44 protein-coding genes (1 of these 44 running past the window's edge) are annotated in these 57671 nt (G+C 70.2%); 24 read left to right on the top strand and 20 right to left on the bottom strand.

Annotation, left to right across the window (positions count from 1 at the left end; genetic code table 11):
• Positions 1-75 precede the first annotated feature (75 nt).
• Positions 76-840, top strand: a complete 765-nt coding sequence (locus ACWGSK_RS14670) for a DUF3159 domain-containing protein (RefSeq protein ID WP_452456015.1) — start codon at positions 76-78, stop codon at positions 838-840.
• Positions 841-910: 70 nt separating this feature from the next.
• Here the strand turns inward: ACWGSK_RS14670 and ACWGSK_RS14665 are convergent, their stop codons facing one another.
• Positions 911-1609 (bottom strand): potassium channel family protein, encoded by a 699-nt coding sequence (locus ACWGSK_RS14665; RefSeq protein ID WP_452456078.1) that lies wholly within the window; start codon positions 1607-1609, stop codon positions 911-913.
• A 1-nt stretch (position 1610) separates the two neighbouring features.
• Positions 1611-2297: a potassium channel family protein gene (locus ACWGSK_RS14660; protein WP_358505573.1), complete on the bottom strand. Its 687-nt coding sequence runs from the start codon at positions 2295-2297 to the stop codon at positions 1611-1613.
• A 214-nt stretch (positions 2298-2511) separates the two neighbouring features.
• On the opposite strand from ACWGSK_RS14660, the gene ACWGSK_RS14655 reads away from it, so the two are divergent.
• Positions 2512-3804, top strand: a complete 1293-nt coding sequence (locus ACWGSK_RS14655; RefSeq protein WP_358505578.1) for a class I SAM-dependent RNA methyltransferase — start codon at positions 2512-2514, stop codon at positions 3802-3804.
• A 53-nt stretch (positions 3805-3857) separates the two neighbouring features.
• Here ACWGSK_RS14655 and ACWGSK_RS14650 read toward each other — a convergent pair whose 3' ends face one another.
• Complete coding sequence (locus ACWGSK_RS14650; RefSeq protein WP_358505581.1) at positions 3858-6215, bottom strand: M64 family metallopeptidase; 2358 nt, start codon at positions 6213-6215, stop codon at positions 3858-3860.
• A 138-nt stretch (positions 6216-6353) separates the two neighbouring features.
• Between ACWGSK_RS14650 and ACWGSK_RS14645 the strand changes: the two genes are divergently transcribed.
• Positions 6354-6731 (top strand): DUF427 domain-containing protein, encoded by a 378-nt coding sequence (locus tag ACWGSK_RS14645; RefSeq protein ID WP_358505584.1) that lies wholly within the window; start codon positions 6354-6356, stop codon positions 6729-6731.
• 41 nt (positions 6732-6772) lie between these two features.
• Here the strand turns inward: ACWGSK_RS14645 and ACWGSK_RS14640 are convergent, their stop codons facing one another.
• From ACWGSK_RS14640 to ACWGSK_RS14620, 5 genes are all read right to left on the bottom strand, one after another.
• Positions 6773-7723, bottom strand: a complete 951-nt coding sequence (locus ACWGSK_RS14640; protein ID WP_452456014.1) for a DMT family transporter — start codon at positions 7721-7723, stop codon at positions 6773-6775.
• Between the two features lie 214 nt (positions 7724-7937).
• Positions 7938-9446: a hypothetical protein gene (locus ACWGSK_RS14635; protein ID WP_358505587.1), complete on the bottom strand. Its 1509-nt coding sequence runs from the start codon at positions 9444-9446 to the stop codon at positions 7938-7940.
• Positions 9443-10336: an ABC transporter ATP-binding protein gene (locus ACWGSK_RS14630; RefSeq protein ID WP_358505590.1), complete on the bottom strand. Its 894-nt coding sequence runs from the start codon at positions 10334-10336 to the stop codon at positions 9443-9445. The genes ACWGSK_RS14635 and ACWGSK_RS14630 overlap by 4 nt, the downstream gene beginning before the upstream one ends.
• Positions 10333-11133 carry a zf-HC2 domain-containing protein gene (locus tag ACWGSK_RS14625; RefSeq protein ID WP_358505593.1) on the bottom strand — a complete coding sequence of 267 codons (801 nt, stop codon included), beginning with the start codon at positions 11131-11133 and terminating at the stop codon, positions 10333-10335. Before ACWGSK_RS14625 ends, ACWGSK_RS14630 begins: the two co-directional genes overlap by 4 nt.
• Entirely contained in the window at positions 11130-11720 is a 591-nt protein-coding gene (locus ACWGSK_RS14620; RefSeq protein ID WP_067599881.1) for an RNA polymerase sigma factor, read from the bottom strand. Before ACWGSK_RS14620 ends, ACWGSK_RS14625 begins: the two co-directional genes overlap by 4 nt.
• A 142-nt stretch (positions 11721-11862) precedes the next feature.
• Between ACWGSK_RS14620 and ACWGSK_RS14615 the strand changes: the two genes are divergently transcribed.
• From ACWGSK_RS14615 to ACWGSK_RS14580, 8 genes are all read left to right on the top strand, one after another.
• On the top strand, positions 11863-12798 hold the full coding sequence (locus tag ACWGSK_RS14615) for an LLM class F420-dependent oxidoreductase (RefSeq protein ID WP_358505596.1): 936 nt from the start codon (positions 11863-11865) through the stop codon (positions 12796-12798).
• Positions 12799-13176: 378 nt separating this feature from the next.
• A complete protein-coding gene (gene acnA / locus ACWGSK_RS14610; RefSeq protein ID WP_358505599.1) occupies positions 13177-15900 on the top strand; it encodes an aconitate hydratase AcnA in 2724 nt (907 codons plus the stop codon).
• 280 nt (positions 15901-16180) lie between these two features.
• The gene (locus ACWGSK_RS14605) at positions 16181-18238 is read left to right on the top strand and encodes a hypothetical protein (protein WP_358505602.1); all 2058 of its coding nucleotides are present in this window, start codon (positions 16181-16183) and stop codon (positions 18236-18238) included.
• Positions 18228-19529 carry a hypothetical protein gene (locus ACWGSK_RS14600; protein WP_358505603.1) on the top strand — a complete coding sequence of 434 codons (1302 nt, stop codon included), beginning with the start codon at positions 18228-18230 and terminating at the stop codon, positions 19527-19529. Before ACWGSK_RS14605 ends, ACWGSK_RS14600 begins: the two co-directional genes overlap by 11 nt.
• Before the next feature lie 47 nt (positions 19530-19576).
• Positions 19577-21535 (top strand): hypothetical protein, encoded by a 1959-nt coding sequence (locus ACWGSK_RS14595; protein ID WP_452456013.1) that lies wholly within the window; start codon positions 19577-19579, stop codon positions 21533-21535.
• On the top strand, positions 21525-22844 hold the full coding sequence (locus ACWGSK_RS14590) for a hypothetical protein (protein WP_452456012.1): 1320 nt from the start codon (positions 21525-21527) through the stop codon (positions 22842-22844). The genes ACWGSK_RS14595 and ACWGSK_RS14590 overlap by 11 nt, the downstream gene beginning before the upstream one ends.
• 132 nt (positions 22845-22976) lie before the next feature.
• Positions 22977-25238, top strand: coding sequence for a protein kinase domain-containing protein (locus ACWGSK_RS14585; protein WP_452456011.1), 2262 nt, complete (start codon positions 22977-22979; stop codon positions 25236-25238).
• 54 nt (positions 25239-25292) lie between these two features.
• Positions 25293-27260, top strand: coding sequence for a serine/threonine-protein kinase (locus ACWGSK_RS14580; protein WP_452456010.1), 1968 nt, complete (start codon positions 25293-25295; stop codon positions 27258-27260).
• Positions 27261-27294: 34 nt separating this feature from the next.
• Here ACWGSK_RS14580 and ACWGSK_RS14575 read toward each other — a convergent pair whose 3' ends face one another.
• The gene (locus ACWGSK_RS14575; RefSeq protein ID WP_358505809.1) at positions 27295-27891 is read right to left on the bottom strand and encodes a uridine kinase family protein; all 597 of its coding nucleotides are present in this window, start codon (positions 27889-27891) and stop codon (positions 27295-27297) included.
• A gap of 120 nt (positions 27892-28011) precedes the next feature.
• Here ACWGSK_RS14575 and ACWGSK_RS14570 point away from each other — a divergent pair, with 120 nt between their 5' ends.
• The 8 genes from ACWGSK_RS14570 to ACWGSK_RS14535 all read left to right on the top strand — a co-directional run bounded on the left by ACWGSK_RS14570 (position 28012) and on the right by ACWGSK_RS14535 (position 39138).
• Positions 28012-29187: an ROK family transcriptional regulator gene (locus ACWGSK_RS14570; protein ID WP_358505613.1), complete on the top strand. Its 1176-nt coding sequence runs from the start codon at positions 28012-28014 to the stop codon at positions 29185-29187.
• 247 nt (positions 29188-29434) lie between these two features.
• Positions 29435-30580: an ABC transporter substrate-binding protein gene (locus ACWGSK_RS14565; protein ID WP_358505615.1), complete on the top strand. Its 1146-nt coding sequence runs from the start codon at positions 29435-29437 to the stop codon at positions 30578-30580.
• 114 nt (positions 30581-30694) lie between these two features.
• On the top strand, positions 30695-31495 hold the full coding sequence (locus ACWGSK_RS14560) for an ATP-binding cassette domain-containing protein (protein ID WP_358505617.1): 801 nt from the start codon (positions 30695-30697) through the stop codon (positions 31493-31495).
• Positions 31492-32769, top strand: a complete 1278-nt coding sequence (locus ACWGSK_RS14555) for a sugar ABC transporter permease (protein WP_358505619.1) — start codon at positions 31492-31494, stop codon at positions 32767-32769. Before ACWGSK_RS14560 ends, ACWGSK_RS14555 begins: the two co-directional genes overlap by 4 nt.
• A 591-nt stretch (positions 32770-33360) precedes the next feature.
• Entirely contained in the window at positions 33361-34623 is a 1263-nt protein-coding gene (locus ACWGSK_RS14550) for a styrene monooxygenase/indole monooxygenase family protein (RefSeq protein ID WP_358505621.1), read from the top strand.
• Between the two features lie 38 nt (positions 34624-34661).
• Positions 34662-35432, top strand: a complete 771-nt coding sequence (locus tag ACWGSK_RS14545; protein WP_358505623.1) for a sulfite exporter TauE/SafE family protein — start codon at positions 34662-34664, stop codon at positions 35430-35432.
• A gap of 311 nt (positions 35433-35743) precedes the next feature.
• Positions 35744-37672 (top strand): 1-deoxy-D-xylulose-5-phosphate synthase, encoded by a 1929-nt coding sequence (gene dxs, locus ACWGSK_RS14540; protein ID WP_358505626.1) that lies wholly within the window; start codon positions 35744-35746, stop codon positions 37670-37672.
• Between the two features lie 53 nt (positions 37673-37725).
• Positions 37726-39138, top strand: a complete 1413-nt coding sequence (locus tag ACWGSK_RS14535; protein WP_358505629.1) for an FAD-dependent oxidoreductase — start codon at positions 37726-37728, stop codon at positions 39136-39138.
• Positions 39139-39141: 3 nt separating this feature from the next.
• Here ACWGSK_RS14535 and ACWGSK_RS14530 read toward each other — a convergent pair whose 3' ends face one another.
• The gene (locus ACWGSK_RS14530; RefSeq protein WP_358505632.1) at positions 39142-39987 is read right to left on the bottom strand and encodes a neutral zinc metallopeptidase; all 846 of its coding nucleotides are present in this window, start codon (positions 39985-39987) and stop codon (positions 39142-39144) included.
• Between the two features lie 678 nt (positions 39988-40665).
• On the bottom strand, positions 40666-41457 hold the full coding sequence (locus ACWGSK_RS14525) for a TetR/AcrR family transcriptional regulator (RefSeq protein WP_358505635.1): 792 nt from the start codon (positions 41455-41457) through the stop codon (positions 40666-40668).
• Positions 41458-41607: 150 nt separating this feature from the next.
• On the opposite strand from ACWGSK_RS14525, the gene ACWGSK_RS14520 reads away from it, so the two are divergent.
• Together ACWGSK_RS14520 and ACWGSK_RS14515 are read left to right on the top strand one after the other, a co-directional pair.
• A complete protein-coding gene (locus ACWGSK_RS14520; RefSeq protein ID WP_358505638.1) occupies positions 41608-43824 on the top strand; it encodes an MMPL family transporter in 2217 nt (738 codons plus the stop codon).
• 21 nt (positions 43825-43845) lie between these two features.
• The gene (locus ACWGSK_RS14515) at positions 43846-43986 is read left to right on the top strand and encodes a hypothetical protein (RefSeq protein ID WP_452456009.1); all 141 of its coding nucleotides are present in this window, start codon (positions 43846-43848) and stop codon (positions 43984-43986) included.
• Between the two features lie 89 nt (positions 43987-44075).
• On the opposite strand, the gene ACWGSK_RS14510 is transcribed toward ACWGSK_RS14515, so the two are convergent.
• The 6 genes from ACWGSK_RS14510 to ACWGSK_RS14485 all read right to left on the bottom strand — a co-directional run bounded on the left by ACWGSK_RS14510 (position 44076) and on the right by ACWGSK_RS14485 (position 51589).
• Positions 44076-46163 carry a 3-hydroxyacyl-CoA dehydrogenase NAD-binding domain-containing protein gene (locus ACWGSK_RS14510; protein WP_452456008.1) on the bottom strand — a complete coding sequence of 696 codons (2088 nt, stop codon included), beginning with the start codon at positions 46161-46163 and terminating at the stop codon, positions 44076-44078.
• A gap of 57 nt (positions 46164-46220) precedes the next feature.
• Positions 46221-47396 (bottom strand): thiolase family protein, encoded by a 1176-nt coding sequence (locus ACWGSK_RS14505; protein ID WP_452456077.1) that lies wholly within the window; start codon positions 47394-47396, stop codon positions 46221-46223.
• 209 nt (positions 47397-47605) lie between these two features.
• Positions 47606-48112: an FBP domain-containing protein gene (locus tag ACWGSK_RS14500; protein WP_358505649.1), complete on the bottom strand. Its 507-nt coding sequence runs from the start codon at positions 48110-48112 to the stop codon at positions 47606-47608.
• A 214-nt stretch (positions 48113-48326) separates the two neighbouring features.
• The gene (locus ACWGSK_RS14495) at positions 48327-49445 is read right to left on the bottom strand and encodes a tetratricopeptide repeat protein (protein ID WP_452456007.1); all 1119 of its coding nucleotides are present in this window, start codon (positions 49443-49445) and stop codon (positions 48327-48329) included.
• Positions 49446-49656: 211 nt separating this feature from the next.
• Complete coding sequence (locus tag ACWGSK_RS14490; RefSeq protein WP_452456006.1) at positions 49657-50919, bottom strand: HRDC domain-containing protein; 1263 nt, start codon at positions 50917-50919, stop codon at positions 49657-49659.
• Between the two features lie 94 nt (positions 50920-51013).
• A complete protein-coding gene (locus ACWGSK_RS14485; protein ID WP_358505657.1) occupies positions 51014-51589 on the bottom strand; it encodes a DUF3000 domain-containing protein in 576 nt (191 codons plus the stop codon).
• Between the two features lie 382 nt (positions 51590-51971).
• Here ACWGSK_RS14485 and hemE point away from each other — a divergent pair, with 382 nt between their 5' ends.
• Positions 51972-52940, top strand: coding sequence for a uroporphyrinogen decarboxylase (hemE, locus tag ACWGSK_RS14480; protein WP_452456076.1), 969 nt, complete (start codon positions 51972-51974; stop codon positions 52938-52940).
• Positions 52941-53019: 79 nt separating this feature from the next.
• Here the strand turns inward: hemE and ACWGSK_RS14475 are convergent, their stop codons facing one another.
• Complete coding sequence (locus ACWGSK_RS14475; protein WP_452456005.1) at positions 53020-54147, bottom strand: DUF4349 domain-containing protein; 1128 nt, start codon at positions 54145-54147, stop codon at positions 53020-53022.
• 167 nt (positions 54148-54314) lie between these two features.
• Here ACWGSK_RS14475 and hemG point away from each other — a divergent pair, with 167 nt between their 5' ends.
• Together hemG and hemQ are read left to right on the top strand one after the other, a co-directional pair.
• Positions 54315-55793 carry a protoporphyrinogen oxidase gene (hemG, locus tag ACWGSK_RS14470; RefSeq protein WP_452456004.1) on the top strand — a complete coding sequence of 493 codons (1479 nt, stop codon included), beginning with the start codon at positions 54315-54317 and terminating at the stop codon, positions 55791-55793.
• The gene (gene hemQ, locus ACWGSK_RS14465; protein ID WP_452456003.1) at positions 55790-56500 is read left to right on the top strand and encodes a hydrogen peroxide-dependent heme synthase; all 711 of its coding nucleotides are present in this window, start codon (positions 55790-55792) and stop codon (positions 56498-56500) included. Before hemG ends, hemQ begins: the two co-directional genes overlap by 4 nt.
• A 92-nt stretch (positions 56501-56592) precedes the next feature.
• On the opposite strand, the gene pssA is transcribed toward hemQ, so the two are convergent.
• Both pssA and ACWGSK_RS14455 read right to left on the bottom strand, forming a co-directional pair.
• Positions 56593-57411: a CDP-diacylglycerol--serine O-phosphatidyltransferase gene (pssA, locus tag ACWGSK_RS14460; protein WP_452456002.1), complete on the bottom strand. Its 819-nt coding sequence runs from the start codon at positions 57409-57411 to the stop codon at positions 56593-56595.
• Positions 57398-57671 carry the final stretch of a phosphatidylserine decarboxylase gene (locus tag ACWGSK_RS14455; protein ID WP_358505672.1) on the bottom strand. Its footprint extends 395 nt past the window's final position, so the window shows 274 of its 669 coding nt (coding positions 396-669); its start codon lies off the right edge, out of view — the gene reads right to left on this strand; it ends in the stop codon at positions 57398-57400. Before ACWGSK_RS14455 ends, pssA begins: the two co-directional genes overlap by 14 nt.

Genomic DNA, 57671 nt, shown 5'->3' with positions numbered 1-57671 from the left:
AACCCGCCCGGTGTCCACTCGCGTAGGGTGGTGCATCATGGCCGGCGGCCCTAGGGGTCCAGATGCGGGAGCGGGATGACTGAGCAGCAACGGGCCTCCGAAGAGGCGGCCCAGGAGGCGGAACGGGCGGAGGCCGCCACCATCACCGAGGGCACGGTGGAGGCCCTGGTCCGCAGCAAACTCGCCGAGGCCCTCGGCGGCAAGCGCGGCATGGTCGAGGCGGCCATCCCCACGCTGACCTTCACCATCTCCTACATCATCGGCTCGGAGTTGCGACTGTCGATCATCCTCGGTGTGGTCGCCGCGCTGCTGCTGGGCGTGGTCCGCCTGGTGCAGCGCTCCTCGGTGCAGTACGTCGTCACCAGCCTGTTCGGCATCGGTATCGCCGCGCTGTTCGCCATGCGCAGCGGCAACGCCGCCGACGCGTTCCTGCCCGGTGTCATCTACAACGCCGTGTACGCGTTGGTGCTGAGTCTCTCGGTCCTGGTGCGCTGGCCGGCGATCGGGCTGATGATCGGCCCGTTCATCGGGCACAAGGAGGACTTCACCTCCTGGCGGAGCAACCCCGCCGTGGTCAAGCTGGCCTCCCGGTTGACCTGGCTGCTGGTGCTGCCGTGCGTCATCCGCGTCCTGGTCCAGTATCCGTTGTGGCTCGCCGACAACCAGGGCTGGGCCGACACCTTCGCGATCCTCGGCTTCTCCAAGGTCGCCATGGGCTGGCCCCTGCAGGTGGCCGCCTTCACCGGCATGGTGTGGGTACTGGCCCGTGGCCGTACCCCGCTGGACCAGGATCGAGAGCGCTCCGAACAGGACACGGCCTCGGCCCCCGACCGCGACTAGACCTTCGGCCCGCCCACCGTCCCCGTCGAACGGGCCGGTGGGCGCCTGTCCCACCGTCTTGGGGCAGCCCCTAGTCGATGGCGGCCGGGTCGGCTTCGTCGACCGGTCCCAAGACCTCTTCCAAGGGTCCGAGGGAGTCCGGTTCGGCCAGGAACACCACGGTGTTGCCCACCGCGAGGGTGCGTTCGGGGTCCGGTGGGCGCACTCCGCCCGGGCCCAGGACCGCCACCAGCGCCACGCCTTCGGGAAGCGCCCCGGTGAGCTCGGACTCGGTGCGATCCACGAAGGGGCTGCCCGCGTGCAGCACCGACTCGGCGACCTCCGCGCCCGGCAGCGGCGGCAGGGTGCCCTCCTCCTCCGGGTAGTCCTCCTCGCCGGGCATGTCCTCGACCAGGTCGGCGATCAACCGTGGAGGTGAGACCGCCAGGTCGACGCCCCAGGAGTCGTTGAACAGCCACTCGTTGTCGGGGTGGTTGATGCGGGCGATCACCCGCTCCACCTCGAACTCGGTCTTGGCCAGCAGGGAGACCACCAGGTTGACCTTGTCGTCGCTGCTGGCGGCGATGACCACGTCGAAGTCGCCCAGCCGGGCGTCCTCCAGGGTGGCCAGCTCGCAGGCGTCGGCGAGCAACCACTCCACCTGGGGCAGGTCGTCCACACCGATCGCCCGGGTGTCCCGGTCGATCAACAACACGTCGTGTCCGCTGCCCGCCAGTTCCGTGGCGATGGAACGGCCCACGCTTCCGGCTCCGGCGATGGCGATCCGCATCTCACCCACGCCCCGTCTCGTCCTCGCGCGGCTTGCCCAACCGCTCGGTCAGCTCACCCATGTCGCGGCCCTGCGCCACCACGTGCAGCACGTCGCCCTCGACCAACGTCTCGCCTGAGGCGGCGAGTGTGATCCGGCCCCGGCGCACCAGGTACACCAATCGAAGGGGGACGGACTCCTCCAGTTCGGCGACGGTCGACCCCGCCCACCCCGCGGGCAGCGGCATCTCTCGCATCGCCAGGGTGCCCGAGGCGTCCTGCCACTCGGGGGCCGTGTCGAGCCCGCCGTCACCGGGCAGCACCCGGCGCAGGATCGAGTCCGCGGTCCAACTGACCGTCGCCACCGTGGGGATCCCGAGGCGCTGGTACACCTCGGCCCGGCGCGGGTCGTAGATGCGCGCCACCACGTTCTCCACCCCGAACGCCTCGCGGGCCACCCGCGCCGCGATGATGTTGGAGTTGTCACCGTTGCTGACCGCGGCGAACGCGGACGCGCGGTCCACACCGGCCGACAACAGCACCTCACGGTCATGACCAACGCCGCGCACCGCGTGTTTGGCCACCGAGCCGCGCAACCGTCGGAACGAGTCCGGGTCCTGGTCGATCACCGCCACCGTGTGGCCCAGATCCACCAGCGTGTGCGCCAGGGTGGAACCCACCCGTCCGCACCCCATGATCACGATGTGCACCTCGTCAGCACTCCCCGTCCACCTTCGGGAGGCACGGCTCCGGTCCCGTGGCCCGATGGTTCCACCTTGGCACACATCCGTGTGACACGTGCGACCACCCCGGCGGGCAATGCCGGATCCAGTCCGCGAACCCGAAAAGGCCCGGTAGATTGGGGCGGATGGGTGGCTGTGCGCGCAGGGTCACCGTAGGACCCGAACACCGAAGGACACCACCATGACCCTTGTAGGTACCGAGATCGAACTGGACGTCGACGACGTCGCCCATGGCGGCTGGTGCGTGGGACGCCACGGCGAACAGGTCGTCTTCGTCCGCCACGCCCTGCCCGGCGAGCGCGTCCGGGTCAAGGTCACCGAACAGACCACCCGTTTCCTGCGAGGCGAGGCCGTAGAGGTCCTCACCGCCTCACCCGACCGCGTCGAGGCGCCCTGTGAGTTCGCCGGGCCCGGCATGTGCGGCGGTTGCGACTGGCAGCACGCCTCCCTGGAAGCCCAGCGCCGCCTCAAGGGCAAGGTCGTCGCCGACCAGCTCAGCCGGATCGCCGGCATCGACATGGCGGTCGACGTGGAGGAACTGCCCGGCACCCCCGATGGCCTGGGCTGGCGCACCCGCGTGCGCTTCTCCGTCGACGAGGACGGCCAGGCCGGCCTGCGCCGTCACCGCTCCCACGACATCGAGCCCGTCGACCGCTGCCTGATCGCCCACCCCGGCGTCAACGAACTCGGTGTCACCGACGTGACCTGGAAGGACGTGAGGGAGGTGGAGGCGGTCGCCTCGGCGACCCGCGCCGACCGTGCCATCGTCGTCACCCCCACCACTGCCAAGCTCGGAGACCTGCCCGAGCTCAAGGCCTCCAGCGCGGTACTGCGTCGCTTCAAGGGCGGTCGGGTGCAGTCGGTGCGCGGCCGTAAGGGTGTGCGCGAGGACGTCGCGGGCCGTGAGTACCGGGTCGGCGCCGGCGGGTTCTGGCAGGTCCACCCGGCCGCGGGCGAGACGCTCTCCGCCGCGGTCCTGGAGGCGCTGGAGCCCAAGCCGGGCGAGACGGCCCTGGACCTGTACTGCGGCGCCGGCCTGTTCACCGGTGCGCTCGCCGAGGCCGTGGGCCCCGAGGGCCGGGTGATGGGGGTGGAGAACGGGGAGAACGCCGTTCGCGACGCCCAGTACAACCTCAAGGACCAGCCGCAGGTGCGCGTCGAACGCGCCGACGTGGCCAAGCAGATGCGTGAGTGGGCCGACGTGCGCGCCGACGTGGTCACCCTGGACCCGCCGCGCGCCGGACTGGGCAAGGAGGTCGTGCGCAAGGTGGCGGGCATGAAGCCGCGCCGTGTCGCCTACGTCTCCTGTGACCCGGCCACGCTCGCCCGTGACCTGGCCGACTTCGAGCGCTCCGGCTACCAGCTGGTGGGATTGCGCGCCTTCGACGCCTTCCCCATGACCCACCATGTGGAGTGCGTCGCGGTGCTGGAGCCGGTCAAGCTCGCCCGTCGTCACCGTGAGGACCAGGACTGACGAGAAACGCCGCGGGGCCGGTCCGGACACGTTCCGGGCCGGCCCCGCCGCCGTTACAGACCGGAGCAGTCTCCGGAGACCGCCCCCGTGACATCGTTGGCCGCGCCGAAGTCGGTCACGTCCGGACCGTTGCCGGAGCAGGAGAGCGAACCGCGCACGCTGGAGCCCGCCACGACGGGGCCGTACCCGTCCTCACCGGTCCAGGTGTCGGCCGGCACCTGGGTGTTGTCGTGCAGGGACACCGAACCGGTCAGTGCCGTGCCCAGGATGGTCACCTCGGACGTGGTGCCGGTGATGGAGACCGCGCCGCGCACGTCGGCGTCGGTCAGTCGCACCGTGTCGGCGCCCGTGGCGGACAGGCCACCGCGCAGGGCGCCGCCCTCGATCACCAGGGACGCGCCCTCGGCGACGGTGACCGGGCCGCGCACGTTCACGTCGTCGAGGCAGACCACGCCCTCGTCGACGGTCAACCCGCCGAAGACGTCGTCGGTGACGGTCTCGGTGCACTCCAGGTCGGCCCCGGGCACGACCGTGGCGCGGAAGTCGTCGGGCGTGCCGATGTTGCCGGCGGAGTCGATCGCGCGGTGCTCCACGGTGTGGGTGCCCCAGCCGCTCTCGTGTCCGTCCACCTCGAAGACCGCCATGGACAGGCCACCGCTGCCCAGGCTGCCGTAGACGAGGTCGTCGACGTTGATCCCGTCGGGGGTGAACCGGAACGGGGCCTCGGAGTCCTGGGGCCAGCCGTAGTAGTGGTGCCAGCCGTCGCCGTCGACCCGGAACTCGCCGACCACGTGCCCGTTGCGGTCGTCCTCGGGTGTCAGTTTCATCGAGAACTCGTTGAGGAACAGGTGGTGCTCCTCGCCGGTCACCGTGGCGGCCGGCGTCGACAGCTCGCGCGGAGCCTCGGGGTCGGTCGCGTCCACGGTCCAGGTGAGCGTCTGTGAGCCGGACCCCTCGGGGTCGGTGACCGTGGCGGTCAGCGTGTGGTCGCCCGCCTCGTGTTCGAACGCGCCCAGGTCCAGGGTGCGTCCGTCGGTCGCGGTGGACACGGGTTCTCCGTCCAGCTCCCAGGCCACGTCGAGCACCCGGTCGGTGGGACGGGTGGTCTCGACATAGACGACCTCTTCGGCGGCCACGGCCCGTTCGGTGTCGCGGTGCTTGTCGAAGGCGACCTCCGTCTCGACCGGCTCCAGGGGCTCACCGACCGTCCAGGTGAGCGTGCGGGTCATCGCCTCGGACCCGCGGATGGCCGGGTCACGGACGAACTCGGTGGGGTCCTGCACGGTCACCGACACCTCGGCGCCCTCGGCCGGGTCCAGTTCGTCCAGCGCCAGGTGGTGTGCCCCGGCGGCCTCGGCCACCTCCTCGCCGTCGACCGACCAGGTGTACTCCAGCTCGTGGAAGACCGGGTGCGGACCCTCGACCCACAGCACGTCCTCGGCGCCGACCTCGCCTTCGGGGGTGGCGGAGACCGGCATGGACGCCTGGTCGCGCAGGCCGGAGATCCGGTGCGTCATGACCTCCCGGCCGACCTGGTCGAAGTAGTAGCCCAGGGTCTTGAGCATGGAGTGGGCACTGGGCCGCCACACACCCTCGGAGTGGTACAGGCCGCCTTCGTGCCCGTCGGGATCGGCCGCCCGGATGGTTCCGCCGGCCTCGCTCTCCTCACCCAGCCAGCGCCACCATCGGGCCTCCTCCTCGATCATCTCCTCGGAGGTCATCAGCGTGTGGTGGGCCGAGTCGGGTTCCTCCCCCTCATAGCGGCCCAGGCTGGTGTCACGGAAGTAGTAGGGGTACTCGTCCTGGAGTTCGCCCAGGGAGTGGGCGAGTTCGTGCGGGCTGATCAGCGCCGAGAGCGCGTTGCCCGAGGACGCCGTCGCCAGGCGCCCGCCGGCCCCGCCGTAGGTCTCGCTGTTGGCCAGGGCCAGGATCTGCCGGTTGTCGTCGGTCACACCGGGGACCATGTCCGCGGCGGCCTCGGCCGCCTCGGAGTCCACGGTCAACAGCCGCTCCAGCGCGTCCTCGTCGCAACCGTTGAAGAAGCCCATGCCCAGGGCGGTGTCGCGCTGCTCCCAACCGTCGGCGGGGTCGCAGTCCACACCGGACTCGACCGAGGGGGTCTGCACCACATACACGTTGAAGTAGTGCCGGTAGGAGCGGAACGGCTCGATGCTCCACTGCACGTTGAGGTGCTGTTCGACCTGCTCGTGGTACAGGTCCATCTCGTCCTCGGTGTAGCCGTCGCCCAACAGGACGAGGTTGAACCGTTCGGAGGGGTCACCGGTGACCTGGACCGGCACCACCGTGGCCTCGTCCAGGGGCGCGGCCTCGGCGGGGCGGTCGGGGGCCGAGAGCACGGCGGTCGTGGACAGCAGGGACAGGGCGGCCAGGGCCGCCGCGGGTCTGCGCACAGGGGGATCCTTTTGATCGGGGGAGACGTGTCGCGCAGCGTACTGATGTTCGTATCGCGGCCACCAGGGGAAGGGCTATAGGGATTTCGATAACCCGCCGAAGGGCGGGGGCCGTTACCGGTGAGAGGGGACACGCCCATGGCACAGCGCGAACCGGGGGAGGACCATCCCATCACCGTCGAACCCACCGGAGCGCCCGTGACGGTGCGAGTGGACGGCAAGGTGATCGCCCGGACCACGTCCGCGCTCACCCTGAGCGAGGCGAAGTACCGACCGGTCCAGTACGTCCCGATCTCCGACGTGGACCCCACGGTCCTGCGTCGCGCCGAGACCACCACCTACTGCCCGTACAAGGGCACCGCCGCCTACTACGGCCTGGACCTGGGCGGGGAGGAACTCGCCGACGCGGTGTGGACCTACGAGCGGCCCTACGAGGGGGTCGCCGCAATCGCCGACCACGTCGCCTTCTACCCGGGACGGGTGAAGATCGAGGTGGAGGGGCGAGACGAGGACTGAGGCGGGCGCCCCGCACCCGTGCGGGCACGGGGCGCCCGGCACTATCGGCGTGCTCGAAGCTTCCGGGGAGAGGGGGCCTTCAGCACGGCCAGGCCCAGTGCGAGGACGACCAACCCCGACCAGGACACCCACGGCAGACGCTCACCCACCAGGGCCACGCCCAGTACCGCGGCGACGGCCGGTTCGGCCAGGCTGAGCGTGGTGGCGGTGGAGGCCGAGGTGTGCCGCAGCCCGTGCCCGAACAGCCGATAGGCGAGGAACACGGTGAACAGCGCCAGGTGCAGGGCCACCAGCGCGCCCTCCACCGTGGCCAGCCACGCCGTCCCGGTGGCCACCACCACCGGCAGCACCAGGACGCCACCGCCCGCGAACATCGTCCCCATCACCGCGCCGGAGGTTTGCCCCCGGCGGATCAGCCGTTCGGCGATGATCGTGTACAGCGCGTAGGAGAACCCGGCCACCAGGGCCAGGAGCACCCCCGAAGGACGCACCGAGGTGGGGCTGCCGACCAGATCGGGCCCCAGGACGAGCACGGCGCAGCCGATCACGGCCGCGACGGTGGCCACCGTCCAGCGCCGGTCGGGGCGCACCCGCTCCAGTCGCCAGGCCAGCAGCCCGGCGAACACCGGGGCGCTGCCCAGGGTGATCACGGTTCCCACCGCCACACCGGCGTGGGCGACCGCAGGATAGAAGGAGAGTGGATATCCGGCGACCGCGATCGCGCCCAGCAGCAGGATCGCCCGAGTACGCCCATCGGAGCGGGTGAGCAGGGCGAATGATCCCCGGCCGGTGAGGAACAGCAGGATTCCGCCCAGGACCAGCCCGGCCGAGCCGATGGCGGCGGGGTGGGCGCCGTCGGGGGCGAAGGAGCTCGCGGTGCCGGTGGTGCCCCACAGCACCGCGGCGCCCAGGATCGGCAGGGGGCCGCCGGTGAGTCGGGGCGGGGCGGGGTTCTTTCGGTTCACCGATGTGGGGGAGGTGTGTTCTGGCACGTTCGTACTTTCCGTCTCGACGCCTGAAGGGCAACCGCGGGGCGCACGACGGACGGGCCGCTCACCGTGTGGGTGGGGCCTTCGCGTGGAGGAGTGGTCGGCCGGTGCGCCCGGTCAGGCGCTCAGCGGCGGCAGGACCTTGTGCCAGTGGTAGTTCATCCTCCTCACGGTAGCGCCCGGGGTGTGACCGGGGTGGTCCGGGGCAGGGCGAACGTCAGGTGCCGGCCGGTGGTGTGTTCTGGCCGTCGATGAACTCCGGATCGAGGGTGGAGCGATCCCAGTCGGGTTCGGGGATCGCTTCGGGCCCGGTCAGCGACAACCCGAGCAGCTCGGCGAGGGTGGCGAGGTCCGTGGCCGAAGACGTCAGGACGTCCCAGTGCTCGTGCACCACCGCCGCCACCCGTTCCTCTGGCAGGGCGAGCAACGCGTGGGTCAGCCGCAGGTCGTCCCGGCCGGGTGAGAAGTCCGTCAGGAACCATTCGGCGGCCTCCACCCCCTCGCCCTCGACCGACACCAACCAGGCACCGACCACGGTTCGGGCCTGCCCGGTACCCACGTATCCCATGTCGTCGGTTCGGCCCATGCCCAGCACGTGTGAGACCAGGTCGGAGCGCAACCGGGCACGGTGGGTCTCTTCGTCGGGTCGCCAGTACTCGGTCAGCACGATGCCGTCGTCGGGCGGGTGGATCAGGACGTCCGCGCGCAGGGTGGGGTTGGCCTGCCACACCGTGGGTCGGTGAACGTCCTCGGGAAGGGTGCGCAGCACCGGTTCCAGGTCCGCGTGCCAGAACACCACCCACGACTCGTAACCGGGCAGCGGGCAGTAGGTCATGCCGTCCAACCCCTGGCAGGAACCGGTCGACGGGGTCCGGGGCCGGGCGTTGGCGCTCAGGGCGTCGTAGGAGTACTCGCGCTGGGCGTGGACGTGCAGCGCGGCCATCCCGACCAAGACCACGGCGGTGACGGCCAGGCCGACCGGCCGCAGGAACCGGGTGTCGCGGCGCGCGGCCAGGGTGAGCAGACCGGCGCAGAGCACCATCGACACGGTGTGCGCCAGGTAGAACAGGGCGGTCGTGGCGGTGTCGGGGTAGGAGACCGGCAGCGGTTGAAACGCCATGCTGAGCAGGCTGCCCATACGGGAGACGATGACGTCCGTACGGGTGCCGAGGGCCAGCAGCGAGGACGACAGGTACAGGGGCAACAGCAGGGTGAGCGCGATCAGTGGGGCGTAGGACCGGGTCCAGGCGACCGAGGCCACCGCGCCCATCGGCCCGGCCCAGCCGAGGACGACGACGCCCACGAACGCCGCCGGCTGCGGTGTCCCGGCGATGGGGGCCGGCGCGGTCACCACGAACACCGTCAAGAAGGCGCACATCAGCGCGGTGGTGAGGGTGATCGAGGCCAGGGCCAACGACGCCAGCCGGGCCCCCGGGGACAGGGGCAGGGCCATCGACCGGGAGTGCCGTACTTCGCGCAGGGCCGGGAAGGTCGTGACCGCGAACATGGCGGCACCCACCCCGGCGGCGCACAGCACGGCCTCGTTGAAGAGCTCGCCCATGGTCGGCAGCCCGGAGGCGTGGGAGGTCAGCCACACCAGGGCCATCACGGCCGGGACCAGGAGCAGGAAGAGCGGGCTCGTTGACAGGTGGCGCAGGTTGAACCCGGTCAGTCGTACGAAGGTGACGGCGTTCGACCACCGTACGGTCCGAACGGGGCCGCTCAACGGGGGACCGATCCGGTCAGGAGCAGGTAGGCGTCCTCCAACGACGGTTCCACCGGGACCCGGTCCACGGCGTCGGGTACGTCGGACTCCGCCGGACCCAGGACCCGATAGCGGCCGTCGGCCAGCCGCCACGACGTCACCCCGGCGGGTGGACGTGATCCCTGTTCCCACACCCGGCCCCGGGCGCGGGCGACCAACTCGGCGGGGGCTCCGTCGAAGATCATCCGCCCCTGGTCCAGGACCAGTACCCGACGGCACAGCGCCGCCACGTCCTCGATCTGGTGGGTGGACAGCAGCACCGTGCTATGCACCGCGAGCTCGGAGACCAGGTCGCGGAAGCGGATGCGCTGTTCGGGGTCGAGCCCGATGGTGGGTTCGTCGAGCAGGAGCAACCGGGGGTCGCCGATCAGGGCGGCGGCCAGCCCCAACCGTTGTCGCATCCCGCCGGACAGTCGCCGGATCCGGGTGTGCCTGCGGTCGTACAGGTCCACTCCGCGCAGCGCGCGCCGTACCTCCTCGTGGCGCTCCCGACGCCCGCCCCTTTCCTTCAGGACCGCCATGTAGTCGAGCAACCCGAACGCGGTGAAGTGCGGGTAGAACGACGGGTTCTGCGGCAGGTAGCCGAGCCGGCGGCGGATCGCGGTGCGTTCGCCCGAACGTTCCGGGTCCAGTCCCAGGACGCTCAGTTCTCCGAGGGTGGCCTCCAGGTCGGTGGCCAGACAGCGCAGGAGGGTGGTCTTGCCCGCGCCGTTGCGGCCGAGCAGCCCGGTCACCCCGGGGCCCAGGTCGAGGTCGATCCCGGCCAGGGCCCTGCGGGTGCCGTAGGTGCGGACCAGGCCGCGGGCGCGGACCCCGCCCGTGAGCCCGGTCGGTTCGGCCGTCGTGGTCATGCCGTCCTCATCCTCAGCGCGACGATGGCGGCCAACAGGGCCAGGGCGGTGGCCCAACCGGCCTGTGCCAGGGGCGAGAACAGTTGGAACGGGTCGGCGCCCTCCATGAGCGCGAACATGGCCATGAGCAGCAGCCAGCCCCCGCCGATGAGTCCGCCGGCCGCGCTCAGGTGCAGCCAGCGGCCCAGGATCAGGCAGCCGGCGACCATGGCCAGGGCGGGCAGTAGCCAGAACACGGCCTCGTACGCGGTGGCGACGGAGGGCATCAGCGCGGACGCCACCGTGCACAGGGTCAACGCCGGTGCCAGCACCGCGCAGGTGCGCAGGAGCAGTAGTCGGGGTCCGGCCCAGGGGGTGACCGAGGCCAGGCTGTGCGCGGGGTCCACCCCGCGTCCGTAGGCGAGGGCGACCCCGGCCAGCGGGATCACCGGGACGGTGAAGGAGAACAGCAGGGTGCCGCGCGGGATCTCGTGGGCCAGGACCAGGGTGGTGGCCAGCACGATCACCATGGCCACCAACCAGGCCCGGTAGAGGGTCGGTGTGGCCGCCAGCAGTTTGGCGGTGCCCTCGCGTAGTCCCAGCGTGCCCAACAGGCGTTCGAGTGGGGAGAGGCGGGGGCGGTCCACGACGTCGCGCAGGTTCGCCCAGCTGCGATCCAGCCAGGCCTCGTCGGTGGGCAGTCGGTCGCGGCAGTGGGCGCAGTGGGTCAGGTGGGCCTCCGCCGACATGGCGGTGACGTCGTCGGCGGTGTGGGTCGCGTAGCGGTGGAGTTGGTCGTGGGTCAAGTGCCAGCTCATGTGGTCAGTGCCTCCCGTAGCCGCGCCTTGGCGCGCATGACCCGTGTCTTGACGGTTCCCTCGGGTATGCGGAGGATCTCCGCGGCCTCGCGGACGGTGAGGCCGTCGAGCACGGTCGCCTGGATGGCCGAACGCAGCTCGGGGGAGAGTTCGTGCAGGGCGGCGCCCAGAGGGCCGTGCTCGATGTTGAGGAGCACGGTGTCCTCGGCGGAGGCGTCGCCGATGGTCTCGTACGGTTCGGGTTCGGTCTCGGCGATCCAGCGGTTGGCGCGTTTGCGCAGCTGCGAGATGAGCTGGCGGATCGCGATGGTCCACAGCCACGCTCCGGCGTCGGTGTCGCCGGGGCGTGGTCGGAAGGAACCGGCGTTGCGCCACACGGCCAGGAAGGTCTCCTGGAGTGCGGCGTCGAGCTGGTCTGTGTCCGAACAGCGGTAACGCAGACGAAGACGCAGCCACGGGGCGTGTCTTCGGTGCAGGATCTCCAGGGCGTCGGTCTCCCCTGCGGCCACGGCGGACAGCAGCACCGGGTCGGGGCTGTCCGGTCCGTATTCGGGGGCGCGCTGTCGGGCACGGCGGAGGAACTTCACGTGAAGGGCTATCGCGGTGGGGAGGGGGAACGGTTCTGGTGGATCCGGTTCTGGTGGATCCCGGTGGTCTGACCACGCCTTTTCGACGATACCCGCGCGGCGGGTTCGGTATCGGTGCCGGGGGTGGGAGAAACTGGGGCGTATGCGTCTGAGGATCTTCCTTGAGCCCCAACAGGGGGCCACCTACGAGGACCAGCTCGCCGTCGCCAGGGCCGCAGAGGACCTGGGGTTCGACGCCCTGTTCCGTTCCGATCACTACCTCCACATGGGCGACCACCTGAACGGGCTCCCCGGCCCGACGGACGCCTGGATCACCCTGGCCGGACTGGCTCGTGACACCTCCCGTATCCGCCTCGGCACCCTCATGACCGCGGCGACCTTTCGCCACCCCGGCCCCCTCGCCATCTCCGTCGCCCAGGTCGACCGCATGAGCGGTGGTCGGGTCGAGTTCGGCTTCGGCGCGGGATGGTTCGAGCAGGAGCACGCCGCCTACGGCATCCCCTTCCCCGCGGCGGCCCGTGAGCGCTTCGAGCGCTACGAGGAACAGTTGGACATCATCACGGGGTTGTGGACGACCCCGGTGGGGGAGACCTTCCGATACGAGGGCAGGCACTACCGTCTGGCGGAGGGGCCGGCACTGCCCAAACCGCAGCAAGGGCCGCGTCCACCGGTGATCATCGGTGGCACCGGGCTCAAGCGGACCCCGCGTCTGGCGGCCAAGTTCGCCGACGAGTACAACGTTCCGTTCGCCTCGTTGGAGGACACCGAGGCGGCCTTCGACCGCACGACCGAGGCGGTCCGGGTCTCCGGGCGCGGTGCGCCCATGGTCTACTCGGCGGCCCAGGTGCTGTGCGTGGGGCGTGACGACGCGGAGGTGGCCGAGCGGGCCGCCGCCATCGGGCGCGAGCCCGACGAGCTGCGTCGTAACGGTCTGGCCGGCAGCCCGGAGGAGGTGGTGGACAAGATCGGTCGGTTCGGTGCCGTGGGTTCGGAGAGGATCTACCTGCAGGTCCTGGACATGGCCGACCTGGACCACCTGGAGTTGGTGGCCTCGGCGGTGGCGCCGCGGCTGGACTAGCGGTTCGTTGGTCGGGGGTGCCCGTGAGGGCCGGGGGAGCACCCGATAACTTGATATCGAGATACAAGTTAGATACCTTGACGTCAAGATATAGCGGGGCTCCCCCCGACCCGCTCCCGGTTCGGGCGTGTGAGGTCGACCGCTTTTCGACGTCGCGCTCCGAACGAGGGGGCGTCCGCGGCCGATGGGTCGCACTACCGGCGACGATGTGGCGTCGTCGCAGGTCAAAGCGGCCCTGAGGGATTCCAGGGGTGGCAGGGCACCGGACAGTGTCCACCGCCCTCGGGGAATTCGGTCAGGGCGGCCTCAGTAGGTCCCGCGTCCTTCCCATGCGGCAGGATGCTGGGGACAAAGTGGCGAGATCAGGAGGCATACACCGTGTCCGCGAACAGCTTCGGTGCCCGTGACACGTTGCGCGTCGGCGACGAGTCGTACGAGATCTTCCGGCTGGACACCGTCGAAGGTGCCGGCCGACTTCCCTACAGCCTGAAGGTGTTGCTGGAGAACCTCCTGCGCACCGAGGACGGCAAGAACGTCACCGCCGAGCACATCAGGGCCCTGGGTAACTGGGACCCCAAGGCGCAGCCCGATCAGGAGATCCAGTTCACCCCCGCGCGGGTGATCATGCAGGACTTCACCGGCGTCCCCTGTGTCGTCGACCTCGCCACCATGCGCGAGGCCGTCCGCGACCTCGGTGGCGACCCGGACAAGATCAACCCGCTCGCCCCCGCCGAACTGGTGATCGACCACTCCGTCGTGGTCGACCTCTTCGGTCGTCCCGACGCCTTCGAGCGCAACGTCGAGATCGAGTACGAGCGCAACTACGAGCGTTACAAGTTCCTGCGCTGGGGCCAGACCGCCTTCGACGAGTTCAAGGTCGTCCCGCCCGGCACCGGCATCGTGCACCAGGCCAACATCGAGCACCTGGCGCGCGTGACCATGTCCCGTGGGGGCCAGGCCTACCCCGACACCTGTGTCGGCACCGACTCGCACACCACCATGCAGAACGGCCTGGGCATCCTTGGCTGGGGCGTCGGTGGCATCGAGGCCGAGGCCGCCATGCTCGGCCAGCCGATCTCCATGCTCATCCCGCGCGTGGTCGGCTTCAAGCTGAACGGCGAGCTCCAGCCCGGCACCACCGCGACCGACCTGGTGCTCACCATCACCGAGAAGCTCCGTGAGCACGGTGTGGTCGGCAAGTTCGTCGAGTTCTACGGCGAGGGTGTCGCGGCCGTGCCGCTGGCCAACCGCGCCACCATCGGCAACATGAGCCCGGAGTTCGGTTCCACCGCCGCGATCTTCCCGATCGACGACGAGACCATCCGTTACATGCGCCTGACCGGCCGCTCCGAGGACCAGGTCGCCCTGACCGAGGCCTACGCCAAGGCCAACGGCTTCTGGCACGACCCGTCCCAGGAGCCGGAGTTCTCCGAGTACCTGGAGCTCGACCTCGCCGAGGTCGTCCCCTCCATCGCCGGCCCCAAGCGCCCGCAGGACCGCATCGCGCTGTCCGCCGCCAAGCGCACCTGGCGCCACGACGTCAGCGACTACGTCTCCGACGAGGCCGACCAGGCGGGCGAGGAGTCCTTCCCGGCCTCTGACGCCCCGGCCCAGGTCGCCAACGGTGACCGTCCGCACCGCCCGATCCCGGTCACCATGGCCGACGGCACCGAGACCGAGGTCGACCACGGCGCCGTCGTGATCGCCGCGATCACCTCCTGCACCAACACCTCCAACCCCTCGGTCATGCTCGGCGCCGCCCTGCTGGCCAAGAAGGCGGTGGAGAAGGGCCTGTCCCGCAAGCCGTGGGTCAAGACCTCCATGGCTCCGGGCTCCAAGGTCGTCACCGACTACTACGAGCGCTCCGGCCTGACCCCGTACCTGGACAAGCTGGGCTTCAACCTGGTCGGCTACGGCTGCACCACCTGCATCGGCAACTCGGGTCCGCTGCCCGAGGAGATCTCCAAGGCGGTCCAGGACAACGACCTCGCGGTCTCCGCGGTCCTGTCCGGCAACCGTAACTTCGAGGGCCGGATCAACCCGGACGTGAAGATGAACTACCTGGCCTCGCCGCCGCTGGTGGTCGCCTACGCGCTGGCCGGGTCGATGGACATCGACATCACCACCGAGCCCCTGGGCACGGACAAGGACGGCGAGCCGGTCTACCTGGCCGACATCTGGCCGACCGCCGAGGAGATCCAGGAGGTCATGGACTCCGCGATCGCCTCCGACATGTACGAGTCGGCGTACTCGGACGTGTTCGCCGGTGACGACCGCTGGCGCGAGCTGCCCACCCCGACCGGCAACATCTTCGAGTGGGAGGGTGAGTCGACCTACGTCCGCAAGCCCCCGTACTTCGACGGGATGGGTCAGGACCCCGAGCCGGTCACCGACATCTCCGGCGCGCGTGTCCTGGCCAAGCTGGGCGACTCGGTCACCACCGACCACATCTCCCCGGCCGGCGCCATCAAGCCGGGCACCCCGGCGGCCGAGTACCTCAAGTCCAACGGTGTGGAGCGTCGCGACTTCAACTCCTACGGTTCGCGTCGCGGCAACCACGAGGTGATGATCCGCGGTACGTTCGCCAACATCCGCCTGCGCAACCAGATCGCGCCGGGCACCGAGGGCGGCTACACCCGCGACTTCACCCAGTCCGGTGGCCCGGTGTCGTTCATCTACGACGCCGCGCAGAACTACGCGAAGCAGGACACTCCGCTGGTCGTCCTGGGCGGCAAGGAGTACGGTTCCGGTTCCTCGCGTGACTGGGCGGCCAAGGGCACCAGCCTGCTGGGCGTGCGCGCGGTCATCACCGAGTCCTACGAGCGCATCCACCGTTCCAACCTGATCGGCATGGGCGTCCTGCCGCTGCAGTTCCCGGAGGGGCAGTCCACCACCTCCCTCGGTCTGACCGGCGAGGAGACCTTCTCCATCACCGGTGTGACCGAGCTCAACGAGGGCCGCATCCCCGCCACGGTGAGGGTCACCACCGAGACCGGCGTCGAGTTCGACGCCGTGGTGCGGATCGACACCCCGGGTGAGGCCGACTACTACCGCAACGGCGGCATCCTGCAGTTCGTGCTGCGCCAGCTGATCGCGAAGTAGTCCCACCGAGCTCCGCTCCGTGCCCACAGGCACGACGCGCGGTTCACCGGGCCGCCACCGTTCACACGACGGTGGCGGCCCTTCTTCGTGTTCGGGTTCCGAACCCGGCCGGGACCGTCGGCGAACGGGTGCCCGTGTTTCGGCAGGTACGCGACGTCCGGATATGCTCACTTCGTGTCGGTTCCACTCGCGGAGTGGCCCCGACCACCCCTTGCCCCCGGCGCCCCACGTTCCCCAAGTCCCGAAGACCCCCGGCGGCGAGCCGAGACAGGAAGATCGGATGTATCCCCACCGCCTCAGCGCGTCCCGCCGCGCTTCGTGGTTCCTCTCGGTGCCCTTGCTGGCGATCCTCGTGTTGTCGGGGGCCTCATCGGCCCAGGCCGATTCCGAGCGGTCCGTCGAGGATCGAGTGGGGCCCGCCGAGTACTACGCGGGCCTGCTGACCGAGGAACCCGAGGGCGAGGCCGTCATCGTCGACGACTCGATCGCCGGTCTCTACGACCTGGACGAGTTGGAGACGGACCTGCACGAGGCGTTCGCCCCGCTGGACGTTCCGTACTACGTCGTGGCCGGCGCCCTGCCCGGACACTCCACCATGCCCCTGGACTTCCTGGCCGCGGTACAGGACCGGGTCGGTCGACCCGGCCTGTACGTCTACCTGCGACCCGGGTCGGCCGAGGTGACCGCGGTGTCCAGGGAGGTGGGTCTGCCCGTGGAGAGGGCCAACAGGGTGCTCCTGAACGAGGAGAACCTCGTCACCTACCTGCCCATCGACACCAGTGCCGAACTCTTCGCGCGGACCCTGGTCGCCCCCGACCTCGATGAGAGGTTCGAGGAAGGGTGGGGTTCGCCCTGGCAGCGACTCGGGCCGCTCTATTGGTGGGCGGAGTCGCACCTGCGCCCGCTGCGCATGGAGACCTACGACTCGCCGGAACGACTCGGTGAGGCCACAGCCCTCACGGTGGGGGTGACCATCACCCTGGCGCTGGCGTTCGGGGTGATGCGTTCGGGTCGCCGTCGACGGGCCGCCGAGGCCGGTCACACCGGTCGGCTCCGAGGCGACCGGGCCCTGATGGTGGGCATGGTCGTGGCCACCGCCACCGGCGTCGTGGTCGTGGCCGCGTCCCTGGTCCAGCTCGACCGGGGGACCCTGCCCGAGGACGTCGAGAAGGTGGCCCCCGTGCCGCCGGAGACGGCACCCTACGTGGTGGACACCGTTCGTCTGGAACGTGTCGCCGAGGCGCTGCGCGAGGACCCCATCTACGTGGATCCACAGGCGCAGGTGGACACCGAGGGACTGGACCGGATCGTCGAGCGAGGACTGCCCGAGAACGTTCCCGTCCACGTCGCGGTGATGCCGATGAACCCGCACGACGAGTCGGGCGGCGACGGGGAGGTCTTCGTCCACGCCCTGCACCACGTCATGGACGAGGACGGGTTCTACGTCGTCGTGTCCGGCGAGGCCGGGGTCTCGACCCGGGTGGAAACGGCCCGCTTCGGCGTGGACTACTCGGACGGCGAACGCGACTGGACACACCTGGAGGGGGTCACCGGATATCTCGACGGCTCCACCCCGGCCCAGGCCCTGGACGGCCTGTTGGGCGTGGTGGAGGAGGAGGTGGAACGCGCCCCGGGCCAGGCCTCGGAGGTGCCCTACACGGTGGAGTCTCGGGCCGACCCCAGACCGGAACCCTCACGGATCTCCCGGTTCTTCTCCGGTGACTTCCTCACGTCGTTGTTCCTGATCGGCCCGATCGTCGCCGGTGTGCTCCTGACGTTGGCCTGGTGCGCGAACCGTCTGGTGAACCGGGCGCGGGCCGTTCCCGGCCGCGCCCTGCGTCCGCGTGCCGACCGCGCGGTACGTCGGATGGCCAAGGCGCTCCAGACCGCCCCGGCAGCCCACCCCGGACGGGACAAGGCCCTGAGGGAGTCCGACATGGCCCTGACCGTCCTGGGTGCGCACCCGGACGAACTCGACCTCGTAGGGGTCACGGTGCTGGCCGACCGGGCCGTCCTTCGTCTCGACCCGGACCCGGAGACCGCGGCCCGGGCCGAGGAACCCGTGTGCGCGGTCAACCCCCTGCACGGGACCTCCATCCGTCAAGGGGCCGTGCGTGGGAAGGGGAGGAAGCGGAACGTGGTGCTGCCACAACCCCTCTGCCGGTCTTGTTCGACTCTGACGGAATCCCAGCGGCGGGCCCGTACCCTCCTGGTCGCCGGACCGGGCGGCGGCCGTGTCCCCTACCTGGAACTGGACCGGGAGTGGAACCGCGGTGGATACGGGACCAAGTACCGGCTCAACGTGGAAGACCTGCTGAAGGAGTCCGATGTCCACTGACCACCGAACGGTGAGGACCCGTCCTGTCGTGGTCGCCGCCGCGCTCTCGGCCGTGTTCCTCACGACCGCCTTCCCCGGGATCGCCACGGCCGATACCGAGACGGATACGGTGAGCCCGACCGAACGGGTCGTGGCCGAACTGGAGGAGTCCCCGGTCCACGTCGATCCCGCCTTCTCCTCCGCCCTGCCCGAGGAACGGGCGGACGCGCTGGAGGAGCAGATCGAGGGTTCGGACGTGCCGCTTCGGGTGCTGGCCGTGCCGCTGATCGAGGGCGGCGACTGGTCCGGTCAGGCCGACCAGATGGTCGCGGCGGTGCACGACAGGATCGGCGGCGAGGCGCACTACCTGGTGATGGACGGCAGGAGCGTCTCGGGCCACGACTTCGGTACGGGAAACGACGAGTCGGGTTCGCGGGCCTTCTACTCCGCTCTCACCGTCTCCTACGAATTCGAGTACGACTCCCCGGCCGTGGACAAGTTGGAACGGTCGGTGGAGATCGCCTTGTCCGAGGACCCGAAGGCGCTCTACGACGAGGCGGTGGAGTCCCAGGAGAGGGGACCGATCGACTGGTTCTACTCCCTCGGCCCGTGGGGGTACTCGTTGGTCACGATCCTGCCCTGGGTCGTCGCCGTACTCGCCCTGGTCGGACTCGGGTTCGGGGTGCACCGGTGGCGCAGGCCCCGCGCCGTGCCCACCGTGCCCCAGCACGCCGCCTTCGACAACGCCAACCTGGCCCGTCGGGGCGAGCTGGTGCGCAAGGCCGAACGCGAACTCGTGGAGCTCGGCGAACGCGTGGGTTCGGCCCGAACCTCGCCCGACGACTCCGGGGCGACCGAGGCGCTGGGCCGGGCCCTGGACGCGCACGCGGCGGCCCGGAACGTCTTCGACGGGCTTCCCGACGAGGGAGCGATGGAGGACATCGCCGGCGTTCTCGTGCTGTTGGACATGGCGGAGGACCACATGGCCCGAGCCGTGCTCCCCGCCCAGAAGCGGGGTTCGGCGCGTACGCGTTCGCACTGTTACGCGAACCCGCTGCACGGGACCGACGTCAAGGTGACGCGTTGGCGTGAGTTCGGTGGGTCCGCGGACATCCGGGTGCCCTTGTGCGCCGTGTGCGCCAAGGCCGTCCGGGACCGGGTCCGACCCACGGTGATGGCCGCCCGGTACCAAGGGCGGGAGGTGCCCTACTACGAGGTGCCCGCCGAGGAGAGCGTGTGGGCGGCCACCGGTTACGGGGCGTTGCGCGACGACCTCGTCGAGCGGGTCCTTCGGGGAGATCACCGGCGCTGACCAGGGGAGATCGTCTCGGTCGTGGGGGGCCGGGTTAATATCGGAGCATGCCTGTATCCCCACGGGTCCTTCGGTCCCCCTCCCGCGTCTCCCGGATCCCGGCCCTGCTCGTGGGGGCGCTGTTCCTCCTGTTCGCGTCGTCGCCCGCCGCGATGGCCGAACCCGCACCCGATTCCGCCGCGGCGTACGAGAACCCGCCCACCATGGCCGAGCACTACGCCGGGCTGCTGTCCGAGCAGCCCGAGGGCGCGGCCGTGGTGGTGGACGACGCGGTGGGCGGGGCGACCCCGCACGAGGAATTGGCCGAGGAACTGCACGCGGCCTTCGAACCCCTCGGGGCGCCCTACCACGTGGTGGTCTCCCCGTTCGTCGGTGCCGGTACGCCCGGCGGCATGGACGAGATCATGCCGGCCGTGCACGATCGGCTCGGTGCCGACGGTGTGTACGTACTCCTGCCTCCCAAGGGTCTGCCCACCGAGCTCCAGGTGTACGGGGTGGATCTCTCGGTGCGGGGAGCCACCGACGCCCTGCGTGACGCCGAGCTGTACATCGCCCCGGTGGGGGACGTGGCGCCGGTTCTGGCGGCCGGGTTGGCCGGCGAGGAACCGCCGGCGGTCGACCTGGAGCGGCGGCCCGAGGGGTTCCTCGGAGAGGTCGATCCGAACGGCTTCAACGGTCCCGCCAACCTCGGCCTGCTGGTGGGTACGGTCGGAGCGGCCGTGGTGATCGTCGGGGGCTGGGCGGCCTGGTATTGGGTGCGTCAGGACCGGCGCGTGCTCCCCGTGGTCGCCGTCGTGGCGGCGCTGGCCGTCTCCGGGACGACGGTGGCGGTCGGCTACGTGTACACGATGAGCGCGCCCGTCGGTGGCGCGGAGGTCGCCGATCCCGAGGATCTGGTGCGCCTGGAGGCCCCCTACGTGACCGACCCCGGACGGGCCGAGCGCCTGGCCGCGGAGCTGGCCGAGGACCCCCTGTACGTCGATCCGTTGTCCTCGCTGTCCCGCGAGGGGCTGGCGGAGGTACGCGAGACGCTCACCGACTCCTCCGTTCCCGTCTACGCGGCCGTGGTGCCCCTGGCTACCGACGACGAGGTCGAGGGCGAGGCCGAGGTCTTGGCCGCGGCCCTGGCGTCGGTGGCCGAGGAGGACGGTGTCTACGTGGTCATCGGACCCGGGATCGAGGAACCCGTCGTCGGAGCCGCCCCGAGCGGACTGGAGATCGATGCGTTCGGTTTGTGGTCGCCCCTGAGCCGTGTCGAGGAACCGACCCCGGCGGCGGCCCTGGAACGGACGGTAGCCGACCTGGCGGAGCTTGAGTTCACGCCCGGCGACGGTTTCACGCCGCTCTTCGCCGACGACGAGCCGAACCTGCCCGAGCCCCGTGGTGAGCGCTTCTGGGGCGGAGAGGGCTTCCTTCCCGGGGCGCTGTTCCTGGGGCCGTTGCTCGCGGCCCTGGTGATCGGGCTGACCTACCTGGGTGCCTTCTTCCGAGAGCGGTATCGCGGCGGTGGCCTGGTGACCGTCGTGGGGACCGGTCGGCTGCGCCGCCTGGCGGTCAAGGAGGCGGGTCGGGTGCGCGGGCTGCTCGACCGTGACCCGGAGGGCATCCCGCCCCGGTACATGCCGCAGGCGGAGGCGGTGCTGATGCTCGTCGACCGGGACCTGGAGGTACTGGACCTATTGGGCGTCGTGGTGCTCGCCCGCCGGGTCCTGGCCGTGGCCGAGGACCCGGACGCGGCCACCGATCCCTGCGCGGTCAACCCGCTGCACCCGTTCTCCGGGAAGAGACGCCGCACCCGGGTCGCCGGAGGGAACGCCCACCTGTGCGAGGGCTGTGGCGTGCTCGATGAGAACCAGCGCGCCATCAGACTGTTGAAGCTACGCATCGAGAGCTCGGCGCACTCCTACCGGAAGGCGCCGGAGAACGCCTGGATCCGGTACTCGTTCGGCGCCAAGAGGCCTGAACGGATGATCGAAGAACTCCTTGAGGTGAATCGTGTCCACTGAACCGCGTACCCGGGACCGGAGCCCGTGGGCAGCGCTGCGGGCATTGGTTCCCGTCCTGACGCTGGCCCTTTCCGTGGCCTTCGCGCCCGCGGCCTTGGCCGACCCCGCCGAGGGGACCGGCCCCACAGAGGGGACCGACCCGGGCGAGGTGACCCCCGCGCAGGCCATCGCCGAGAGCCTGACGGAGTCGCCCGTCCACGTCGACCCCGCCTACGAGGACGCCTTCTCCACCGAAGCGCGCGAACGCGTCGCCGAACGGATCGCGGGCAGCGACCTCGACCTGTACGTCATCGTCGTCCCCCTCGTAGAGGGCGGCACCTGGAACGGCGAGAGCGAGGCCATGGCCTCGGCGGTGCACGACCGCCTGGGCGAAGGCGAGCGGCACTACCTGGTCTACAACAGTTCGGGCGATCTGGAAGGCCACGACCTGGGCACCGCCCCCGACGACTGGAGCCGGCCCGCCTTCTACGGGGCGCTCGCCGCGAGATACGAGACGATGATCGGCCAGAGCCTCATCCCCACCGAGGTGGAGGCCGCGATCGAGGCGGCCCTGTCGGATGACCCCGAGGCCGCGTACGAGGCCGCGATGGACGCCTACCACGAGGAGAGCGGCACGGGCGGCTTCACCAACCCCGTATCGACCATGGATCCGGCCCTCCGGGACCTGGGCGTGGTCGTCCTGGTGGGGCTGGTCGGGGTCGGACTCTGCCTGTTCTACGTCCGTACACGGCGGCGATCGGCCGTGCCCGTCGCACAGCACGCCGCGTTCGACAACGCCGACCGTGCTCGCCTGGAGTCCGTCGTCGAGAGCGGCGCGCACGACCTCATCGAACTGGGTGAGCGACTCCAGGCCGCCGACCTGATCGACGCACAGAACCTGTCCCGTGCCCTGGACGCCCGGGACGCCGCCGCCCGGGTCCACGACCGCATGGTCGCCGAAGGTCCCACCCTGCCCGACGCGGTGGGCGTACTCGTCCTGCTGGACCTGGCCGAGGACGCCCTGGTGGGGCGGCGCACCCCGCGCCGGCCGTGCTACGCCAACCCTCTGCACGGAACCGGCACCAAAACCACCCAGTGGCGCGAATTCGGCGGTTCCCGTACGATCCGGGTGCCCCTGTGCGCAGAGTGCGCCCGCGCCGTGCGCGGCCGTGTCCGACCCACGGTGCTGCCCGCTCATCACGACGGGGTGGAGATCCCCTACTTCGAGGTGCCGGCGCAGGAGAGCGTGTGGGCGGCCACCGGCTACGGCACCCTCCGGGACGACCTGGTGGAACGGGTCCTGCGCGGCGACCACGCCGGGCGACGGTAACGTCCCGACATCGATTCGGGCCCGGAGGGGAACCCGAGCGGGGCCTGGACGGTCCCACCCCTGTGACACCCTGTCGGGGGAAGGCCCCGCGGGGCCTGTGGGAGACACGACGAGCAAGAGACGGGGCAGGCTGTGGACGACCTCCGGAGCCAGGACGCGCACCAAAGCGTGATCGGTGGTTACCGGCTGCTGAGGTCCCTGGGGCGTGGTGGATTCGGTGAGGTGTTCCTTGGTGAGACCGCGGACGGTTCTCGTGCTGCGGTCAAGTTGTTGCACGTCGGCTGGGCCGGTGACCAGGACATGCGGCGGCGTTTCGCCGCGGAGGTGGAGCAGGCGCGCCGGGTGAGCGAGTTCTGCGTGGCGCGGATCCTGGACGCCGACCTGGAGGCCGAGCGGCCCTGGATCGCCTCGGAGTTCATCGACGGGCCGACGCTGCAGGACGCCGTGCAGGATGAGGGCCCGCGCTCGGGCAGCGAACTGCACCGGTTGGCGGTGTCCACGGCCACGGCGCTCGCGGCGATCCACTCCGCCGGTGTGGTGCACCGTGACCTCAAGCCCGACAACATCATGCTCGCGGCGGACGGCCCGCGGGTGATCGACTTCGGTATCGCCCGTGCGGTGGAGGCCACCTCGGTGACCGCCAGCGGAGTGGTCGGCACCATCGGCTACATGGCGCCCGAACAGTTGGAGGGCGCCCGCCTGACCGCCGCCGTCGACGTGTTCTCCTGGGCCGCGGTGATGGTGTTCGCCGCCACCGGCCGGGAGGCGTTCCCGGCACCCACCCAGGCCTCACGCATCGCGCGCATCCTCGGCGGGGCACCGGACCTGGACGGAGTGGCGCGTCCCCTCGTGGACGTCCTCGCCGACTGTCTGAACAAGGACGCCGACGCCCGCCCGGACGCCCCCGAGCTGTTGCGGCGGCTGATCGCCGGTCCGACCGGCGCAACCCCGTCCCCCGCCGCCCGACCGGTGCCCCCGGAACCCGTCGAGGGGCTGGACGCCACCACGGTCACACCCACGCCGGACGCGATGACCCGCGTCGGTGTGGACCGGACCCGGGTGGCCGAGCATTCACCCACCGGCATCGCGCCGGTCGATCCCACCGGAGTGGCCCGAGTCGACCCCACCCGGGTCGCGCGGGTCGACTCCACGCGGGTCGCCGGTACGGACTCCGCCGGCACGGCCGGCACCCACCCGGCGGGTTCGGCCGTCTCCGCCGCGCACGCCCAGGGAGCGATCACCTCCTCCCGGAACCCGAGCGCCCCCCTCCGGGCCCCGTCAACACCACCACCCTCGGGTTTCGCCCCGCCGTACCACTTCTCCGGTGCCCGCTTCCAGGACGTGGGCACCCTGGCCGAGGCCATGCAACGTGACTGGGCCGCCGCGGTCCGGGTCTTCAACGACCCCGCCGAACGCTCCGTCCTGGGCGCCTGGATCATGGACGACCTGGGCGACACCACGATCGACCGGTCCCTGTTCCGCCGCCAGGTGGGCGACGCGAACCTGGCCGTGGCCTCCTTCGTCTCCCAGCTGCGCCCCGACCTGCCCCCGGTCTTCCGTGGGCGTGCCGCCGCCATGAGCGACCTGCGTTCCCTGTTCGCCGACCCGCGCCCCCTGCTCACGGGTGCCCCGCAGGCCAACGAGATGGTTCTGCTGGCCCGCCCCGAGCTGCTGCGGATCCTCGACGCGCACCGCGGTCCCGAACCCGGGGCCCACCGCGATCTGGCCGAGAACCTGGACCGGGCCGAACGCGTCGGCAACTCACTGTGCGCCCGCCTGGCCCAGGAACTCGATGGCTGGCGCTCGACCAGGGTCACCGTCAACCCGGCGCTGGTCATGGCCTTCATGCTCAACCCCGACCGGATGACCCCGCCCGGTGACGGCCGCGACGGCGCGGTGGCGGACTGGGTGGACATCCTGTGGCGGTCCGTGATCGGCGCCGAGCTTCCCGACTCCGCCGGATACGCCGCCGCCGTCCACGCCGCCATGCCCACCGTCCACGCGCTGGCACGTCAGCGCCGCTACTGGGAGGGCCGCTACTCGGAGGTCTCCGCGACGCACGAGGCCCTGGAGGACAAGGTGACGTTCCAGCGGCGGATGCACGGGGCCGCCCAGGCGTGCAAGTACGGGATCGTGGCCCTGCCGGTCGGTTTCGTACTCGGGTTGGCCGACGGGGGAGGGTTCGCCGAGTTCCTGTTCGGGCTCGGTGTGCTCGCCCTGGTGGGCGCCCTCGGTGTGAACCTCACCAACCGGGTGATGTGCGGTGGTGCCGCCCGCCGGGCCCAACGGGTCATGGAACTCCAGCACTCACGTCAACAACTGCCCCAGTTGACCACCGGGGTGGGCCGGATCCGCTCCGACCTGGAACGGGCCCGGCAGATCACCTCGGGCTGACCCGATCGTGTAAGCCACACGTACCGTAACGAACGATCCAAGAGAGGCTGCTTCGTGAGCGAGGCCACGGAGAAGGTCGACCCCGAACATACGGTCGGCCGATACCGGCTGGTCAGACGGCTGGGCAGAGGCGGATTCGGTGAGGTCTTCCTCGGTGAGGCGCAGGACGGGACCCGTGCGGCGGTCAAACTGCTGCACGCGACCTGGTCCGGTGACCAGGAGATGCGGCGGCGCTTCGCGGCGGAGGTGGAGCAGGCGCGCAGCGTCGGTGGCTCCTACGTCGCCGAGATCCTCGACGCCGCCCCCGACGCGGACCGACCCTGGATCGCCACCGAGTACATCGACGGCCCCACCCTGCAACGGGCGGTCTTCGAGGACGGCCCCCGCACCGGTACCGACATGCACCGGTTGGCGGTGTCCACGGCCACGGCGCTCGCGGAGATCCACTCCGCGGGTGTGGTGCACCGGGACCTGAAACCGGACAACATCATGCTGGGGTCGGACGGCCCCCGGGTGATCGACTTCGGTATCGCGCGGGCCATCGAGGCCACGTCGGTGACCGCCAGCGGCATCGTCGGGACGGTCGGGTACATGGCCCCCGAACAGCTGGAGGGCACGCGCATCGGTACCTCGGTGGACGTGTTCTCCTGGGCCGCGGTGATGGTGTTCGCCGGCACCGGAAAGGACGCGTTCCCGGGGCCCAGCCAGGCCGCCCGCATCGCCCGGGTCCTGGGCGGGAAGCCCGACACCGGTGACCTGTCCGGGCCGCTGCTGGAGACCATCCTGGCCTGCCTGGCCAAGAGACCCGGGGACCGTCCCGACGCGCGGACCCTGCTGCGGCACCTGGTGGAGGGCACTTCCCCCGGTCGGACCACTCCGGCGAAGGGGCGGTCCGAGGACACCCCGGCCCCGCCCGTCGCCCACACGGCCGGTACACACGTGACCCCCTATCACTTCGCCGGTGCCCGCTTCACGAACGTGGAGGACCTGGCCGCCGCCTTTCAACGACAGTGGCCGGACGCACTGCGGCTCTTCGCCGACCGCGGGGAGTTCGAGGCCCTGGGCTCCTGGATGATGCGGGACCTGGGCGACACCAAGGTCGATCGTGCCCTGTTCCGCAGGGAGACGCGCGACGTCAACCTCGCCCTGGCCACCTTCATCGCGGAGGCGAACCCGGCGCTGCCGCCCCGCTTCCGTGACCACGACGCGTCCATCGCCGGACTGTCCGGGCTCTTCCACGACCCTCGACCCCTGGCCACCGGCGACCCGGTCGACAACGAACTCCTCCTGCTCGCCCGCCCCGAAGTGCTGCGGATCATGGCACGGCACGAGGGAGAGGACTCCGCCCGGCTGAGCTCGCTGGCCGAGGAGCTGGCCCGGGCCGAACGGGCGGGTACGGGCATCCTTCGCGAACTCACCGAGAACCTCACCGGCTGGGGAAGTCTTCGCTCCCAGGTCGATCCCGCGCTGGCCCTGGTCTTCCTGCTGCACCCCACGGCGCTGGCCGCCCCGGACCCCGGGTCGAGCCCCTGGGCCCGCGAGTGGTTCGGGATCCTCTGGATCCGGGTGATGGCGAGCACGGGCGCGGAGCGTGCCGGGGTGGGAGCCGCCGTCCATGGCTCCTCCAGCACGGTGGCGACCCTGGCCGCCGAACGGCACCGCTGGGAGAACGGACTCTCCACGCACCGGGCCGCGTCCCCGGAGGAGGACGGCCGCAAGGCGGCTCGTTGGGGCATGCTGTGGATCGTGTCGTTGGCGCTGACCTTCTCCCTGGTCTCCTGTGTGTCGGGGGCCGTCGCGAACGTGGGACCCGCCATCGCCCTCGGGACCCTGGCGTTCGGAGCGTTCGTGCTGCTGCTGGCGGGTTGGGCGATCACGGAGTTCCGCTCCCACTCACAAGGCCAGGACCTGGAGAAGCGGAACTCGTCCGCGCGAGAGCACTACGACCGGGGCCTGCGGATGATGGACCAGGACCTGGCGCGGGCGCGACGGATCTGTTCGGGACCTCCCGCGCGGCGCTGATCCGGACCCGACGTTCGATCCGGCCGCACGCGGATCAGGGGTTGTCCACCACCAGGTCCGCGCGTTCGCGCGGATGGTCGCGGGAGTACAGCGACTCCTCCTGACGGGCCCACAGAGCACGGAAGGGCGCGTACAGGTCGGCGTCCTCGCGTGCGTCCAACCGTGCCCGGCGCAGACGGTCGGGGGCGGCCACCCACACCAGGACGTCGATCGAGTCGCGCACGACGCCCGCTCCGGACCCGCACCCCTCCACCAACAAGGTCCCGCCGTCGTCGAGCCCCTCGGGCAGGGACCGCCACCGCTCCTCGAAGACGCCGCGTTCCCAGTCGTAGCGCCGCCACGCGGCCGACCGCCCTTCGGCGAGGGGCTCCAGTACCCAGGTGCGCAGCAGTTCGGGGGCCTGTTCGAGCCCCTCCCAACCCGGATAGAGGTCCTCCATCGTCAGTGTCGCCACCGGTTCGCCGATCGCGGCCAGCTCGCGCCGTACACGCTCGGCCACCGTGCTCTTCCCCGAACCCGAGTGCCCCTCCACCGACACGACGCGCACCCGCCGTCCCCGTCGTGGCGCCGCGGAGATCCTTCGCGCCACCCGAGCCGCCCAGCCCGCCTCGCCCGTTCCCACCCGAACCATCATTCCGATCCCGAACTCCCCACGCCTGCGGGTGACCAGGCGTCCCCGCCCGTCTTTAAGGCTTGTAACATTCCATCGAGCATCAGTGCCGAGCACAGTCGACCACAAAAGGGGTACGCGGTGACCGAGGCCGACACGACCCCCGGGTCGCAGTCAGCGCTGCGTCAGGCCAACGAGCGCCGTGTGGTCGAGGTTCTGCGACGTGACGGGACCCGAACCCAGGCCGAACTGGCACGTGCCACCGGGTTGTCCGCGGCGAGCGTCTCCAACATCGTGCGCGGACTGCGCTCGGCGGGCGCGGTCTCGGTGAGCAATACCTCCTCGAACGGTCGCCGCGCGCGTGCGGTCACGCTTTTGCGCCCACCGGGAACGGTGGTCGCCCTCGCCTTCACGGTCGACCGGATCTCCGTCGCGGTGGGGGACAGCGACGGCAACCCCTTGGCCGGCGAACAGATCGAGTACGACGTGCCGGCCGATCCCGAGCGCGCGGTGCGCCGGGCCGCCTGGCTGGCCGAGACCACCCTGCTCCGTGCCCGGATCGATCCGGGTCGGATCGGGGCGGTCGTGGCCTCGGTGCCCGCGCCCATCGATCCGCGCACCGGAGTGGTCGGGGACATCTCCTGCGTGCCCCGTTGGGCCGGGTTCCGGCCCGGTCCGGCCCTGTCGGAACGGCTGGGTTCGCCCGTACTGGTGGAGAACGACGCCAACCTCGCGGTGACGGCCGAGCGCGCCTCGGGCGTGGCCCAAGGCGTCGACCACGTGATCCAACTGGTACTCGACGTGGGGGTCGGCGCGGGCATCGTCATGTCGGGGCGGCTCTTCCGAGGAGCCGGCGGAACCGCGGGCGAGGTCGGGCACATCGGCCTGGACCAGCGGGGGCCGGTGTGTCGTTGCGGCAACCGCGGCTGTCTGGAGACCTTCGTCGGGACCGAGTACCTGATGCACATGCTGCCGCGTGACTCCTTCCGCGGACCGAGCCCCGGAACGGCCGTTCTGACGGATGTGGTCGGTGCCGCGTTGGAGGGCGACCCGGGCAGCCGCCGGGTGATCGCCGAGGCCGGGACGGCCCTGGGACAGGGAACGGCGATCATCGCGAACCTGTTCAACCCGGAGATGATCGTGGTCGGCGGGGAGCTGGCGGCGGCCGGCGACCTCCTGCTCGATCCGATGCGCAGGGCGATGGAGCTGGGCACGCTGGGCAGCGCGCTGTCCGACCTTCGGGTGGTGGCCAGTACCCAAGGCGCCGACGCGGCGCTACGTGGCGCCCTGATCACGGCCTCTCACTCCCTGTCGTGAACCCAAGGGCACCCGTCATCGTGAACTGAACGGTTCGGTCGGGTTCCTGATCGGCGTTAACAGATGATCACATACCCTCAAAGCGGCATTGACCTGCCCATATATTGCCTTCATGTGGTGAACCTAATGTCCGTGACGTATCGGTTATGTGTTCACTAGTTGACGGCAAGGCCTACGCGGGGTTCTACTTCACACCAGCACTCGCGAGTTCCCACCCCGTACAGGCATCCTTGAGAGGTAACGCGTCGTGAACACACAACGCCTCCACCCCCGACGCGCGGTCGCCCTATGGCTGACCGCGGCCGGCGCAGCCCTGGCCCTGCTCACCTCGGCCTGCGGTTCGCTCACCACCGATGGTTCCGAGACCGAGGTGGAGGAGCAGACCTTGGAGGAGGGCTTCCACGTCGGACTCCTCCTGCCCGAGCTGCAGACCGCCCGATACGAGGCCTTCGACCGGCCCTACTTCGAGGAAGCGCTCGGAGAGCTCTGCCCCAACTGCGAGTTCTCCTACGCCAACGCCGACCAGGACGTCGACGAGCAGCAGACGCAGGCCCAGGCGATGCTGACCGACGGTGTCGACGTGCTCGTCCTCGGCGCCGTCGACTCCGAGGCCGCCGCGGGCACCGTCAACGAGGCCCAGTCCCAGGGCGTGCCGGTCGTGGCCTACGACCGTCTGGCCCAGGGCGGCGCCGACATGTACGTCTCCTTCGACAACGTCCGGGTCGGCCAGGTCCAGGCCGAGGCGCTGATCGGCGCCCTGGAGGAGGAGGGCACCGCCGGCGACGGTTCCATCGTCATGATCAACGGCTCGCCCAGCGACCCCAACGCGGGCGACTTCAAGGCCGGCGCCCACGAGATCTTCGAGGGCCAGGTCGAGATCGGTCAGGAGTTCGACACCCCCGACTGGTCGCCGGACGAGGCCAACAGCCAGATGGAGGGCGCCATCACCTCCCTGGGACTGGACGAGATCGTGGGCGTGTACTCCGCCAACGACGGCATGGCCGCGGGCATCGTCTCCGCGCTGCGCAGCGCCGGAGTCTCGGTGGAGGACCTGCCCCCGGTCACCGGTCAGGACGCCGAACTGCACGGCATCCAGCGCATCATCTCCGGTGAGCAGTACATGACCGTCTACAAGGCCATCCGGCCCGAGGCCGAGCTCGCCGCCGCCATGGCCGTCTCCCTGGCCACCGGCGAGGAGCTCGAATCGGGCGAGCACGTGGTCACCGACGTCGAGGACGCCGACGGCGAGATGGTCCCGTCGGTCTTGCTGGAGCCCGTCGCGGTCACTGAGGAGAACATCGGCGACACGGTCGTCTCCGATGGCTTCTACAGCATCGAGGAGATCTGCACCTCCGACTACGAGGACACCGATTTCTGCCAGGAAGCCCTCTAAGGACCGGGTAACCCGGGCCGGCCCCGGCCCGTGCCGTCGGGGCCGGTCCCTCGGGGGACGCCCCGGCGGGGAGGCGCGACCTCCCCGCCGGGACGAGAGAAGAGACGAAAAAGCATGAGCACACCCATCCTGGAACTGTCCGGGATCTCCAAGACCTTCGGGGCCGTACGCGCCCTCAGCGAGGTCGACTTCCAAGTCGACGCCGGAGAGGTCGTCGCCCTGCTCGGCGACAACGGCGCGGGCAAGTCCACATTGGTCAAGGTCATCGCGGGCGCGCACCCCGCGGACAGCGGCGGCGTCATCTCCTGGGACGGTGCGCCGGTCGGCATCGGAACCCCGGCCGACGCCCAGCGCCTGGGCATCGCCACCATCTACCAGGACCTCGCCCTGTGCGACAACCTCGACATCGTCGGGAACCTGTTCCTGGGCAACGAGCGACTGCACTTCCCCGGCACCCTCGACGAGGTCGAGATGGAGCGCCGCGCGGTGGAGCTCCTCGACTCCCTGTCGGTGAGCATCCCGAGCCTGCGGGTCCCCGTCGCGGCCCTGTCCGGTGGTCAGCGACAGATCATCGCCATCGCCCGCTCCCTGCTGGGGCAGCCCCGCGTGGTCATGTTGGACGAACCGACCGCCGCCCTGGGCGTGGCCCAGACCGCGCAGGTGCTCGACCTCATCGAGCGGTTGCGCGACCAGGGCCTGGGCGTGGTCCTGATCAGCCACAACATGGCCGACGTCCGCGCTGTCGCCGACCGCGCGGTGGTCCTGCGCCTGGGGCGCAACGCCGGGGACTTCCCCATCGCGGACACCTCCTACGAGGAGATCGTGGCCGCCATCACGGGCGCCTCGGACAATCCGGTGTCCCGCCGTTCCACCCGCACCGGCTCATCGGCCACGGCCACGAAGGACAAGGAATGAGCCAGCAGACTCATGAAACGGAAGGCGTCGAGGTGAGCGAGGAGAACACCGCGGCCCGACGCGACCCTCGCCTGCTGGCCACGGTGGCCTCGCCCCGCGGGTGGTGGGACGCGGTCAAGCGCAGTCTCAAAGGAGGCGAGCTCGGGCCCGTCCCGGTCGTCGTCGGCCTCATCCTGATCGGCATCGTCTTCCAGTCGATGAACGACCGGTTCCTGTCGCCGCAGAACCTGTCGAACCTGACCGTCCAGATCGCCGCGGTGGGTCTCATGACCACCGGTGTGATCATGGTGCTGTTGCTGGGCGAGATCGACCTGTCGATCGGTTCGGTCGCGGGTCTGTCCGCCGGTGTCCTGGCGGTCCTGGCGGTCCGCCACGGTGTCTCGGAGTGGGTCGCGATCGGAGTGGCCGTGGGCATCGGCCTGCTGGTCGGTCTGCTCCACGGTTTCGTCTTCGCGAAGATGGGCGTTCCCGCCTTCGTCGTCACCCTCGCCGGCCTGTTGGGCTGGCAGGGGCTGCACCTGAACCTCATGGGCAGCGACGGCAGCATCAACACCAGCGCCACCGGTCCCATCGCGATGCTGACCCAGACCTACTTCGTTCCGGTCGTGGGTTGGTTCCTGGTCATCGTGGCCCTGCTCGCCTACCTGGTGTCCGTTCTGGCGGCCGAGCGTCGTCGTGGGCAGGCGGGCCTGCCCTACAAGCCGCTCGCAGAGGTGCTCTTCCGCGCCGCCCTGCTGGCCGTGCCGCTCGTGGGCGGCGTGTGGATCCTCAACCAGTACAAGGGTGTGCCGCTGGCCTTCCTGATCTTCGTGGGCTTCGTGGTCGTCCTCGACCTGGTCCTGCGCAAGACCCGTTACGGGCGCATGGTCTACGCCGTGGGCGGTAACTCCGAGGCGGCCCGGCGCGCCGGCATCAGGGTCGACTTCATCCGGATCACGGTGTTCGGCATCGCCTCGACGCTCGCGGCCATCGGAGGCATCATGCTCGTCTCCCGTAACTTCGCGGCGAGCGTTTCCACCGGTGGTGGCGCGGAGCTCATGATGGCCATCGCCGCGGCCGTCATCGGTGGCACCAGCCTCTTCGGTGGCCGTGGCAACGCCTACTCGGCGCTGCTGGGCGGCCTGGTCCTCGGCGCGATCACCTCGGGCCTGCTCTTGTTGCAGATGGACACCTCCGTGCGGTTCATGATCACCGCCGCGGTGTTGCTGATCGCGGTCATCCTCGACGCCGTCTCCCGCCGTGGGCGCAAGACCCACGCCCGGGGCGGCGGCTGAGGGACCACCTCGGGGCGACGCTCTCGCGTCGCCCGCAAGACCTCTCCCGGAGGATGAGAAGGACCGGTTCACCCCGGACCGTCCTTCCAGGCCCGGGCCGGCCACACTCCCACCGGCCCGGGCCTTCGTCGTGTCCGCCGGCGGAAGGGGTGGTCGGGAAGGGGGGCGGTGTGAACTGCGTCCCTTTCCCGGGCGAGGGGGATCGGGGCGTTCAACGCGCGCGGCGGCCGTCGTGCCCGACACCGAGTTCGGGGCGCCGAACTTCGTGGTGAACACCGGATGAACCCCTGTGGTCGCTCTGACCTGTGGCGATGCGGAGGCGCGTGCCGGATGAGCGGTTCCGCGGCCACATGCCCGCCATGGCCCGCCCGGGGGATCCATTGGTCCCACCGCGATAGGGGAGAAGGTCCCATGCCCTGGGGCGCCGTGGTGGCCGACGCGAGCGCTGCTAGCTTCCATCGGTGAAGCCACCTGCCGTTGCGGGGACGTCGCCCACCATGACGACGTGCCCCGCCCGGTCGTGCCCGAGACCCGGGCTTGGAGACCACCCTGCCCCGTGACCTCTCCGGCGCGCGGGTGTGAAGGAGAAAGATGCGCAAGATCCTCGTCGTCGGTGCCGGACAGTCCGGGCTCCAGTTGGCCATCGGCCTGCTCTCGGAGGACTACGACGTGACCCTGGTGGACCCCCGGAGCCCCGACCAGATCAGGGCGGGTCGTGTGATGTCCACACAGTGTCTCTTCGGGCCGGCGCTGCGCCGTGAACGCCGCCACGGACTCGCCTTCTGGGACGACGAGGCGCCCGAGGTGACCGGTGTCGGAGTGCGGGTGGCGGAGCGGCGGGGCGGTCCCGTCCCGGAGGTGGACTGGGTCGGACGCTTGGACGAACCCGCCCGATCGGTCGATCAGCGGATCAAACTCGCATCCTGGCTGGAACTGTTCGTCCAGGGCGGCGGCCGGTTCCTGCGCCACCGCGTGAGCCGGGAGGAGCTGGAGGCGCTCGGCGCCGAGTACGACCTCGTGGTGGTCGCCGCGGGTCGGGGCGAGCTCGCCGAGATCTTTCCCCGCGACACACGACGCTTCCACTTCAAGGGACCCCAGCGGCGGCTGGCGCTGGCCTACGTGAGCGGGGGCGAGGAACACCCGGGCGGGGGAGTCCTCTCGCGCACCGTGGTCCCCGGCGCTGGTGAGGCCTTCACCCTGCCCACCCTGTCGCTGAACGGCCCCTGTCACGCGGTGATGGTGGAGGCGGTGCCCGGTGGACCACTCGATCGCCCCCTGGCCGAGGGCGCCACCGGAGACGACGTGCTCGCCGGCCTGCTGGACGTGCTGCGCCGTTACGCGCCCTGGGAGTACGAACGCTTCTCCCGTGCTCACCTGGCCGACCCCATGGCCGCCCTGTACGGCGGCTACGCTCCGGTGGTCCGCGACCCCGTCGCCCGAACGCCGGGCGGGGCGCTCGTGTGGGGCATGGCCGACTCCGTGGTCGCCAACGATCCCATCACCGCCCAGGGGGCCAACATGGCGTCGCTGTGCGCCGACGTGTACCGGCGCGCCATCGTCGACCACGGAGGCCGCCCCTTCGACGAGGCGTTCATGCGCGGGGCCTTCGGCACCTACTGGCACAGCGCCCGCCAGGTCACCGCCTGGAGTCGGGTGATGTTGTCCGGGCCGCCCCACGTGTGGGAGCTGTACCGTTTGGCCGAGCGGCACCAACCCACGGCCGACCGGTTCGCCAACTCCTTCAGTGACCCCACCGGGCTCATCGACTGGTTCCTGCACCCCGAACGGGCGCTGGAGTACGTGGACGGGGTCCGGCGCGGCACCGATCTTTCGTCCCATCTTCCTACCACGTGATCCCGATCGGGTGAGGGGAGATATAGCTTCGCCTCCTAATGCTCGATGAACTCCTCACACCCACCACCCACGCACTGTTCGGCCAGGTCGACGCGTGGGTCTTCCTCCTCCTGGCGGCGGCCGCGGTCATGGTCGGGGCCGCCGTCCAGAGCATGGTCGGACTCGGTCTCGGCCTGGTCGCCGCCCCCGTCATCTCCTTCCTCGACCCCACGCTCATGCCGGGGGCCCTCCTGATCAGCGCGAGCGTCCTTCCGGTGCTCACCCTCCTCCAGGAGTGGCGTCAGGTGGACTGGCGCGGCATGGCGTGGGGGCTCCCGGCCCGTGTTCCGGGCACCCTGGTGGCCGTATGGGTCGTGGCCCTGCTCGAACCCCGGGCCCTGGCCGCGTTCGTCGGGGTGATGGTCCTGGTGGCCGTCGCGCTGACCGTGCGTTCCTTCAAGGTCCGTGTCACCCCGCTCTCGTTGGTGGTCGCGGGAACGCTCTCGGGCTTCTCCAGCACCACCACCTCCGTGGGCGGCCCACCGATGGCGTTGGTCTACCAGAACGAACCGCCGGAGAGGGTCCGCGCCACCCTGGCCGTGTTCTTCCTGTTCGGCGGACTGTTCTCCCTGGGAGCCCTGGCGGTGGGCGGGCAGATCGACGCCCGGACCACGGTCGTCGGCTTGTCCGTGATCCCCTTCATCGCCCTCGGGTTCCTCATCGGGAACCGGCTGCGCCGCCGGGTGAACCCGGCCCGGACGCGCACCGTCCTACTCATAGTGGTGTCCATCTCCGCCGTGGGCCTTCTCGTGCAGGCCGCGCTCGGATAGCCTCGGCACGCGTGGCCCCGATCTCGGCGCCCCCGCTCCGGCGTCCCGGGGCGAAGGTGGTGGCGAAACCGAGTAATCTACGCCGCAACCGGTGTGAGGGCGGAGCCCATCGTGACGCGTCACGAAAGGACGCCATCGTGTTTGCCACGGGTGGCGTCGGATCCCTGACTTCGGGGGTTCCGGGCGGAACCCATGGACGATGGCCCATAAACTCGGGTATGTATACCTGCCGGTAGCCAAGGCCGTCCCAAGTCAGGGGACGCTTCTGGCAAACGTAAGCGGACACGCGGGACGAGGGGACTGACGAGACAGTGACACTGTTCGAGTCGATACAGAATCCGGAAGCGCTCAAGAGGCTTTCGGCCGATCAGCTCCCTGTGCTGGCCCGGGAGATCCGGGAGTTCCTGATCCGGTCGTGCGCCGAGACCGGCGGACACCTGGGCCCCAGCCTGGGCGTCGTCGAGTTGAGCATCGCACTGCACAGGGTTTTCGAATCACCCGATGACCCGATCCTCTTCGACACCGGCCACCAGGCCTACGCGCACAAGGTCCTCACCGGCCGGCACGACTTCAGCGACCTCAAGTCCGAGGGCGGACTGTCGGGCTACCCGTCCCGGGCCGAGTCCGAGCACGACTTCATCGAGAACTCCCACGCCTCCACCTCCCTGTCCTACGCCGACGGCATGGCCAAGGCCAACGAGGTCCGGGGCCGCACCGACCGGACCGTCGTCGCCGTCATCGGTGACGGCGCGCTCACCGGCGGAATGTCCTGGGAGGCCCTCAACAACATCGCGGAGAAGAAGAACCGCCGCCTGGTCATCGTCGTCAACGACAACGGCCGCTCCTACTCGCCCACCACGGGCGGTATCGCCGACCACCTGGCCTCGCTGCGCATGACCCCCGGCTACGAGCAGGCCCTCGACCTCGCCAAGAGCACCCTCAACCGCACTCCGGTGGTCGGCCAGCCCATCTACGAGGCCCTCCACGGTCTCAAGAAGGGCCTCAAGGACACCATCCAGCCACAGATGATGTTCGAGGACCTGGGTCTGAAGTACCTCGGCCCCATCGACGGTCACGACGAACAGGCCCTGGAGAAGGCGCTGCGCCGCGCCCGCGACTTCGGCGGACCGGTGATCGTCCACGTCCTCACCCAGAAGGGCAAGGGATACGCCCCGGCCGAGAACCACGTCGAGGACCAGTTCCACGCCCCCGGGCCCTTCGACATCGACACCGGCAAGTCCAAACCCGGACCCAAGGTGGAGAAGTGGACCGGTGTCTTCGCCGAGACCATGGTCGAACTGGGCGCCGAACGTGAGGACATCGTCGGCATCACCGCCGCGATGCTCCACCCCACCGGCCTCAACAAGTTCGCCGACGCCTACCCCGACCGCGTCTTCGACGTCGGCATCGCCGAACAGCACGCCGCCACCGCCGCCACCGGCATGGCGATGAACGGGCTGCACCCGGTGGTCGCCGTCTACGCGACCTTCCTCAACCGCTGCTTCGACCAGGTCCTGATGGACGCCGCCCTGCACCGCCAGGGCGTCACCTTCTGCCTGGACCGCGCCGGCGTCACCGGCAATGACGGCGCCAGCCACAACGGCATGTGGGACATGTCGATCCTCCAGGTCGTGCCCGGGCTGCGTCTGGCCGCTCCGCGCGACGCCACCCGTCTGCGCACCCTGCTGCGCGAGGCCGTGGCCGTGGAGGACGCGCCCACCGTCGTGCGCTACCCCAAGGGCGCCGTCGCCGAGGAACTGCCCGAGATCGGCAAGGTCGGTTCCATGGACCTGCTGCGCCGCGCCACCGACAGCGGTCACACCAAGGACCTGCTCATCGTGGGCGTGGGCACCATGGCCCAGGTCGCCTGTGAGGTCGCCGACCGCATGGCCGACCAGGGCATCGGCGTCACCGTCGTCGACCCGCTCTGGGTCAAGCCTCTGGACGAGGCCCTGGTGGCCGAGGCCGCCGCGCACTCCGTCGTCGCCGTCGTGGAGGACAACGGCCGCACCGGTGCCGTGGGCGACGCCGTGGCCCGCCTGCTGCGCGACCACGAGGTGGACGTGCCCGTGCGCACCTTCGGCATCGAGCAGGAGTTCCTGGACCACGCCAAGCGCGACCGGATCCTCCAGCAGCAGGGCCTGACCCCGCAGGAACTGTCCCGCAAACTCACCGAGACGGTCTCCCGTCGCGGCGAGGGGGCCGGGGCCGCTCGCGAACTGGCCGACGAAACCGCCTGACCTCGGGCTCTGGCAGCACCGGACGGAAGCTCCGGTGCTGCCAGAATGGGACCATGACCTCTTCCGAACCCGAGCAGAACCTCGAATCGCCCGAACCGGAGGAGGCCGCCCCGCTCAGGGTGGCCGTGATCGGCTCCGGCCCCGCGGGCATCTACACCGCCGACGCGCTCACCCGCCAGCGTCGGGTACCCGTCCGCGTGGACGTCCTCGACCGGCTGTACACCCCCTACGGGCTGGTCCGCCACGGTGTGGCCCCCGACCACACCAAGATCAAGGGCGTGGCCAGGACACTGCGGCGGGTCCTGGAGCACCCCGACGTCACCTTCGTCGGTGGGGTCGAGTTCGGTTCCGACCTGACCCGCGCGGACCTGTCCCGCACCCACCACGCCGTCGTGTACGCCACTGGAGCCGCTGTCGACCGGCGCATGGGGATCCCCGGCGAGGACCTGCCCGGCAGCGTGGCCGCCACCGACTTCGTCAACTGGTACTGCGGCCACCCCGACAGCGAGCTCGAACGGTTCGTCCTGGACGCCGAGGAGGTCGCCGTGGTCGGGGCCGGCAACGTCGCCCTGGACGTGGCCCGCATCCTGGCCAAGACCGCCGAGGAGCTACGCCACACCGACATCCCCCAACCCGCCCTGGACGTCCTCTCTCGAAGCCGCGTGCGCACAGTGCACGTGCTCGCCCGGCGCGGGCCCCTCCAGGCCAGGTTCACCGCGCCCGAGCTGCGCGATCTGATGAGGCTGCCCGGCGTGGACGTGCTCGTGCGTCCCGAACAGGTCGACATCGACCTCGCCGACGTGGGCACCGACCGGCCCGGGTTCCGTGAGGTCGCCAAAGCCTCCCGCACCAACCTCAAGCTGCTGCGCGAACAGGCGGAGCGTGCGCCGCGGGGACGCCCACGGCGCATCGAGTTCCACTTCTGGACCCGCCCCGAGCGGATCGTGGGCGCGGAGGGGGTGGAGGGGCTGCGCGTGGAGCGCACCCGCCTGGACGAACGGGAACGGTTGGTGGACACCGGGGTGGGTTCGACGTTGGACGTGGGAATGGTGCTGCGTTCGGTCGGCTACGCCGGTGTGCCCTTGACCGGTGTGCCCTTCGACGAGCGCGGACGCACCGTGCCCCAGGAGGAGGGGCGGGTGCTGAACGGCGGTGGCGTCGTGCGGGGTGACTACGTCGCCGGATGGATCAAGCGCGGCGCCACCGGGGTGATCGGCACCAACAAGTCCGACGCCGCCGCGACCGTGCGTTCCCTGTTGGCCGACGCCGACGTTCTGCGCGCCGGGGTGCCCGAACCGGTGGGGCTGGTCGACGTCCTGGCCGAACGGGGACTGACCGTCGGCGACTACGAGGGTTGGCTGCGCATCGACGAGGCCGAGGAGGGGCTCGCCACCGAGCTCGACCGGGGCGCACGGGTCAAACTCGGCGGATGGGAGGCCTACCGCAAGGCGTTGGGCCGCGGGTGAGCCTCAGCCGACCTGGTCCGCCTCGGCGCCGTAGGTGTTGCAACCGGCCACGGTGCCGCCGTCCCAACCCGCCTCCAACCACTGGGCGCGGCTGGTGGCACTGCCGTGGGTGTCCAGGTCGCCGCCGTCGTTGAAGTGCCGGTTGACCACGTCGAGGGCGTCGCCCCGGGGGTCGACGATCCCGCGCAGCGCGATCCCGGCCATGCACTCGGCCTGGAGCTCGGTACGGCGCAGCGTGTCGAGTTCGTCGTCCTCGCTGCCCGCGCTCCGGCGCAGGTCGTGGGAGATACGCAGGATACCGGTGGAGTTCTGGACGTGGTGGGCGTACTCGTGGCCCATCAGGGCCAGCCACACGACCTCGCGTTCGTCCGCGGGGATGACCTGGGACACCTCGCGCACGTTGGGCAGGACCACGGTGATGGTGGCGACGTCGCTCTCGTAGTAGGCCAGGGTGAAGGCCTCCTCCGTGTCGCTGTCCAGGCCCTGGTCGGTGACGGTGACGTCGGGCAGGTGGGGGGCGAGCCGAAGTTCGTCCATCACCGGTGCCCACAGCTCGTCCAGGCAGTCACCGGCCTCCCGGGAGAAGCCCTCCCAGGAGTCGTCGGAGTCCACGTCCAGGTCGGGCAGGTCGCAGTCGATCGGCGGTGGCGTGCTCATGTCGTACAGCGGGTGGTCGACCAGGTCGATCTCCGCGGGCGCCGGCCGGGCGAGCAGCTCCTGGTCCCGGAAGGCGGAGAGGTCGGCGCCACCGGGGGAGGACTGCTGCTGTGGTGTGTTGACCACGACCACCACGCCGGCGATGAGGGCGACCAGGGCCATCGACGCGGCGGCGAAGGCCGCGATGAGCATGCCCTTGCCCCGGTCCGCCCGTCGAGGCGGTGGATACCACGTCCGTGGCGGCCCCCAATAGGGATGCCACGGTGGACCCTGCGGGGGCGCCCATCCCGATCGAGGGTGCGCCCCGGGGAACGCCTGTGGCGGCCAAGGGGGCCGGGGGCCCTGCGGGACCGGAACGTGGGGTCCTCGCGCCGCCCACATCCCCTGCGGGGGACCCCCGGGCGCACCCCGTGGCCGCGCGTCGCCCGGAGCGTTCGTCGCGGGGCTTCCCCCGGGAGTCCCTGGGACGCCTGTGGCATGGGTGGCGCCGGGTACCCGAGGTTCACCCGGGGCGTGACGCGTACGCGTCACCTCGGGCCCTTGTGGTGCCCGGGGCGGTCCCATGGTGTCCGGCCCCCGCGGAGCCTCCGGTGACGGGGTGGTGCCGGGAACCCGTGTGGTGCCCGGGGCGTGCGTGCCGTCGGGCGTCTGTGGGGCCGGGGCGGCCTCTCGGGGCGTGTGGGACGGCGGCTCCGCTCCCGGGGTGTCTCCGGGGTGGGTGCCGTGCCGGTCGGTCCGGGGGAGGTCCCCGGGAGCCTCGTCTCCGGTTCGGTTGTCCACGGGGCCATCCTCGTCATCGCGCCGCCAGGGAAAGGGCATGTCCGTTTTGTACCCATGAAACGGACAACTGCCCCATGCCCCCAGTATGGGTCAACCGGGGGTGTCCGTGACGGGCTTCCCCAGGCGCTCGATGGGGAGATACCGGACACCGAGGCCGGTCATCAGGTTCTGAAGCTCGGACTCGAAGAAAGGTTCCATGTCGTTTACGGCGAATCCCAGGTGCTGGAACACCTCCATGCACACCACCCCGTAGATGCGGATCCAGCACCGGGTGAGCATCAGGGCCGCTCCCGTGGGCATGGCGTGCGCGGACAGACCCACGGTGTCGACGAAGGAACTCAGCTCGGCGGTGAGTTCGGGTCCGATCTCCTCGTCCGCGGGTAGCGGGATGTCCTTCTCCTTGATCAGGCGATCGCACAGGGCGAAGAAGGTGGACGCGAAGCGCCTGCCGGTCTCCAGGGCCGGGGTGAGGTCGGCGTCCAATTCGAGTCGCCTGCTCGGCCCGAACATCACGGAGAACTCGGCGGGATGGGTGATGGCCCAGGTTCGCAGCGCCCGTAGCGCGACGTGCAGGCGCAGTTCGGTGTCCTCGGCCGGGACCGAGGTGTCGGCGGCGGCGACGGTGTCGGCCAACTCGTCGAACAAGTCTGCGGTGATCGCCACCAGTAGCGCGTCGATGCCCGGCACATAGCGGTACAGTCCCGGCGCGGTCATGCCCATCTCGCGGGCGATCGCGCGCAGGGAGACCCCGGCGACACCGTGCTCCACGAGATGTCTGCGCGCGATCGACTTGATCTCCGTGAGTGTGGCTTCTCGCACACGATCGCGGCGACTGAGTACGGCCTCGGATCGCGGCTCGCTCGTGACCGGCGGTTTCGTCATGTTCAGTGGTCCACCCCGTCTCGGCGCCGATTCCGCGGCACCGCTCTGTTCGGTCGACGACGTTGACATCGTAACTGGTGCACGCTTGAGTGAACGCCGTTAGCAAACGGCGTTAACGGACATGATTCGTGTTCGCGCGAAGGAGCGGGAATGTCGACGAAAACGGGGTTCTTCGGCCGACTGGGGCTCGGAGCCCACCGCGGGAGATGGTGGGTCATCGCCGTGACCGGCCTGTTCGCGGTGCTCTCCGTGTTCTGGGGACTCGGGGTCTTCCAGGACGTCAGCGAGAGCGGTTTCGAGGACCCCGGAGCCGAGTCCTCCCGGGCCATGGACCTCATCGAGGACGAACTGGGCCACGCCGACATCGACATCATCGCGGTGTTCCGCAGTGACGAGATCAAGGTCGACAACCCCACCTTCGCCCAGGCGGTACAGCGCGTCTCCGACGATCTGCCCGAGGACGTCGTCGCCGACCACGACGTCTACCTCGACGAGGAACTCACCGACATCGAACGCGGCATGCTCGTGTCCGAGGACATGCACGCCACGTACATACCGGTCACCCTCACCGGCCAGAGCCACCAGGAACGACTCGACCAGTACGAGGAGGCGGCCGCCGTGTTGGAGGCGGGTCCCCTCGAAACCCACCTCGGTGGCCCCATCGCGGTCGAACACGAACTCTCCGAGACCGCCGAGAGCGACATCGTCCGCGCCGAGATGTTCACCCTGCCCGTGCTGTTGCTCCTGCTGGTCCTGATCTTCGGCGGCCTCGTCGCGGGCCTGATGCCCCTCGCCGTCGGAGGTCTGGCCATCCTCGGTTCCCTCACCGTGCTACGGGCCCTCACCCACGTCACCGAGGTCTCCGTCTTCGCCATCAACGTGGCCACCCTCCTCGGGCTGGGGTTGGCGATCGACTACGGGCTGTTCATGGTCAGCCGCTTCCGCGAGGAACTGAACAAGGGCCGCGACGTACGTGAGGCGGTCGGCCGGACCGTGGACACCGCGGGACGCACCGTCGCCTTCTCCGGCGTCACCGTCGGCATCGCCTTCGCCGGGTTGCTCTTCTTCCCCCAACCCATCCTGCAGTCCATCGGTTGGGGCGGCATCGCCGTCGTCGCCTTCGACCTCGTCGCCGCGCTCGTCTTCCTGCCCGCCCTACTGTCCGTGGTGGGCCACCGGATCGACCGAATGAAGCTGCCACTGCCGCGCCGCACCGTCGCCGGGACCCTCGACGAGAACGCCGGCACCTGGGCCCGCCTGGCCCGTACCGTCATGCGGGGCCCCGCCGTCTCACTGGTCGCGGTCGCCTGCGTCCTGGTGGCCTTCGGCTCCGGGCTGGCCTCGACCGACCTGGGCACCACCGACCAGCGTTACCTGCCGGCCGATGCCGACTCCCGGATCGCGACCGAGACGGTGGGGGAGGACTTTCCCGCCGGTCGGATCGGCCGTCTGCACGTGGCCGTGACGGGAGACCCCACCGAGAAGGACCTCGACGAGTACGTCGAACGCCTGGAGGCCCTGCCCGGCGCCGCGCTGGTCACCGTGGCACGCACCGGTGACGGCATCGCCCACGTCGAGGTGGGCTACCAAGGGGCCACCGACTCGACCGAGGTCCAAGAACTCGTGGAGGACGTACGCGCCGAAGCGGCCCCCGTAGGCGCCGAGGAGGCCCTCGTGGGCGGTGTGGCCGCCATGCAGCTGGATAACCTCGACGCCATCGTCGACAACGCGCCCACCACCATCGCCTTCATCATCGTGTCCACGATGGTCCTGCTCTTCTTGGCCTTCGGGTCGCTCGTGCTGCCGATCAAGGCGGTGCTCATGGGCGCGCTGTCCCTGAGCGCGTCACTCGGCGTGGTGATCTGGGGCTTCCAAGAGGGGCACTTCTCGGCCCTGCTGGGCTTCGACGCGGTCGGCACCATCGACCCCACCTACCTGGTGCTGGTCACCATCGTGGCCTTCGGTCTGGCGATGGACTACGAGCTGTTCCTGCTCAGCCGGGTCCGGGAGGAGTATCTGCGCAGTGGCGACAACATCCGGTCGGTGGCGCTGGGCCTGCAACGCACCGGGCGCATCATCACCAGCGCCGCGCTGTTGCTGGGCGTGGTGTTGCTGGCGATGGGCACCTCCGGACTGCTCTTCCTGAAGATCATCGGGGTGGGCCTGGCGATCGCGGTCCTGGTGGACGCCACCCTGGTGCGGGCGATCATGGCGCCCGCCACCATGCGCCTGCTCGGCGGCTGGAACTGGTGGCTGCCGCGCCCGCTGCGTTGGCTGCACGACCGCGTCGGCATCTCCGAGGGCGGCGAGGAGGAGGAATCGACTCCGATCGGAGTCGACCCCGAACGGTCGCGCGTGGGCGTGTGAGTTCTCGCGGAGATCGGGCCGATGGTCGCCGAATTCGACCATCGGCCCGACCCGACTTCACTCGGCGAGGAGCTCGTCGACGTGGGTGATGGTGGTGTTGAAGACCTTGTCGGCCCAGGCTTCGATCTGCTTCGGGTCGGTGATCGCCGGAATGCGATTTGAGAATGGTTTCCGGGTAATGCCATGGAAGACATGAAACGGGCCCGGCCTCCGTTGGAGACCGGGCCCGTTCGGGCACTACGGGTGAGACCTCAGACGGCCTGCGGGGCACCCTCGTGGAAGGGCTTGCCGTTCACCTCGGTGGACACGCCGACCTTGTCCAGGTACGGGGTGATACCACCGGTGTGGAAGGGCCAACCGGCGCCCGTGATCAGGCACAGGTCGATGTCGGCGGCCTCGGCCACCACGCCCTCGTCCAGCATGATCCGGATCTCCTTGGCCAGGGCGCGCAGGGCCCGGTCCAGGATCTCCTGCTCCTCGGACGGGCTGTCGCCGCCCTTGAGGAGCTCCTTCACCTCGGGGTCGATGGTGAAGTCCGGGGCGAAGATCTCCGACTTGCCGGCCTCGACCACGGCCTCCAGTTGCGGGGAGACCGCGAAGCGCTCGGGGAACGCCTCGTTCAGGGTCTCCGCGACGTGCAGACCGACGGCCGGGCCGACCAGCTGCAGCAGCATCAGCGGCGACATCGGCAGACCCAGCGGCGCGACCGCGCGGTCGGCGACCTCGGGCTCGGTGCCCTCGCCCACGGCGGCCAGGACCTCACCCATGAACAGGGTGAGCAGGCGGTTGACGACGAACGCCGGGGCGTCCTTGCACAGCACCGACGTCTTCTTCAGCTTCTTGGAGACGGCGAAGGCCGTCGCCAGGGAGGCGTCGTCGGTCTTCTCGCCGCGGACGATCTCCAGCAGCGGGAGGACGGCGACCGGGTTGAAGAAGTGGAAGCCCACGACCCGCTCGGGGTGCTTGAGCTCCGACGCCATCTCGGTGATCGAGAGGGAGGAGGTGTTGGTGGCCAGGATCGCCTCGGGGGAGACCACGGCCTCCACCTCGGCGAAGACCTGCTTCTTGATCTCCATCTTCTCGAAGACGGCCTCGATGACGAAGTCGGCGTCGGAGAAGGCGTCCTTGGTCAGCGAGCCGGTGACCAGGGCCTTGAGGTGGTTGGCCTTGTCCTGGTTGACGCGCCCCTTCTTCAGGAGCTTGTCGACCTCGCCGTGGACGTAGGCCACGCCCTTGTCCAGGCGACCCTGGTCCAGGTCGGTCATGACGACCGGAACGTCCAAACGACGCGCGAACAGCAGGGCCAGCTGACCGGCCATCAGACCGGCGCCGACGACACCGACCTTGGTGACCTTGCGGGCCAGCGACTTGTCCGGGGCGCCAGCGGGACGCTTGGCGCGCTTTTGGACCAGATCGAAGGCGTAGAGGCCGGCCTTGAGCTCGGGGCTCATGATGAGTTCGGCGAGCGCCTCATCCTCGGCCGCGAAGCCCTCGTCACGGGTGGCGGTCTTGGCGGCGGCGACCAGCTCGACGGCGCGGGCCGGGGCCGGTGCGGCGCCGTGCAGCTTGCCCTCGACCACGAAGCGGCTCATGTTGACCGCGTTGTCCCAGGCCTCACCCTTGTCGACCTCGGGGCGCTCCACCTGGACGTCGCCCTTGAGGACCTGGGCGGCCCAGCGCAGGGACTCCTCGACGAAGTCGGCCGGCTCGAAGATGGCGTCGGCGATGCCCATCTTGAAGACCTGCTTGCCCTTGATGACCTTGTTCTGGGCGAGCGGGTTGTCGATGATGATCTTGAGGGCCTTCTCGGCGCCGATCAGGTTGGGCAGCAGGTAGGTGCCGCCCCAACCCGGGACGAGGCCGAGGAAGGTCTCGGGCAGGGAGAAGGCCGGTACGCCGGAGGAGATGGTGCGGTAGGTGCAGTGCAGACCCACCTCGACGCCGCCGCCCATGGCCGCGCCGTTGATCAGCGCGAAGGTCGGTACGTCCAGCTCGCCGAGCTTGCGGAACACGTCGTGCCCGAGCTTGCCGATGGCCTTGGCCTGATCGAGGGTCTGGATGGCGGGAACGCCGGTGAGGTCGGCGCCGACCGCGAAGATGAACGGCTTGCCGGTGACGGCGACCGCGACGATGTCGGTGCGCGCCTTGGCGGCCTCGATCGCGGCGTCCAGGCTGAGCAGACCACCGGGGCCGAAGGTGTTCGGCTTGGTGTGGTCGTGCCCGTTGTCCAGGGTGATCAGGACGGCCTTGCCGGCCCCGTAGGGGAGCTCGATGTCACGGGAGAGCGCCTTGGTGACGACCTCGTCCTTGAACAGTTCGGAGATATCACTGGAACGCATCGCGTTCTCCTTTGAGGGTGGTGGTGGGCGACGGGCGGGCTTGTTCGATCGCGGTGCTCACTTGCCCCCCTCGTAGTTGGTGTTCTCCCAAAGGATGGTTCCGCCCATGCCCAGGCCCACGCACATGGTGGTGATGCCGTAGCGGACGTCGGGGCGCTCGGCGAACTGGCGCGCGAGCTGCATCATCAGACGGCCGCCGGAAGAGGCCAGCGGGTGACCGACGGCGATGGCGCCGCCCCACGGGTTGACGCGGGCGTCGTCGTCGGCGATACCGAAGTGTTCGAGGAAGGCCAGCACCTGGACGGCGAAGGCCTCGTTGATCTCGATCAGACCGATGTCGTCGATCGAGATGCCCTGGCGGGCGAAGAGCTTCTCGGTGGCCGGGACGGGGCCCACACCCATGACCTCGGGCTCGACACCGGTGAAGGAGAAGTCGACCAGACGCATCTTGGCGTCCAGGCCCAGCTCCTCGGCGACCTCCTCGGCCATCAGCAGGGTGCCGGTGGCGCCGTCGTTGAGACCGGCGGCGTTACCGGGCGTCACGTTGCCGTGCGCGCGGAACGGGGTCTTCAGGGTGGCCAGCGTTTCCATGGTGGTGCCGGGGCGCGGCGGCTCGTCCTGCGTGGCCAGACCGAAGCCCTGCTCCGCGGAACGGACCAGGGTCTCGACCAGGTCGGGCTGGATCTTGCCGTCGGCGTAGGCCTTGGCGACCTTCTCCTGGCTGCGCACCGCGTAGGAGTCGGCGCGCTCCTTGGTGATGGTCGGGTACCGGTCGTGCAGGTTCTCGGCGGTGTTGCCCATGACCAGCGCGGACGGGTCGACGAGCTTCTCGGAGATGATCCGGGGGTTGGGGTCGACACCCTCGCCCATGGGGTGCCGGCCCATGTGCTCGACGCCGCCGGCGATCACGACGTCGTAGGCACCGAAGGAGATGCCCGCGCCGGCGGTGGTCGCGGCGGTGAGCGCGCCGGCGCACATGCGGTCGATGGAGTAACCGGGGACGCTCTTGGGCAACCCGGCCAGGATCGCGGCGGTGCGCCCGAGGGTCAGACCCTGGTCGCCGATCTGGGTGGTGGCGGCGATGGCGACCTCGTCGACGCGCTCCGGGGGCAGGCCCGGGTTGCGGCGCATCAGTTCGCGGATCACGCGGACGATGAGGTCGTCGGCGCGCGTCTCGGCGTAGAGGCCCTTGCCTGACTTGCCGAACGGGGTGCGGACCCCGTCGACGAACACGACTTCGCGGGCGGTTCGCGGCACGATGGCCCCTCCTTCTTCAAGCGATGGGTGGACTGTTGAGGTCATGCTACTCGCCAGTAACAAATAGTGCGAGCGGCGGGGCCGGTCATGTCGGAAGTATGGAAGGAACCCGACCTTCGGTGATCGTGGCCGATTCGGTCGCCACGATCAGACGATCCGCCGAGGGTGGGCGAGCCCGCCTGAACTCAGCCCCGGCCGTCGAGGAATCGGGTCACGAAGCGATCGATGTTGAGGCGCAGGCGCTGGATCCGTTCCTCCCGACCGATCGTCTCCGCCGGCTGGATCAACGAGGATTCCCGCTTGCCCCGCGCGTACAGCGGGCAGGCCAGGTCGGAGCACACGTACAGGCCCACGGTGTCGCCCTGTCGGCCGGCCTTGCCGGGTTTGGGGGCGCTGAACAGGCGCACGCCACCGGCGGGGTGCACCGTCACACAGAACGAGCACGTCATCGACTTGAAGAAGTCGGTCTTGGGGCCGCCGTTGGGCAGGCGCAGGGCGACCCCGATCGGTTGCTCGCCGGAGTCGATCACCAGGTAGGCGCGGCCCGGCGCCTTGGGGTCGACCCACCCCAGGAAGTCCATGTCCTCCCAATCCAGAAGGGGCATGGTCGAGGGATAGGTCATCCGCTTGGTCTCGCCCTTGGGGCAGTTGACGAACGAGGAGCGGATCTCCGCGTCACTGAGTTCGAGCATGGCACTCTCCGATCGTTCGGTGTGGTCGATGGGGCCCGACGTGGTCGACGCGGTGAGATGGCGCCGACGAGGAGCCGACCAACGGATACTGCCGGCCGGGCCCCGGGTACGCGAGTGGTTTTCGCACGTGGCGGCCCATGTCCGATGCGTCGTACCGAGGACGACGAGGGCCGGGGACCACGAAGGGTCCCCGGCCCGGTGCCGTTCTCGGTGTTCAGAGCAGGGCGTCGGCCTCGCGGTGGCGCCCCGCCGCGTTGTAGGCCCCCGCCAGGTCGCGGCGCAGACGCACCGTCAACCGGCGCACCTCCGGGTCACCGGAGGAGTTGAGCGCCACCCGGTAGGCCTCGCGCAGCACCTCGACGGCCTCGTCGGGGCGACCCGCCTGGGTGTGGGAGCGGCCCAGTCGGTGGTGCACGGCCAGGGTGTCCAGGTGGCCCTTGCCGAGTCGGCGCCTACGGGCGGCCAGCACCATGCGCAGCTGGGAGATGGCCTCCTCATAGCGGCCGGACATGCTCTGCGCGGCGCTCAGACCCAGACGCAGTTCCTCGCGGCGCTTGGTGGAGGCGACGTCCTCGATGGCCCGCTCGTAGTGGGCCACCGAGGCGTCCAACCGACCACTACGTCGGTAGCACACGGCCAGACGCATGCGCGCCTCCACCGTGTCCTCGTCGGCCGGACCGAACTGACCCTCACGCTGGCCGAGCAGGGTCTCCCACTGACCGGCGGCGTCGGCCGGACGCCCCGCGTCCTCGTACGCCCAGGCCAGGTTCTCCCGGATGATCTCGGTGCGGGGGTGCTCCTCGTCGTAGACCGAGACGGCTTCGGCCAACGCCAGCTCGAACTGCTGCACGGCGGCCTGGCGCCGACCCATCTGCGCGTACTTGGTCGCGAGGTTGTTGCGGGCGGTGATGGTGTCGGGGTGCTCGGTGCCGAGTCGCTCCACCAGGGACTGAAGGGTGCGCTCCAGGACGACGGCGCGCTTGCCGGCGGTGGGCACGATCGCGCCGGAGCCCGAGCCCTTCACCGAGGTCGCCCTCGTGGAAGTGTCGATCCGCTCCGTGGCGGTCGTCTTCACGGAGGTCGTTCCCGTCTCGGAGCCGGCCGACCCTTCGGCCCGCTCGGGCACCGCGGTGGCCAGGGCCTTGGCGGGCTCCTCGGGGGCCGACAGCGAAACCTGTTCCGGCACCGTGGTCGCACTGGCCTCGGAGGCCGTCGCATGTTCCTCGGGATGCTCCGTGCGGTCCGTGGAGGTGGGCTGGACGGCCTGGGTCGACTCGACCTCGGCAGAACGCGTCAAGCCGGCCCTGTGCAGCAACACACGCCAGAACGACAAGCGGACTCACCACATTTCCCTGATCACGAACCGGGGCCTTGTGGGTCCACGGTCCGATACACACCCAACGAATAGATCACGATCCCCTGACGATCAGGGGCACGCTTCTATAACTTAATCGGACACCGGGCTACGGAACAGGCATGAACCGCCCCTGAGGGGTGGTGACTTCCATCACGTTAGGGTTCGATGCGGCGCAATGGGGTAATTGCTACGCCTTGTCCGCCTCGCGTAGAGCGTCGGCCAGGGCCTCCGAGGTCAGCCCGACCTGCCAGTCACGGGCCCCGCGCGAGCGCAGGAACTCACCCACCGAATCCGGGTCCACGGCCTTGGGGGGTGCCCACGCCAACCTTCTGACGCTGTCCGGCAACAGAAGGTTCTCCGTGGGCATCACGACCTCCTCGGCGATCCTCGTCACCGTGGAGCGGACCGCGTCGAGCCGCCGGGCGGCCTCGGGCGCGCGGTCGGCCCATCGGTTCACCGGGGGCGGTCCGTCGCCGGGGGCGTTGGGGCGAGGAAGGTCGGTCTGGGCCATGTCCCGGGTCCGGTTGATCGCCTTGATCCAGGTGTTCAGGTAGCGCTTGGCCAGCTTGATGCCGAACTGGCGGATCCTGGTCAGCTCCGGGACGGTGCGCGGCATGGCCGTGGCCGCCTCCACGATCGCCGCGTCGGGCAGCACCCGACCGGGGGAGGTGTCGCGCTCCTGGGCGATGCGATCGCGCTCGTACCAGAGCTCGCGCACCGCGGCCAGGGAACGCTGGTTGCGGACCTTGTGGATGCCGGAGGTGCGCCGCCAGGGGTCGGTGCGCGGCTCCTTGGGAGGTGCGGCCAGGACCGAGGCGAACTCCTCCTGAGCCCACCCCAGCTTCCCGCTCTCCTCCAGCTCTCGCTCCAGGTTGTCCCGAAGCTCGATGAGGATCTCCACGTCCAGCGCCGCGTAGCGCAACCAGTCCTCGGGCAGTGGCCGTTGCGACCAGTCCACCGCGGAGTGTTCCTTGGCCAGCCGCAGGTCCAACAGCCGTTCCACCATGAAGCCCAGACCGACCCGCTGGTAGCCGAGCAACCGCCCGGCCAGTTCGGTGTCGAACAACCGGGAGGGGCGCAGGTTCACCTCGGTCAGGCAGGGCAGGTCCTGGTGCGCCGCGTGCAGCACCACTTCGGCCCCGCCCATCGCGTCGTTGACCTCGCTCAGGTCGGGGCAGGCGATCGGATCGATCAGGGCCGAACCGGAACCCTCACGGCGCAATTGGACCAGATAGGCGCGCTGGCCGTACCGGTAGCCGGAGGCGCGCTCGGCGTCCACCGCGACGGGGCCGGAGCCGGCGCCGAGTGCCGCGACCACACCCGCGAGGGCGTCGGGATCCGCCGTGACCTCGGGAAGGCCCTCGCGTGGTTCCCGCAGCAGAGGCGCCCTCTCCGATTCGTCGTTGTCGGTTTCGCGGGATTCTGTCTTGGAGTTCAACGCGTTCGCCACACCACTACGGTATGCGCTGTGGCCACCGAACGCGGATATGGGCCGCCCCGTGGCGACCGTGGAACGGCGCCCGGGGCATCTTCCGAAGAGCTCGTCAGGGGCGTGAGCGTTGGCGGGCGATGTCGGTGACGTCCAGGGGCGGTAGGCCGGAGGCCGAGGCCAGCAGGGCCAACCACGCGTTCACGTGCGGCGCCAGATCGTCCGACTCCGGCGTCCATGAGGCACGCATCTCGACCTCGGTGTTCGCGCCCTCGTGCGCCTTGGTGCCGAAACCCTCCGTGGTGGCCCGGGTGACCGTCCCGCTCAACGTGTGATGGGTGGCCTCGTTGACCTCCAGGGCGTCGGTGAGCCAACTCCAGGCCACCGGGCCTAGCAGGGGATCGGTGGCGATCTCCGACTCCAGTTCCGAGTTGGCCTGGCACACGACCCGGAAGGGCCCGGGCCAGTCACGGGTGTTCTCGGGGTCGTACAGGACGATCAGTCGTCCCCAGGCGATCTCCTCGTCCTGGACGGTGACCTCGGCCGAGACGGCGGCGGAGTGCGGCGCCAACCGTTGGGGCGGGGGGATCTCCCGGACGGCGATCTCGGGGCGCAGCAGAGGGGACCGCAGGGCCTCGACCGCTCGCCGGAACGTGTCTTGTGCGTTCTCGGCGCTACCGACATCGGGCATGGTGGAAACGTCAGCCTTCATATTGTGGTGATCACGTCCTGGCGGGGGTCGTCGGGACGTGTCCCGCCGATGGTGTGATGGTGGGCACTGGTCGACGGTGGCACGAGTCACCGGTGGCGGGTCGCAGATCCCCCGGCGTGTCGGGGTTTTGTGATGATCTTGGGACCGCGAAACCGTCAACCGCGCAGGTTCGCGACCGAATCCCCCTCGGGTTCGACCCGCTTCCCGGTCACGTCCCCGCCGGCCGGGGCCGACCCGTGTCCGCTCGCACCCGGTGATCCGAGTGGGACCTTCGCGAAGGGCATGGCACGATCAAGGTGTGACGCCTCAAGACTCTCCATTCATCCGTGCCTGCCGGCGCCTTCCCGTGAGCCACACCCCGGTGTGGTACATGCGCCAGGCCGGGCGCTCCCTGCCCGAGTACCTCCAGGTCCGCGCCGACGTGCCGATGCTGGAGGCGTGTACGCGCCCCGACATGGTCACCGAGATCACCATGCAGCCCGTACGCCGCTACGACGTCGACGCCGCGATCTTCTTCAGCGACATCGTCGTCCCGCTCAAGGCCATCGGCATCGACCTCGACATCAAGCCCGGGGTCGGCCCCGTGGTCCAGGACCCGATCCGTGGCGCCGGCGACATCAAGCGGCTGCGCGACATCGAGCCCGACGACGTCCACTTCATCACCGAAGCGGTCGGCCAGATCGTCGGCGAGCTCGGCGACAAACCGCTCATCGGGTTCGCGGGCGCGCCGTTCACGCTCGCCTCCTACCTGATCGAGGGTGGGCCCTCCAAGAACCATGAGCACACCAAGGCGCTCATGTACGGCGAGCCGGAGCTGTGGGACGAGCTCATGCGCCGTCTGGCCGCCATCTCGCTCGGCTTCCTGCGCACACAGATCGAGGCGGGGGCCTCCGCGGTCCAGCTGTTCGACTCCTGGGTCGGCGCGCTGAGCGCCGAGGACTATCGGGCCTCGGTGCTGCCCTACACCTCCTGGATCTTCGGTCAGCTCAGCGAGTACGAGGTGCCGCGCATCCACTTCGGTGTGGGCACCGGCGAACTCCTCGGCCTGCTCGGTGAGGCCGGTGCCGACGTGGTGGGCGTCGACTGGCGGGTGCCGCTGGACAAGGCCGCCCAGCGGGTCCAGCCGGGCATCGCCCTGCAGGGCAACCTGGACCCGGCGACCTTGTTCGCCCCCTGGGAGGTCGTCGCCGACCGTACGCGCGACATCCTCTCTCGCGGACGCGCCGCCGAGGGCCACATCTTCAACCTGGGTCACGGCGTGCTGCCGACCACCGACCCGACCATGCTGGAGCGCCTCACCGCGTTCGTGCACGAAGAGACCGCGGTTTAGTGCCGCGTCAGTCGAGGTTCCGCCGACGCCCGGCCCCGTGATGGGAGCCGGGCGTCGGCGTGTGCGGGGTGGGTCGGGGTCAGGAGCCCGACCTGCCCTCGGAACCCTCGTCACCGGCTCCCGAGGCGTCGTCGGCCCGCTCCGCGTCCTCGGGGTCGGTCTCACCTGGGGACTCGACCGTCGAGGTCGTCCCGGTGGGCGTGGCCGCCATGGCCGGGCGTCGGCGAGGACGCACCCGCCCGAACCGGCCCCCGGCCCGGCCCCGCGGCTTCGGGTTCTCCTGCCGACGACGTCGCAGGCGCCACAGCGGCCAGGCGCCGATCACCACGGCGACCAGGGCGAACGGCAGCAACCAACCCACCATCACGGCCAGGCCCTCGCCCAGCGAGAGCAGCGCTCGCCAGCCGCGCTCCAGCCCGCCCAGGAAGCCGATCGACTCGTCACCGGAGCGTTCCTCCAGATAGGTGGAAGGCGGACGTAGCGACAGGTGCACCGTCGAGTACGAGGTCTGGTTCTGCAACGACTCCAACCGGGCCTGGAAGGACTCCAGGTCCGCCTGCCGGTCCTGGATCTCCCGCTCCACCCGGAGCAGGTCGTCGACGTTCTCGGCCTCCTCCAGGTAGCCGCGCAGTGACTCCAGCGCGGTCTCGGAGGACTCGATGCGGCTCTCGACGTCGGCGATCTCCTCGGTGACGTCCTCCACCGACCGTTCGATGTCGGAGCGGTCGCCGAGTTCGGCCAGGTCGGTCAACGCCCCCTCGTACTCCCCGGTGGGGATGCGCAGGGTCAGTGATCCCTCGGGGGTGCCGTCGGCGGGCGTGGACAGCTCTTGGGAGGCGACGTAGCCGTCCAACCCCCGGGTCAGCTCCTTGGCGTCCTGGGAGGCCTCGGCCACGTCCTGTACCCGCACGGTCATGTGCGCGGTGTGGATGAGTTGTCGGTCGTCGATCTCCACGTCGGAGCCGACCGTGTCGGCGGACTCGGCCTCCTCACCGCCTCGCTCGCCCCCCTCGGCTCCTTCGGGGGCCTCGGCGTCGGCGTTCTCGGGTGCGGTGAGGTCCCGGGACCCGGGCGCCGAACCTCCGGAGGACTCGAAGTCCGCCTGTTCCGAGGTGGCGCCGCAGGAGGTCAGTAACAGCGCACCCAGGACGGCGGAGGTCATGACCGTGGCGACGCGCCCCGCACGCGCGGGCGTTGAAGTGTCCATGCCCGTTCGACGGGGCGGGACCCGGACGCGTTCTGTCCTTCCGGTAACGGCAGGACAACGGGTCGGACGCCCCACGGTCACGGGTCGTCGGGGCACGTCCGAGCGCCCGAGGTCCCGTAGGGGCGAGGCGAGGCGCTGTGACACACGGCATCTGGAAGGCTGGAGGCATGGCTGAAGCACCACATGTCGTCGTGGTCGGGGGCGGGGTCTCCGGACTGACCGCCGCGTACCGTCTCAACGCCCGGGGGATCACCACCACCGTGCTGGAGGCCGCGGACGTGCCGGGAGGCAAGCTGCGCGCCTCACCGGTGGCCGGGGTGTCCGTCGACGCCGGCGCCGAGGCGGTGCTCGCCCGCAGACCCGAGGCGGTGGAACTGTTCCGCGAACTCGGACTGGACGATCGGATCGTCCACCCGGGACCCGGATCGGCCGCCGTCTACAGCCGTGGGCGCGTCCGCTCCCTGCCCAAGGGCCAGCTCATGGGCGTGCCGGGTGATCTTCGTGCCCTGGCCCGCAGCGGGGTGCTGTCCCCGGCCGGGACCGCGCGGGCCGCGCTGGACCTGGTCTGGCCGAGCACCCCGGTGCGTTCGGACGTGCCGGTGGCGACCTACGTGGGCACCCGGATGGGGCGTCAGGTGGTGGAAAGACTGGTCGAACCCCTGCTCGGCGGTGTGTACGCGGGACGGGCCGAGGAACTCTCCCTCGATTCCACCCTGCCGCAGATCGCCCCGATGGCCCGATCGGACCGTTCGCTGATGCGCGCGGTGCACCGCAGTCTCCAGGGGCGGGGTGCGGCGCCCACCAAGGCCGGCCCGGTCTTCGCCTCCCTGCGCGGCGGGGTCGCCTCGGTCGTGGACGCCCTGGCCGCCCGACAGAAGGACCTGCGCACCGGCACCCGGGCCCAGGCCCTCAAGCGCACCCCGCGGGGCTGGAGCGTGCGACTGGAAGGCGCCCAGGGGGTCGAGGAGCTCGCCTGTGACGCGGTGCTGCTGGCCTGCCCCGCCGCCGAGGCGTCCCGACTCCTCACCGACACCGCGCCCACCGCCGCCCGCGAGCTGCGTGGCGTCGACTACGCGAGCATGGCCCTGGTGACCTTCGCCCTGCCCGCCTCCGCCTTCCCCGAGCCCCTTACCGGCACCGGCTTCCTGGTTCCCGCCGGAGAGGGGACGACCATCAAGGCCGCGACCTTCTCCAGCAACAAGTGGCCCTGGATCGCCCAGGAGCTGGATAGGGTCGATCCGGGTGCGGACCTGGTCGTTCTGCGGTGCTCCATCGGACGTTTCCGCGAGGCGAACGTCCTGGACCGCTCCGACGAGGAACTGGCCGCCGCCGCCCTCGCCGACCTGACGAAGGTGAGCGGACGGACCGGCGCGCCCGTCGAGACCCGGGTGACCCGCTGGACCGACGGGCTGCCGCAGTACGGGGTCGGCCACGCCGGCCGGGTGGAGCGGATCCGCGCGAACGTGCGGGCCAACGAGGGGCTCGGCGTGTGCGGAGCCGCCTACGGGGGAGTGGGCATCCCCGCTTGTGTCGCCGACGCCGGTCGCGAGGCCGCGCGTCTGGCCGACACGCTCATCGACCACAGCCACACCAGCCCAGGCGCCGAAAGCGCCGAGGGAACGAACGAGCAAGGAGTCAACCCGTGACAGGCCGGCAGAACGAGTCGATCACGCAGGACGGGACCGACCTCAACCAGATCATCCGCTACACCATGTGGTCGGTCTTCAAGGTCGACAGCCTGGAGGGCGTGGACCGCGCCGCCGCCGCGGAGGAGCTCCAGGCGCTCCTCGACAAGGCGGCCGAACAGGGCGTCACCACGCGTGGCAGCTATGACGTGCAGGGCTACCGCGCCGACGCCGACATCATGTTCTGGTGGATCGCCGACAGCTCCGACCAGGCGCAGGACATCTACTCCGACTTCCGACGCACCCGGATCGGTCGCGCCTCCACCCCGGTGTGGTCGGTCATGGGCCTGCACCGCCCCGCCGAGTTCAACCGCGGTCACGTGCCGGCCTTCATGGCCGGCGAGGAGCCGCGCGACAACATCTGCGTCTACCCGTTCGTGCGCTCCTACGAGTGGTACCTGCTGCCCGACGAGGAGCGTCGCGCCATGCTCGCCGAGCACGGCCGGATGGCCGCTCCGTACCCGGACGTGCGGGCCAACACGGTCTCCTCGTTCGGCCTCAACGACTACGAGTGGCTGCTCGCGTTCGAGGCCGACGAGATGCACCGCATCGTGGACCTGATGCGCACCCTGCGCGGCGCCAAGGCCCGCCTGCACACCCGTGAGGAGATCCCCTTCTACAGCGGCCGTCGCAAGAGCGCGGCCGAGCTGGTCGCCTCCCTGCCGTAACCGGCCCAGGGCCCGCGTGCGAGGGGAGGGACCCCGCGGCTCCATCGGAGCGCGGGGTCCCTCCCTTCGTTCACCGGCCAGAGCGAGGGGACCTACTCGATGGGGGCGGCCTCTCGCCGGGGCGTGATGGCGCTCCGCCGCGTGGCGATCACGTAGAACGGGACGGTGACGATGAAGACCAGCACCATGGCGCTCGCCAGGTAGATGAGCACGTCACCGGCGGGCATGCCGAGTCCCCAGGCGATGATGAGGAGCACACCGCCGGCGAGCATCCCCAGCACCGCGTAGGCCTTGCGGCCCTTGGGCTTGGGGTACTCCATACGGCTCACCATCAGCCAGGCCACCAGCAGCGCCGCGGCCATGCCGACGAGGACCGGCGGGTCCAGTAGGACGATGGTCACCACGGCCATCGCCCCGAACGGGCAGGGCAGGCCGGTGAAGTAGTCGGCCCCGGGGGACTGGCAGGAGAAGCGGGCCAGCCGCACGATCACCGCGAGCAGCAGGGCGCTCGCGCCGACCACGGGCCACATGGCCCCCTCGGTGGCGGTGGTGCTCCACACCAGGAAGAAGAACGCCGGCGCGACACCGAAGCTGATCACGTCCGCGAGGTTGTCCAACTCGGCGCCCATGCCACTGCCGCCCCACTTGCGGGCGACGCGGCCGTCGAGCACGTCCAGGAAGGCCGCCACCATCATCAGGCCCACCGCGGTGGCCAACGCCGCCTTGGGCAGCGGGCCGACCGTCCCGGCGGCCATGTGGGCGCTCTGAGCGCCGGCCAGGGCCCACACCGCCAGGAAACCGCACAGGGCGTTGCCCAAGGTCAGGTAGTCGGCGATGCCCAGGCGGAGCCTGGGCGCCTCCTCGGTGACCTCACCGCTATCGGAGGCACCGGTGGTGTCAGCCGGCGTCAAGACGGGTTTCCCCGGCGCGGACCTTCTGGCCGATCTCCACCGCCGGGGCGACCCCGCGCGGAAGGTAGACGTCGACGCGTGACCCGAACCGGATGAGACCGATCCTCTCGCCTTGTTCGACCTTCTGCCCCGCAGCGAGATACGGGATGATACGCCTGACCATCGCGCCGGCGATTTGGACGACCGTGATCTCACCGATCTCGGTTTCAAGGGTCCAGATGACGCGTTCATTACGCTCGCTGTCCTTGTCGAAGGCGGGA

Source organism: Nocardiopsis sp. NPDC055551 (assembly GCF_053619415.1).
The sequence above is the reverse complement of the archived record's forward strand: the minus strand, read 5'-3'. Positions and strand labels throughout refer to the sequence as shown.

Bases quoted from the DNA above. Each gene is read 5' to 3' on its own strand.
- ACWGSK_RS14670 (WP_452456015.1), top strand. From the start codon at position 76: ATGACTGAGCAGCAACGGGCCTCCGAAGAGGCGGCCCAGGAGGCGGAA.
- ACWGSK_RS14665 (WP_452456078.1), bottom strand. From the start codon at position 1,609: ATGCGGATCGCCATCGCCGGAGCCGGAAGCGTGGGCCGTTCCATCGCC.
- ACWGSK_RS14655 (WP_358505578.1), top strand. From the start codon at position 2,512: ATGACCCTTGTAGGTACCGAGATCGAACTGGACGTCGACGACGTCGCC.
- ACWGSK_RS14645 (WP_358505584.1), top strand. From the start codon at position 6,354: ATGGCACAGCGCGAACCGGGGGAGGACCATCCCATCACCGTCGAACCC.
- ACWGSK_RS14630 (WP_358505590.1), bottom strand. From the start codon at position 10,336: ATGACCACGACGGCCGAACCGACCGGGCTCACGGGCGGGGTCCGCGCC.
- ACWGSK_RS14625 (WP_358505593.1), bottom strand. From the start codon at position 11,133: ATGAGCTGGCACTTGACCCACGACCAACTCCACCGCTACGCGACCCAC.
- ACWGSK_RS14615 (WP_358505596.1), top strand. From the start codon at position 11,863: ATGCGTCTGAGGATCTTCCTTGAGCCCCAACAGGGGGCCACCTACGAG.
- ACWGSK_RS14605 (WP_358505602.1), top strand. From the start codon at position 16,181: ATGTATCCCCACCGCCTCAGCGCGTCCCGCCGCGCTTCGTGGTTCCTC.
- ACWGSK_RS14600 (WP_358505603.1), top strand. From the start codon at position 18,228: ATGTCCACTGACCACCGAACGGTGAGGACCCGTCCTGTCGTGGTCGCC.
- ACWGSK_RS14595 (WP_452456013.1), top strand. From the start codon at position 19,577: ATGCCTGTATCCCCACGGGTCCTTCGGTCCCCCTCCCGCGTCTCCCGG.
- ACWGSK_RS14575 (WP_358505809.1), bottom strand. From the start codon at position 27,891: ATGGTTCGGGTGGGAACGGGCGAGGCGGGCTGGGCGGCTCGGGTGGCG.
- ACWGSK_RS14560 (WP_358505617.1), top strand. From the start codon at position 30,695: ATGAGCACACCCATCCTGGAACTGTCCGGGATCTCCAAGACCTTCGGG.
- ACWGSK_RS14555 (WP_358505619.1), top strand. From the start codon at position 31,492: ATGAGCCAGCAGACTCATGAAACGGAAGGCGTCGAGGTGAGCGAGGAG.
- ACWGSK_RS14550 (WP_358505621.1), top strand. From the start codon at position 33,361: ATGCGCAAGATCCTCGTCGTCGGTGCCGGACAGTCCGGGCTCCAGTTG.
- ACWGSK_RS14545 (WP_358505623.1), top strand. From the start codon at position 34,662: ATGCTCGATGAACTCCTCACACCCACCACCCACGCACTGTTCGGCCAG.
- ACWGSK_RS14535 (WP_358505629.1), top strand. From the start codon at position 37,726: ATGACCTCTTCCGAACCCGAGCAGAACCTCGAATCGCCCGAACCGGAG.
- ACWGSK_RS14530 (WP_358505632.1), bottom strand. From the start codon at position 39,987: ATGCTCATCGCGGCCTTCGCCGCCGCGTCGATGGCCCTGGTCGCCCTC.
- ACWGSK_RS14525 (WP_358505635.1), bottom strand. From the start codon at position 41,457: ATGACGAAACCGCCGGTCACGAGCGAGCCGCGATCCGAGGCCGTACTC.
- ACWGSK_RS14520 (WP_358505638.1), top strand. From the start codon at position 41,608: ATGTCGACGAAAACGGGGTTCTTCGGCCGACTGGGGCTCGGAGCCCAC.
- ACWGSK_RS14515 (WP_452456009.1), top strand. From the start codon at position 43,846: ATGGTCGCCGAATTCGACCATCGGCCCGACCCGACTTCACTCGGCGAG.
- ACWGSK_RS14510 (WP_452456008.1), bottom strand. From the start codon at position 46,163: ATGCGTTCCAGTGATATCTCCGAACTGTTCAAGGACGAGGTCGTCACC.
- ACWGSK_RS14500 (WP_358505649.1), bottom strand. From the start codon at position 48,112: ATGCTCGAACTCAGTGACGCGGAGATCCGCTCCTCGTTCGTCAACTGC.
- ACWGSK_RS14485 (WP_358505657.1), bottom strand. From the start codon at position 51,589: ATGCCCGATGTCGGTAGCGCCGAGAACGCACAAGACACGTTCCGGCGA.
- ACWGSK_RS14475 (WP_452456005.1), bottom strand. From the start codon at position 54,147: ATGGACACTTCAACGCCCGCGCGTGCGGGGCGCGTCGCCACGGTCATG.
- hemG (WP_452456004.1), top strand. From the start codon at position 54,315: ATGGCTGAAGCACCACATGTCGTCGTGGTCGGGGGCGGGGTCTCCGGA.